This is a genomic window from Streptomyces sp. Je 1-79, from assembly GCF_025195125.1.
Lineage (GTDB): Bacteria > Actinomycetota > Actinomycetes > Streptomycetales > Streptomycetaceae > Streptomyces.
Genome location: NZ_JAMGSL010000004.1, coordinates 456,210 through 511,598, shown reverse-complemented (window position 1 = coordinate 511,598; position 55,389 = coordinate 456,210). Strand labels below are relative to the sequence as shown.

Here is a 55,389-nt window from a genome sequence, read left to right as displayed (position 1 = left end):
GGGCGCTGGACAACGAGCGTCCGGCGCACACCCGGGTCGTTCCCTCGTTCTTCATCGACACCGTGCCGGTCACCAACGGTTCCTACATGGCGTTCATCGCGGACGGCGGCTACACGGACGAGCGCTGGTGGCAGGAGGAGGGCTGGGAGCAGATCCGCAGGCACGAGATCGCCGCACCGCTGTTCTGGCGGCGGGACGGCGGGCAGTGGCTGCGCCGCCGGTTCGGGGTGACGGAGCCGGTGCCGGCGGACGAGCCGGTGGTGCACGTCAGCTGGTACGAGGCGGACGCGTACGCCCGCTGGGCCGGGCGCAGGCTGCCCACGGAGGCCGAGTGGGAGAAGGCGGCCCGGCACGACCCGTCGACGGGGCGCTCGCGCCGGTACCCCTGGGGCGATGCCGACCCGGGGCCCGAGCACGCCAATCTCGCGCAGCGCCATCTGCGGCCCGCACCGGCCGGCAGCTATCCCGAGGGCGCCTCGCCCCTCGGGGTACGGCAGTTGATCGGTGACGTGTGGGAGTGGACGTCGAGCGACTTCCTGCCGTATCCGGGGTTCACGGCCTTCCCGTACAAGGAGTACTCGGAGGTGTTCTTCGGTCCCGGGCACAAGGTGCTGCGCGGTGGGTCGTTCGCCGTGGACCCGGTGGCCTGCCGGGGCACGTTCCGGAACTGGGACCTGCCGGTGCGCCGCCAGATCTTCTCCGGTTTCCGGACCGCACGGGACGCGGAGCTCTCCTGATGTGCCGCCATCTCGCCTTCCTCGGTGAGCCGGTGGCGCTGGGCGAGCTGCTGCTGCGGCCGCCGTTCTCGCTGGAGCGGCAGGCGTGGCAGCCGCGGATGCAGAGCAGCGGACTGGTGAACGCGGACGGCTTCGGGGTCGGCTGGTACGCCGACGGCGACACGGTGCCGGCCCGCTACCGACGGGCCGCACCCCTCTGGGGGGACCTCTCCTTCGCCGATCTCGCGCGGGTCGTGCGCACGAGGGCGCTGCTCGGCGCGGTCCGGGGCGCGACCCGGCCGGGCGCGGAGGGGGAGGCCGCGGCGGCCCCGTTCGCGGCCGGGCCGTGGCTGTTCAGCCACAACGGGGCGGTCATGGGCTGGCCCGACTCGCTGACCGGGCCGGCCGCGACGCTGTCGGCCGCGGAGCTGCTCGCCCTGGAGGCCCGCACGGACTCGGCGCTGGTGTGGGGCCTGGTGCTGCACCGGCTGCGGGCGGGTGACGCGCCGGGGCAGGCGCTCACCGACACCGTACGGGAGGTCGCGCAGGCCGACCCGGAGTCCCGGCTCAATCTGCTGCTCACCGACGGGTCGGAGATCACCGCCACGGCCTGGGGGAACTCGCTGTGGTACCTCCGGCGGCCCGACCGCGTGGTCGTGGCCTCCGAACCGTACGACGACGACCCGCACTGGCACGAGGTGCCGGACCGCACCCTGCTGACCGCCACCCGTACCGACGTCACTGTCACCTCGCTCAAGGAGCCGTCCTCGTGAGCCCGTTCCAGCTGACCCGCACCCTTCCCGAGGACGCCACGGAGGCCGATCTGCGCGCCGACGTGCTCCACGGTCTGACCCACATGCCGAAGGAGCTGCCGCCGAAGTGGTTCTACGACGCTCGCGGCAGTGAACTGTTCGAGGAGATCACCCGGCTCCCCGAGTACTACCCGACCCGTGCCGAGCGGGAGATCCTGATCGACCGGGCCCATGAGATCGCGGCGGCGACGGGGGCTCGGACCCTGGTCGAGCTGGGTTCGGGGTCCTCGGAGAAGACCCGTTTCCTGATCGACGCGCTCCTGCCCGAGCTGGACAGCTACGTGCCGGTGGACGTGAGCGAGTCGGCGCTGAAGGGGGCTGCGGAGGCGCTGCTCGCGGAGCGCCCCGGGCTCCACATCCACGCCCTGGTGGCGGACTTCACCCGGGGGCTGGCCCTGCCCGGGACTCCGGGGCCGCGTCTGGTGGCGTTCCTCGGGGGGACGATCGGCAATCTGCTGCCCGCCGAGCGCACGGTGTTCCTGCGCTCGGTGCGGGCGATGCTGGCGCCGGGTGACGCTCTGCTGCTGGGGACGGACCTGGTGAAGGACGAGGCGACGCTGGTCGCCGCGTACGACGACGCGGCCGGGGTGACGGCGGAGTTCAACAAGAACGTGCTCGCCGTGATCGCCCGTGAGCTGGACGCGGACGTACGTCCGGACGACTTCGCCCACGTGGCGCGCTGGGACCCGGACCGGGAGTGGATCGAGATGCGGCTGCGGGCGCGGCACGCGCTCACGGTGAAGATTCCGGAGCTGGATCTGGTGGTGCCGTTCGAGGAGGGCGAGGAGATCCGGACGGAGGTGTCGGCCAAGTTCCGTCAGGCGGGTGTGCGCGCGGAGCTGGCGGAGGCGGGGCTCGGGCTGACCCGCTGGTGGACGGACAAGGAGGGGCGGTTCGCACTGTCGCTGGCGACGGCTCTCTGAGCCGCCCGGGCGAGCGAACGCCGGTCCGGATACTGGATGCTGGATATCGGATCCAGTATCCGGATCTCGGCGGTGAGCCGACGGGCGGTCACCACCCGCCAGAGTGAGGCGGCCAGTGGATCGTCTCCCACGAAGGCGGCGGGGCCGGTCGGCCGGTAGTCGAGGCGTACCGGCTGGACCGGCGCGCGGGCGTCGAGGGCGGCCTGGAAGGCGGCGTGGCGGAAGGCGCCCCCGCCCCGGCCGCACCAGGTCGACCCCTCCGGGAAGACGACGACCCGGCCGCCGCCCGCCATGGCCCCGGCCATCGCGCGGACGGCGCCGGGCAGGGCCCGCAGCCGGTCGCGGTCGATGAAGAGGGTGCCGCCGCGCGCCGCGAGCGGGCCGAGCACCGGCCAGCCCCGGACCTCCCGCTTGGCGAGCATGCGTCCGGGCAGGACGGCGGCGACGAGGGGGATGTCCAGCCAGGAGATGTGGTTGGCGACGACGAGCAGCGGCCCGTTCCCGGGGACGGGGGCCCCGGTGACCTTCGTCCGGACGCCGAAGGCCAGCAGGACCAGCCGGCACCACCGGCGGACGAGCGCCCGACGGCCGGCGGGCGGCAGCGGCGCCGTGAGGGGGGCGAGCAGGACCCCGGCGAGGACGGCCGCGATGCCCGCGGTCAGCCGGGCGGCGGCGAGGAGGGGCCCGGCCGCCGGGCCGGTCTGCCGGGCGCAGGCGTCGGGCGCGCACGGGGATGTCGGCAGCCAGGGCGAGACGGGGCCGGCGGTGGTCACTGGGCCGGGGCGAGGGAGAGGAAGTGGCGCAGGTAGCGGGGGTTGGTGTTGCGCAGCGACAGCAGGACGTACAGGTCGGCGACGCCGAAGTCCACGTCGTGCGCGGGAGCGCCGCAGACCCAGGCGCCGAGCCGCAGGTAGCCGCGGAGCAGCGGCGGGAGTTCGACGCGGCCCTGGGGGCGGGTGACGCCCTCGGGGGTCCAGAGCTTGTGCGGGGTGACCCAGTACTCCTCGGGGGCGAGGTGCTTGGCCTTGACGGTGTCCCAGGTGGCGGCGGCGAGCGTGCCCCCGTCGGACAGCGGTATCGAGCAGCACCCGGCGAGCCAGTTGTGGCCGGTCCTGGTCATGTAGCGGGCGAGCCCGGCCCAGATGAGGGCGATGACGGCGCCGTTGCGGTGGGCGGGGTGGACGCAGGAGCGCCCCACCTCGACGAGGTCGTCGCGGACGGGGCCGAGGCGGCCGAGGTCGAACTCGCTCTCGGAGTAGAGGCGTCCGGCGATCCGTGCGCGCTCGGGCGGCAACAGGCGGTAGGTGCCGACGACGTCGCCGGTGGCCTCCTCGCGTACCAGCAGGTGGTCGCAGTACGCGTCGAAGGCGTCGGTGTCGAGGCCGGGCTCGGGGCCGTCGAGGTGGGCTCCCATCTCACCGGCGAAGACCTGGTGGCGCAGCCGCTGCGCGGCGCGGACGTCGTCCTGGTCACGGGCGAGACAGACGATGTAGCGGGGCTGCTCCTCGGTCGCCCGGTCGGCGGCGAGGGGCTGCGGCTGTGCCGGGACGCCGGCGAAAGGGGCGGTCGTGACGGTCAGACCGGCGGGGACCGGGACAGCGGGTGCGACAGCGGCTGCGGGTGACGGTGCGGGCATGTCGGGCTCCTCCGGCGTACGGAAGGGGGACGGTGAGGGCCGGACCGGGTGAGCGGTGGTCCGGCTCCTTACTTCTTCCGTGGCCGACTGGATTCGACATGACCGTTCGGGGGATCGCGAGTGTGGAGGTGCTGAATGCTGGTCTGCGGATCCCGCGTCGCCCGGTTGTCCGTTGCGGGACCCGGCCTACTCGCCGAGGGCCGCGGTGATCTGCTCCGATGCGGACCGGGCGGCCTTCTTCGCGTTCTCGCCCTGCAGGACGGCCGTCATGTAGGGCTTGATGGGGTTGGCCGCCTCGACGTCGGCCCACTGCGGGGAGTTCGGCGTGGCCTTGCCGCGCGCGGCGCCGACGGCCATGACGGCGGTGGCCTCCTGGCCCTGGACGACGGACGCGAGGGTGGTCTTGTTGGGGACGTAGTTCATCGCGCGGGCCAGTTCCGTCTGCCACTTCTCGCCGGCCAGTGCCTTGACGACGTCAATGGCGGCGTTCCTATGAGGCGCGTTCTCGGGGACGATCAGGTCGGAGCCGCCGGTGAAGACCGCACACGGCTGCCCGGCCTTCTTGCCGGGTATGGGGAAGAAGCCGAGCTTGTCCTTGAGCCCGGCGTTGGCCTTGGTGATGGCGGCGACGGCGCTGGGGGTGGCGATGATCTGGGCGACGTCGCCCTCGGCGAAGACCTCGGCCTGGGGCGGTGTCTGTTCGTCCGCGTCCTTGGGTCCTGAGCCGAGGGACTGGAGCTCCTTGTAGAACTCCATGCCGCGCAGTGCGGCGGGGCTGTCCAGGGCGCCGATCCAGTCGCCGCCCTTGTCGTCGGCGAGCTCGCCGCCCTCGTCCCAGATGAATCCGGCGAGGGTGTACCAGTCCTGTCCGGCGAGGTAGATGCCCTGGGAGCCGTTGCTGTTGAGCTTCTCGGTGTCCTCGAGCCACTGGGCCCGGGTGGTGGGAGGCTTGCTGAGTCCGGCCTGTTCGAAGAGGTCCTTGTGGTAGATCACGACACGGTTGGCCGCGTACCAGGGGATGCCGTACTGGGCGCCGCTGATGCGTCCGGGCTCGGCGAGGCCGGGCAGCCAGTCCTCGCTGCCGAGGTCGCGGATGGACTCCAGGGTGAGGTCGTAGAGCTTGTCGGTGTCCGCGTACTGGGCGACCTGGGTGTTTCCCACCTCGATGACGTCGGGGCCGCCCTCTCCCCGGATCGCCTCGGTGACCTTCTTGCCGATGCCCGTCCACTCCTGGAAGGTGAACTTCAGCTCGACGTCCTCGTGCTCGTTCTCGTACTCGGTGGTGAAGCGGTCGAGGAAGTCCTCGCTGACGCTGTCGCGCATCAGCCAGACGTTGACCGTGCGGGTGGTGTCGGCGTCGCCGGGAAGGATCCCGCAGCCCGCGAGGGCCAGGGCCGTCGCGGCCGCCAGGGGACAGGCCAGATGTCGGTTCTTCACGTAGGTCACCTTCTGCGTTCCATGAATGGAGTGCGGCATGGGGAGCTGACCCGTCGTGGGGGGACCGAACAGTGTTCGTGCGGGTGCGTGGCCTGGATTCTGGTCTGGACCAACGAAGTGGTCAAGCCCGGGACGAACCGGTTCCGGGCAGGCGCGCGGCACGCGCCTGCCCGTTACCCCAGGTAATCCACGGGCGCCCGTGTTACGGGACGGCCGGTACGGAGTCCTCGAAGGCGGTACCCGCCGTGCGGTAGGCCGCGACCTTGGCGGCCACCTGCGCCGGGGTCAGGACCTGGTCCTTCACATGCAGGACGTAGTCGACCTTCTGGTCGTAGGACCGCGCCGTGGTCGAGGTCTGGCCCGCGAGGTCGATGAGCCACTGGTTGAAGTTGATGGACATCGGGCGTTCGGGCAGATAGCGGGCGTCGTGGCGGCCGAACTCCTGGCCGTCGACGTAGTACACGATCGTGTTGTCGTCGATGGTCAGGACGAGGTCGTGCCAGCCGGCGTAGCTCGCCCGCACCTCGGAGTGCTGGTTGACGGCCTCCCAGGGGTCGGGCCGGTAGGTCTCCCACGAGGTGGTGTAGAGGATGTTGGCGGGCTCGCCCCATCCGCCGTTGGGCAGGTACTCGAAGTCGTACTCGGCGTAGTCGTCCGCCATCGGCGCCTTGAGGTCGTTGATGGTGAAGAAGGTCTGCACGAGGCGGTCGCCGTCCGGACCGGAGAGCGGCGCGTCGGAGAAGCGGACGCGGGCGGCGTACGTGCCGTTCCTGAACTTCGTGGACCGGGTGAGGATCTCGGTCTGCCGGGTCGACTCGGCGGTGCCGGCGGTCGAGGTCCGCAGGTTCATGACCGAGTTGGTGCCCTCCTTGGCGAAGGTCACGTTCTCGGGCGCCCAGGTGGCGCCGGGCACGCCCGGTCCGCCGGAGTTGGACCGCACGCTCCAGCCGTGGGCGGAGATCGCGGGGTCGGTGTGACCGGTGTAGTCGAAGTCGTCGAAGAGGGCGGCCCCGCCGGTGGGCGGCGGCGTGGTGGGGTCGGTCGGGGTCGGGGTGGGTTCGTTGCCCGCGGGCGCCGTGCCCCAGACCGGGACACCGCCGACGGTGGCGGTGACCTTGCTCCAGTTCGCGTACGTGGTCTGCGCCGGCCCGAAGGAGTAGTCGTCGTTCTGGTTCAGCGGCTGCCAGTTGGAGCGGTGGAAGCGCAGCTGCATGTCGCCCGTGTCGGCGCCGGGGGCGAGACTGCCCGCGCCCGCGGTGAAGCCGACCTCCAGATAGCGGTCGGCGGTGGCGGTGGGGTGGGCGAGGGTGCCGAAGGTGCCGGTGAGGTTCGCGCAGCCCTTCACCGCCCAGGAGCAGGCGTAGGTGTACGAGGCTCCCGCGTCGGCCTTGAAGTAGTACCGCACCTTCACCTGGCTCAACGGCACGCTCGCCGAACCGGAGTTGACGACCTTGAACCAGGGCTCGACCTGGTCGCTCCCGGTGGCGCTCTGCCGGTACTGGACGGTCACGGTCTCGCCGGCCGCGGCCGCCGGAAGGGCGGTCAGGGCGGTGGCCCCGAGGCCGGTCACGGCGGCGACGGCGAGCGCCGCGCGCCATCGCGGACTCGTGGTGCTCTTCGGTTCACTCATCGGGATTCCTCTCCTGGGGTGGGGACGGGGGTGGGGAAAGACGGCGCGGCACCCCGAGGGCGTCGAGCCGGGTCCTGTGGTGGCGCAGCCGGCCGAGGAAGCCGGGCCAGTCGCCGCGTCCGGACCAGGCGACCTCCGCCAGGGCGCAGAGCCGGGGGAAGGTCAGGTACTCGGCGTGCGCGGCGGTGGGCACGTACTCGGTCCACAACTGGGCCTGGGCTCCGAGCACCCGGTCCGTCTCCTCGGCGGTCCAGCCGGCGGGGGCCGGGTCGGTGCCGTGGACGGCCCGCAGGTCGACGACGGCGCCGGGCTGACCGGGCGGCTCGTCGGAGCGCGCCGACTGCGGGTAGTCGAGGTAGGTGCTGCGGTGCGGCGCCATGACGACGCGGTGGCCGCGGCGGGCCGCGGTCCGGCCGTGGGCGGTGTCGCGCCAGGGCATGACGGTGAAGTACGGGGGGAGGTCGGCACCGGTCTCGGTCCAGCCGAGCGGACGGCGGCCGGCGGCGACGAGGTGGCTGCCGATCCGTTCCATGAACCAGCCGTGCAGGGCGTCGGGTCCGTCGAGCCCCTCGTCGGCGATCCGTCGGCGTGCCGTCGGGGAGGCGTGCCACTCGGTGGTGGGGCACTCCTCCCCTCCGACGTGGACGTACGGGGAGGGGAAGACGTCCATCACCTCGTCGAGGACGTCACGGCAGAAGTCGAGGGCCTCGTCGTGGACGCCGAGGACGGTGTCGCACACGCCCCACCGGTCCCAGACGTCGAGCGTGCGGTCCGGCCGGTTGCCGAGCCGGGGGTAGGCGGCTAGGGCGGCCCGGACATGGCCCGGCATCTCGATCTCGGGGACGACGGTGACGCCCCGCTCGGCCGCGTGGGCGACCAGGCCCGTGAGTTCGGCGCGGGTGTAGGCGCCACCGTGGGGCAGGCCTCCGACCTCGGTGAGCCGGGGGTGCGTCGCGACGGGCATGCGCCAGCCCTGGTCGTCGGTGAGGTGGAGGTGGAGGACGTTCAGTTTGTGCAGGGCGAGGAGGTCGACGTACCGGTGGAGGAAGGAGACGGGGCGGAAGTGGCGGGCGACGTCGAGCATCGCTCCGCGCCAGGGGAACCGGGGCGTGTCGGTGATCTGCAAACAGGGGACGGACCAGGCGACGCCGGGCGCCGGTTCGTCGAGCAGGGCCTGAACGGGGAGGAGTTGACGGAGCGTCTGGACACCGGCGAGCAGGCCCCGCGGCCGGGCGGCGCGCATCAGCACGCCCTCGGCGCCGACGGTCAGGCCGTACCCGTCGTCGCCGAGCCCGGTGAGGGCCGGGTCGAGGGCGAGGACGACGGTGCCGTCGGGACGCTCGGGGAGGGGCAGTCCGGTGGCCGGCGCGAGGAGGGTGCGCAGCAGCCGGGCCGCGCCTTCGGCTCCGGGTGCGGCCTTGAGGGCGGTCGTGGCGTCGAAGGTGAACCTGCCGGGCAGGGTGGTCGCCTGCGCGGGCCGGGGGACGAGAGGGAGCGGGGGCGGGGGCATGGTGGCGCGCTATCCCTTCACGGCTCCGCCGGTCATCCCGGCGGCGACCCGGCCCTGCAGGACCAGGAAGAGGATGAGGACGGGCAGGGCGAAGAGGGTGGAGGCGGCCATGGTGGCGCCCCAGTCGGTCCCGAAGACGTTGGAGAAGGAGGAGAGCCAGACGGGCAGGGTCCGGTCGTCCTGGTTCTTGATGATGAGCATGTTGGCGAAGGCGAACTCGTTCCAGGCGGTGATGAATCCGAAGAGCGAGGTGGCCATCAGGCCGGGGGCGAGCAGCGGCAGGGTCACCCGGCGGAACGCCTCGGCACGGGTGCAGCCGTCGACCTGGGCGGCCTCTTCGAGTTCGGCGGGGACGGCGGCGAGGAAGGAGCGCAGGGTCACGATGGTGAAGGGCAGGGTGACCATGAAGTAGATCAGGGTCAGGGTGCCCAGCCGGTCGAGCAGGTCGGCGTCCCGGGCGATGACGTACATGGGGATCAACAGCGCTTCCCAGGGCGCGACTTGGGCGATGAAGACCATCAGGACGAACCCGCGCCGGCCACGCCAGCGCATTCGGGCGACGGCGAAGGCGGCGCCGAGCGCCACGACGAGGGCGAGCAGGACGCAACCGGCGGTGACGAGCAGGCTGTTGCGCCAGAAGAGCCAGAAGCCGTCCGCCTCGACGGCGTGCGCGAAGTGGTCCAGGGTGAGGGAGGCCGGCAGGAAGACGGGGGTCTCGGCCTGGATGTCGGAGGTGCGCTTGAAGGCGGTGAGGACCATCCAGTACACGGGGAAGACGGCGAGGACGAAGACGATCGACGCGGCCGTGTTCAGGGGGATGCGGCGCAGGGCGCGGGGTGTCACCGGTCGGCCTCCTGCCGGAAGAGCTGACGGAAGTAGGCGATGAGCACGGCGACGAGGAGGAGCACGGTCAGCGTCGAGACGGCCGAGCCGAGGTCGTAGCGGTGCAGGGACTGGGCCACCCGGTAGGCGTAGACGGGCAGCGTGGTGGTCGCGTCTCCGGGGCCGCCGCGGGTGACGGCCCAGATCTGGGCGAAGCAGCGGAAGACCCAGATCACTTCGAGACAGAGGACGAGGCCGAAGATCGGCCGGAGCAGCGGCAGGGTGACCGAGCGGAAGATCCGCCAGGCCCCCGCGCCGTCCAGCCGGGCCGACTCGTACAGCTCCTCGGGCACGGTCATCAGGGCGGCGTGCAGGGTGATGGCGGCGAACGGGACCGACTGCCACACCACGAGCAGGACGAGGACGGTGAAGGCGGCGGTGCCGTCGGCGAGCCAGGAGTAACCCTCGTACGAGGTGAAGCCGAGCCGTACAAGCACCCAGTTGACGACGCCGAGACGGGAGGCGAAGAGCCACTGGAAGACGGTGGTGGTGGCGATGACCGGGCTGGCCCAGGCCAGGACCAGCCCGCTCGTCACCAGGATCCGCATCCGTCGGCTCAGCCGCCGCAGCATCAGCGCGACCAGGGTGCCGATCACCATGATCAGGACGACATTGATCAGGGTCCACCAGAAGGTGCGCCGGACGACCTCCCAGAACTCGGGGTCCGCCAGGACGGTCCGGTAGTTGCGGAGTCCCACGAACGCGGCGTCGCCCCGGATGAGTTCGCCCATGCCGTAGTGCTGGAGGGAGATCACCAGGTTGCGGACGAGGGGGTAGCCGAGGAGCAGGGCGCCGCCGAGGACGGTCGGCGCGACGAGGAGGTAGGGCCAGAGGGCGGCCCGGCGCCGTCCGCTCACGAGCCGAGGGTCTTGGTGATGCTCTCCGACGCGTCCTTGGCCGCCCGCGCCGGGTCGGTGCCGGTGAGCACGGCGGTCATGTACTGCTTGATCGGGTTGGTGGCCTCGACGGCGGCCCACTGGGGGGAGTTGGGCGTCGCGCGGCCCTGCGCCGCGCCGGCGGCCATGGCGGCGGTTCCCTCGTCGTCCTGGATGACCCGGGCGAGCGAGGTGCGGTTGGGGACGTAGCTCATCGTCCTGGCCATCTCCGTCTGCCACTTCTCGCCGGCGAGCGCCTTGACGACCTCGTAGGCGGCGTCGGGGTGGGCGGAGGCCTCGGGGACGATGAGGTCCGAGCCGCCGGTGAAGACGGCGCCGGGCTTGTCGGCCGTTCTGCCGGGGATCGGGAAGAAGCCGAGCTTGCCCTTGAGGGCGGGGTTGGCCTCCTCGACGATCTTCGCGCCGCCCGGTACGGCGATGATCTGGGCGACGTCGCCCTTGGCGAAGACGTCGGCCTGCGGGGGCTTGGCCTCGTCGGAGTCCTTGGGTCCCTTGCCGAGGGCCTGGAGCCGCTGGTAGAAGTCCATGCCCGCGAGCGCCTGCGGGGTGTCGAGCACGCCCTTCCACTCCTTTCCGTCCCGTACGGCGAGGTCGCCGCCGTCCTCCCAGACGAAGCCGGAGAGGACGTACCAGTTCTGTCCGGGGAGGTAGATGCCCTGTGTCGGGCCCTTGTCGAGCCTGGCGGTGACGGCGAGCCACTCGTCGCGGGTCCTGGGCGGGGCGGTGACGCCGGCCTGGGCGAAGAGGTCCTTGTGGTAGATGACGACACGGTTGGCCGCGTACCAGGGGATGCCGTACTGCTTGCCGTCGACCTTCCCGGGCTCGGCGAGGCCGGGCAGCCAGTCGGCGCCGTTCAGTTCGGTGACCTTCTCACTGAGGTCGCGCACTCCGCCGCTCGCCGCGTACTGGGCGACCTGGGTGTTGCCGACCTCGATGACGTCGGGGGCGTCCTTGCTGGCCAGGGCGGCGGTCACCTTCTCGCCGATGCCGTCCCACTCCTGGATCTGGATGTCGAGGGTGGTGCCCTGGTGCGTCGCCTCGAAGTCGGTGCGGAAGCGGGTGAGGAAGTCGTCGGTGACGCTGTCCTTCATGATCCACACGGTGACCTTGCCGGTTCCGCCGGCCTTCGGGTCGTCCGTCGAACCGCAGGCGGTGGCAGAGAGGGCGAGGGTCGCCGCGAGGGCGACGGGTGCTGCGAGGGATCTGGTCTTCACGGGCACCTCGGAGAAGGAGAATTGACCAATTGGTCAAGTGGTCAGCTGCGTGACCAGAAGGTGGCATGGACCAATGTGGCCGTCAACCCCTTGAAAAATATGCGTTGTTCACCGAACGCCGGACCAGGAATCCTGGCTAGGATGGGCCTTACCAGTTGACCAGTTGACCAGTCAGACAGACGCACGGACCGGCAGTCAGGGAGTCAGGGAGAGCGCATGAAGGACAGCCCCACGGGCGGGGTGCTGAAACGGGAGCGGGTACGGGAGCACCTGCTGAGCCTGATCGAGGCGGGCGCTCCCGGTGAGCCGATCCCCTCCGAACGCACCCTGTGCGCCACCCTCGGCGTCTCGCGCCCCACCCTGCGCGCCGCGGTCGACGAACTCGTCGCGACGGGCGCCCTGGTGCGGGAGCACGGGCGCGGCATGTTCGTCGCCCCGGCCAAGATCACCCAGCAACTCACCCCGAACGACACGGCGTTCACGGTCCCCCGGGCGGCGGGCAGCTGGTCGAGCACGGTGCTGGAGTCAGCCAGGACGCGGGCCGGGGCACGGATCGGCCGCAAGCTCCGGGTCTCCCCGGCCGCCGAACTGCTCTACATCGCCCGGCTCCGCCTGGTCGACGGCTCCCCCATGGCCATCGAGCACCTCCACATCCCGGCGGACCTGGTCCCCGCCGCGCTCACCGCCGAGGAGCTGGAGGCCGGCGATCTCTACGACCATCTGCGCGAGCACCACCGGATCCATGTCCGGGAGGCGACACAGTCCATCGAACCCACCGTCGTCAGCGAGGCCGAGGCGAGACTCCTCGACGTCCCCGTCCTCTCCCCCGCGCTGCTGATCGAGCGCCTCACCCTCGACACCGCCGCGCGGCCCGTCGAGTACGTCCACTCGGTGTACCGCGGCGACCGCTACCGGATCGTCTCCCGGCTGGACTTCACCCGCGACGGTGTCGTGACCTCCTCGACGGAAGGGGATGCATACTGACCGCCGGAACCACGGCGGGGAGGGCACGCGATGGAACTCAAGCGGGAGCGGGTACGGGAGCATCTGCTGGCCGTGATCGACGGCCGCCGTCCGGGTGACGCCATCCCCTCCGAACGCACCCTGTGCGCCACCCTCGGCGTCTCGCGCCCCACCCTGCGGGCGGCCGTCGACGAGCTGGTGGCCACCGGCGCCCTCGTACGGGAGCACGGGCGCGGTATGTTCGTCGCCCCGGCCAAGATCACCCAGGAGCTGGTGGCCGAGGACCACGCGGCGGGCGCGCCCCGCAGCCGGGGCCACTGGACGAGCACGGTGCTCGAACTCCGTACCGTACGGGCGGGCGCGCGGATCGGCCGGAAGCTGACGGTCTCCCCCGCGGCAGAGCTGGTCTACGTGGCGCGGCTGCGGCAGGTCGACGGGGCTCCCATCGCGCTGGAGCATCTGCACGTCCCGGCCGAGCTGGTGCCCGGTCTGACCGCGGCCGACATGGAGCGGGGCTTCTACGCGCACCTGCGGGAGAAGTGCGGCATCCGCACCGCGCGCGCGGTCCAGTCGATCGAGCCGACGGTGCTGAGCGAGGAGGAGGCCGCGCTCCTCGACGTCCCCGTCCTCTCCCCCGCGCTGCTCTTCGACCGGATCACCTCGGACACGGGCGGACGTCCGGTGGAGTACGTCCGCTCGCTCTACCGGGGCGACCGGTACCGGATCGTCTCCCGCCTCGCCCTCACCGACGGCGCGCCCGACCACCCGGAGCCCGACGTGTCGCGGACCGGGGCGTGGTGGGGCACCGTGGAGTGACCCCCATCGAGAGGAGTTCGGCCCCCATGTCGAACCACACCTATCGCGTCACCGAGATCGTCGGCACCTCCCCGGAGGGGATCGACCAGGCCATCAAGAACGGCATCGAGCGGGCCGGGCAGAACCTCCGGGGCCTGGACTGGTTCGAGGTGACGCAGGTCCGCGGCCACATCGTCGACGGGGCGATCGGGCACTACCAGGTCGGTCTCAAGGTCGGCTTCCGGCTGGAAGAGGGGGCCTGACGGTGCCCTCCGCCCAGGGCGCGGGTCGGCTCAGGTCCGGCCCTCCTTCTCCTGGGCGTCCTTGAGCGCCTCCGAGGCGGCCGCCCAGCGGGCCCGTACGACCGTGAAACCGGCCTTCTCGGCGGCGTCGCAGACCAGCTCGTCGTCGTCGACGAGCATCCGGATCTCACGGTCGCGACCGAGCCGGCGCAGGATCTCCAGCTTGGTCACGCGCGCGGGCCGGAAGTCCCGGTCGCGCCGCATGTGGACGGTGCCCGCCGGCAGCTCCTGCGCGGCGAGCCAGTCGACGGTGTCCCGGCGGCAGCGCTCGGGGCGCCCGGTGAGATAGACGACCTCGCACTCCTCGGCGGCCTCACGGCAGAGGGCGACGCCCTCCGCGAGCGGCGGATCGTGGGGGGCCGCGGCGAAGAACGCCTTCCAGTCGCGCGGACTGCGCTCCAGGAAGCGCTGCCGGTGCGCGGTGCCGGCGAGGGTGTTGTCGAGGTCGAAGACGGCGAGGGGCCTGCTGGTACGCGTCACACGGACAGCGTAGGCAGTACGGAGCCGGACGCGAACGCCCCCCTCCGGGAATCCCCCGCGCCCGGGGGCGTTGAACCCTGCGTGACCTCTTCACTCGGCGGTATCCGTTTCTCCGTCCTCGACCGCTCCCGGACCAGGGAGGGCGAGGACGGTTCCGCGGCCCTGCGCGCGACCGTGGACCTGGCGCGGGAGGTGGAGGCGCTCGGCTACCACCGGTTCTGGGTCTCGGAGCACCACAGCGTGCCGGGCGTCGCCGGTTCGGCGCCGACCGTGCTCGCGGCCGCCGTGGCCGCCGCGACGTCCACCGTCCGCGTCGGCACCGGCGGGGTGATGCTCCCCAACCACCAGCCGATGGTCGTCGCCGAGCAGTTCGGCGTCCTGGAGTCGCTGTTCCCCGGCCGGATCGACATGGGTCTCGGCCGTTCGGTCGGCTTCACCGACGGGATCCGTCGTGCGCTCGGCCGGGACAAGGAGGACGCCGACCGGTTCGGGGAGCAGCTGGACGAGCTGCTGGGCTGGTTCGCCGGCACGCAGACCGCCCACCCGCAGGTGCACGCCCGCCCGGCCGAGGGGCTTCGGGTCCCGCCGTACGTCCTCGCGACCGGTGAAGGGGCGTCGGTCGCCGCCGCCGCCGGGCTGCCGCTCGTGATCGGCGATCTGCGCGGCCGGGAGCGGATGCTGAGCGCCGTCGACGCCTACCGGTCGGCCTTCCGCCCCTCGCTCTGGTCCGAGGAGCCGTACGTCGTGGTCGCGGGCACGGTCGCGGTCGCCGCGACCGAGGAGAAGGCGCGCGGGCTGCTGGTCCCGGAGGCGTGGTCGCTCGCCTACTCCCGCACCCGGGGCGTCTTCCCGCCGCTCATGCCCGTGGACGGGATCGAGCGGCAGACCATGACCGACAAGCAGCGCGGCTTCTTCGAGGCGGGGCTGAAAGGACATGTGTACGGCACGGAGGAGCAGGTCGAAGACGCGCTGGAGCGGGTGGTGAAGGAGAGCGGGGCCCAGGAGGTACTGGTGACGACCAGTACGCACGACCGGGCGGCGCTGCTCGACTCGTACCGCCGACTGGCTCGCGTCGCGGGCCTGACCAGCGAGAACGCCTAGAATCGGGGGATGCCCGACACTCCCCCCGACGGCCACGACCCGTACGTCCGCGTCCGTGGCGCCCGCGAGCACAATCTCGCCGGCGTCGACGTGGACGTTCCGCGCGACGCGATCGCCGTCTTCACCGGGGTGTCCGGCTCCGGCAAGTCCTCGCTCGCCTTCGGGACGATCTACGCGGAGGCCCAGCGCCGCTACTTCGAGTCGGTCGCGCCGTACGCCCGGCGGCTGATCCACCAGGTGGGTGCGCCGAAGGTCGGCGAGATCACCGGGCTGCCACCCGCCGTCTCCCTCGAGCAGCGCCGCTCCTCGCCGAACGCCCGCTCGTCGGTCGGTACGGTCACGACGCTGTCCAACTCGCTGCGCATGCTGTTCTCCCGCGCCGGCACGTATCCGGCGGGGGCCGCGCGTCTGGACTCCGACGCGTTCTCGCCGAACACCGCCGCCGGAGCGTGCCCCGCGTGCCACGGTCTGGGTCTGGTCCACGAGACCACTGAGGAACTGCTCGTACCGGACCCGGAGTTGTCGATCCGGGACGGGGCGATCGCCGCCTGGCCCGGCGCCTGGCAGGGCAAGAACCTCCGCGACGTGCTGGACGCGCTCGGCTACGACGTCGACCGTCCGTGGCGGGAGCTCGACGCGAAGGACCGGGAGTGGATCCTCTTCACGGACGAACAGCCGGTCGTCACGGTCCATCCGGTACGGGACGCGGACCGCATCCAACGCCCCTACCAGGGCACGTACATGAGCGCCCGGCGCTATGTGATGCACACCTTCGCCGACTCGAAGAGCGCCACCCTGCGGGCGAAGGCGGAGCGCTTCCTGACCAGCGCGCCGTGCCCGGCGTGCGGGGGCAGCCGGCTGCGTCCGGAGGCGCTCGCGGTGACGTTCGCGGGCCGGACGATCGCCGAGCTGGCCGCCCTGCCCCTGACGGTCCTCGCGGGGATCCTGGCGGAGCAGGACGGCTCGGAGACCGCCCGGGTCCTCACCGAGGACCTCGTCGCACGGATCTCCACGGTGACCGAACTGGGCCTCGGCTACCTGGGCCTGGACCGCAGCACACCGTCGCTCTCCAACGGCGAGCTCCAACGGCTTCGGCTGGCGACCCAGTTGCGCTCCGGACTCTTCGGTGTCGTGTACGTCCTCGACGAACCGTCGGCGGGTCTGCACCCGGCCGACACCGAGGCGCTCCTCGTGGTCCTGGACCGGCTCAAGGCGGCCGGCAACTCGGTGTTCGTGGTCGAGCACCATCTCGACGTCATCCGGCACGCCGACTGGATCGTGGACGTCGGCCCCCGGGCCGGGGTGCACGGCGGCCGGGTGCTGTTCAGCGGCCCGCCGCGCGGACTGGCGGCGGTGGAGGAGTCGGCGACCCGCCGGTTCCTCTTCGACCGCGTGCCGGCCCCCGAGCGTACGGTGCGCCGGCCCACGGGCTGGCTGCGCACCGGCCCGGTCACCCGGCACAACCTCGACGGCGTCGAGGCGTCCTTCCCGGTCGGCGTCCTCACCGCGGTGACCGGGGTCTCGGGGTCGGGCAAGTCGACGCTGGTCGGCGAGTTGCGCGAGGAACTGGACGGTGTGGAGCGGCTGGTGACCGTTAATCAGAAGCCGATCGGACGGACACCCCGGTCCAACCTCGCGACGTACACGGGTCTCTTCGACGTGGTGCGCAAGCTGTTCACGGGCACCGAGGAGGCCAGGGCGCGCGGGTACAAGGCGGGGCGGTTCTCGTTCAACGTGCCCGGCGGACGGTGCGAGACGTGCCAGGGCGAGGGGTTCGTCTCGGTCGAGCTGCTGTTCCTGCCGAGCACGTACGCGCCCTGCCCCGACTGCCGGGGCGCCCGCTACAACCCGGAGACGCTTCAGGTGCGGCTGCGGGGGCTCACGATCGCCGAGGTCCTGGATCTGACGGTCGAGTCGGCGGCCGAGTTCTTCGCCGACACCCCGGCCGCGGCGCGGAGTCTGCGCACGCTGCTCGATGTCGGCCTCGGCTACCTGCGGCTCGGTCAGCCCGCGACGGAGCTCTCCGGCGGCGAGGCGCAGCGCATCAAGCTCGCCGCCGAGCTCCAACGGCTGCGCCGCGGACACACCCTCTACGTCCTGGACGAGCCGACGACCGGCCTCCACCCGGCCGACGTGGAGGTCCTGATGCGCCAGCTCCACGGGCTGGTCGACGCCGGGCACTCGGTGGTCGTCGTCGAGCACGACATGGACGTGGTCGCGACCGCGGACTGGGTCGTGGACCTCGGTCCCGGCGGCGGCGACGAGGGCGGCCGAATCGTGGCGGAGGGGCCGCCGCGGGCGGTGGCCGCCGCGCCGGAGAGCCGGACCGCGCCCTATCTCGCGGCCCGGCTCGACGGCTGAGAGACGCGCCGGACGCAGGCGCCCTCCTTGAGCCCCCGGCCCCCGGCCCGGAGCGCCGAGACCCCCCTCGACCGCCGCTACCTGGGCTCGACGAACTGGACCTCCAGGCTGACCTTGATCACGTCACCGAGGAAGCCGGGCGCGAAGTCCAGGCCGAAGTCGCTGCGACGGAACTCGCCGGTGGCGTCGAAGCCCGCATGGCGGCTGCCGTCCACCGGCACGTCCACGACCCCGCCGAACTCGACGTCGAAGGAGATGGGGCGGGTCACGCCCCCGATGGTGAGGTCGCCCTCCAGGACCCACTCCTCGCCCGCGCCGCCGATCCGGGTCGAGCGGAACGTCATCGTCGGGCGCTTCTCCACGTCGAGCAGGTCCGCGGCCCGGACGTGCGCGTCGCGGTCGGCGTTCCCGGTGTCGATCGAGGCGAGCGCCACGGTCGCGGTGACCGAGGAGTCCGCCAGGCTCTCGCCGACGACGAGCTCGGCGTCCAGGTCGTTGAAGCGGCCGCGCACCTTGGAGATGCCGAGGTGGCGGATGGTGAAGCCGACGGCGGAGTGCAGCGGGTCGAAGGCCCAGCGGCCGGCGGTGAGCGGAAGAGCGGTCGTACCGGTCTGCGGTTCAGTGGTCATGGCTCCACGCTGCGGCCTCGCCGTCGCCCGAGGAAGGCCGCGCCGAGACGGGTAGGAGCGGAGCCTGGTAGTGACGGAGCCTGGTAGTGACAGGGCCACCCTCGCGCCGCCCCGCGCTCGTACGATCGTGGAGTGAGCGACAACGAACTGGGGGCCTTCCTGCGCGCCCGACGCGAGGCCCTGACCCCCGCCGAGGCCGGGCTGCCGGCCGGGGCACGCCGGCGGACCCCGGGGCTGCGGCGCTCGGAGCTGGCCATGCTCGCCGGGATCAGCGTCGAGTACCTGGCCCGCCTCGAACAGGGCCGGGACCGCAACCCCTCGGCCCAGGTGCTCGGCGCCCTGAGCGACGCGCTGCGGCTGCCGCTGGACGCCCGGGTCCACATGCGGCGGCTGCTGAAGACGCAGGAGCACAAGCATCTGTGCGCGGTGGCGCCGGCGCCCGCCCGCGAGGTGCGCTCCACGGTGCGCGCCCTGCTCGACCGGCTCGGCGAGACCCCGGCCGCGGTGACGAACATGCTGGGCGAGATCGTCGCGTACAGCGACGGCTTCGCGCGGCTCGCGGGGCCGCTGGGGCTGCTCGACGGCGACCCGCCGAGCATGCCGCGGTACGTCCTCACCGATCCCCGGGCGCGGGAGGTCTACCCGGACTGGGACCGGGTCGCCGACCAGCAGGTGGCGGGTCTCTACTTCGGCATCACCGGCTCCGATCCCGCGATGGCGGAGCTGGCCAGGGAGCTGACGATCACCGCCGGTGCGGCGTTCTCGGACCGGCTCGCCGCCGCCGGCGTCCTGCCGGACCGCTCCGGGGTGGAGCGCCTGGTGCACCCCGAGGCCGGCGAGCTGCGGCTCGCGTACGAGGTGCTGGAACTTCCGGAGACGGACGGGCAGCAGCTGGTGGTACGCCTGCCCGCCGACGAGGCGTCCTCCGCCGCCCTGGACCGGCTCGTCGGCCGCCGGCCGGGCACCTTGCGCGCGGTCGGCGGCTGAGCGCCACCACCTGGGACCTTTCGTGTGTCCCTCCGGCGCCGGGAGGTCCCGTACGTCGCTCCGGCGTGCGGACCTGGGCCCCTCTGCCGGCGGTCGGGCCTCTCGCGGCTCTAGCGTCGGCCGGACTTGCGCGTCGCGCGCAGCCACTCCTTGTTCATCGCCGCGATCGACGGCAGCGGGATCCCCTTCGGGCAGGCCGTCGCGCACTCCCCGGTGAGGGTGCAGCCGCCGAAGCCCTCCGCGTCCATCTGCCCGACCATGTCGAGGACGCGGCTCTCGCGCTCGGGCGAGCCCTGGGGCAGGACGTTCAGGTGGTTGACCTTCGCCGAGGTGAAGAGCATCGCCGAACCGTTCGGGCAGGCCGCCACGCAGGCGCCGCAGCCGATGCACTCGGCGTGCTCGAAGGCGAAGTCGGCGTCGGCCTTCGGCACCGGCGTCGCGTGGGCCTCGGGGGCCGCGCCGGTGGGTGCGCTGATGTAGCCGCCGGCCTGGATGATGCGGTCGAAGGCGGAGCGGTCGACCACCAGGTCCTTGACGACCGGGAAGGCGGAGGCCCGCCAGGGTTCGATGTCGATGGTGTCGCCGTCGCGGAAGGATCGCATGTGGAGCTGGCAGGTGGTGGTCCGCTCGGGTCCGTGCGCGTCGCCGTTGATGACCAGGCTGCACGCTCCGCAGATGCCCTCGCGGCAGTCGTGGTCGAAGGCGACGGGGTCCTCGCCGCGCAGGATGAGTTCCTCGTTGAGCGTGTCGAGCATCTCCAGGAACGACATGTCGGAGGAGATGCCGTCCACGTCGTAGGTCGACATGGCGCCGGGGGCGTCGGCGTTCTTCTGGCGCCAGACGCGCAGGGTGAGCTTCATGCGTAGCTCCGCTGGGTGGGGTGGACGTACTCGAAGACCAGGTCTTCCTTGTGCAGGACGGGGGCGGCGCCCTCGTTGAACTCCCAGGCCGCCGCGTACGAGAACTCCTCGTCGCGGCGCGCGGCCTCGCCTTCCGGGGTCTGGGACTCCTCACGGAAGTGGCCGCCGCAGGACTCGGCCCGGTTCAGCGCGTCGAGGCACATCAGTTCGGCGAGTTCCAGGTAGTCGACGATCCGGTTGGCCTTCTCCAGCGACTGGTTGAACTCCTCCCCGCTTCCGGGGACCTTGATCCGGCGCCAGAACTCCTCGCGGATCCGGGGGATGCGGTCGAGCGCCTTGCGCAGGCCCTCGTCCGTGCGGGCCATTCCGCAGAACTCCCACATCAGTTCGCCGAGTTCGCGGTGGAAGGAGTCGGGTGTCCGGTCGCCGTCCACGGCGAGCAGAAGGCGCAGCCGGTCCTCGGTCTCGGCGAGCACCTCGCGGACCACCGGATGCGTGTCGTCGAGCGGCTGGCTGGACGGGTGGCGGGCGAGGTAGTCGTTGATGGTGGACGGCAGGACGAAGTAGCCGTCGGCGAGGCCCTGCATCAGGGCGGAGGCGCCGAGCCGGTTGGCGCCGTGGTCGGAGAAGTTGGCCTCGCCGATGGCGAAGAGGCCCGGGACGGTGGTCTGGAGGTCGTAGTCGACCCAGAGTCCGCCCATCGTGTAGTGCACGGCCGGGTAGATCCGCATCGGAACCTCGTACGGGTTCTCGGCGGTGATCCGCTCGTACATGTCGAAGAGGTTGCCGTACTTCTCCTCGACCTTGGCGCGGCCCATCCGGGCGATGGCGTCGGCGAAGTCGAGGTACACGCCCTGGCCGCCGGGGCCGACACCGCGGCCCTCGTCGCAGACGTTCTTGGCGGCGCGGGAGGCGATGTCGCGCGGGACGAGGTTGCCGAACGAGGGGTAGATGCGCTCCAGGTAGTAGTCGCGCTCGTCCTCGGGGATCTCCCCCGCGGGGCGGGTGTCGCCCTTCGCCCGGGGAACCCAGATGCGGCCGTCGTTGCGCAGCGACTCGCTCATCAGCGTCAGCTTTGACTGGTGGTCGCCGGTGCGCGGGATGCAGGTGGGGTGGATCTGGGTGAAGCAGGGGTTGGCGAAGTACGCCCCGCGCCGGTGGGCCCGCCAGACGGCGGTGGCGTTGGAGTTCATGGCGTTCGTCGACAGGTAGAAGACGTTGCCGTAGCCGCCGCTGGCGAGGACCACCGCGTCCGCGTAGTGGGTCGAGATCGCTCCGGTGACCAGGTCGCGGGCGACGATGCCGCGGGCCCGGCCGTCGACGACGATCAGGTCGAGCATCTCGGTGCGGGCGTGCATCTCGACGTTGCCCGCGGCGATCTGCCGCGAGAGCGCCTGGTACGCGCCGAGGAGCAGCTGCTGGCCCGTCTGGCCGCGGGCGTAGAAGGTGCGGGAGACCTGGACGCCGCCGAAGGAGCGGGTGTCGAGCAGTCCGCCGTACTCGCGGGCGAAGGGGACGCCCTGGGCCACGCACTGGTCGATGATCTCGACCGATATCTGGGCGAGGCGGTGGACGTTGGACTCGCGGGCGCGGAAGTCGCCTCCCTTGACGGTGTCGTAGAAGAGGCGGTGGATGGAGTCGCCGTCGTTGCGGTAGTTCTTGGCGGCGTTGATACCGCCCTGCGCGGCGATGGAGTGGGCGCGGCGCGGGGAGTCCTGGTAGCAGAACTGGACGACGTGGTAGCCCTGTTCGGCGAGGGTCGCGCCGGCGGAGCCGCCGGCGAGGCCGGTGCCGACGACGATGACGGTGTGCTTGCGGCGGTTGGCGGGGTTGACCAGCTTGGCCTGGAAGCGGCGGGTGTCCCAGCGTTCCGCGATGGGGCCCGCGGGCGCCTTGTGGTCGACGACCGGCTCACCGGTCTCGAAGTCGAGGAAGCTCATGTCAGCTCACCACTCCGGTCATGACGGCTACGGGTACGGAGATGAAGCCCACGGTCAGGACGAGCGCGAGGCCGTTCGCGAGGCCCTTGAGGAGCCGCTCGCGGCGGGCGCTGCCGACGCCGAGGGTCTGGGCGGCGCTCCAGAAACCGTGGCGGACGTGCAGGCCGACGGCGAGCATGGCGACGGTGTAGATGACGTTGCCGTACCAGGTGGAGAAGGTGTCCACGACGTTCTGGTACGGGTGGCCCTCCTGGAAGCCGCCGGTGTGGACGGTGCCGGTGGTCAGGTCCAGGACGTGCCAGACGATGAAGAGGGCGACGATGATCCCGCCCCAGCGCATGGTGCGCGTGGCGTACGAGGACCGCTTGCGGCGGTGGACGTAGGCGGTGGGCCGGGCCCTGATGTCCCGCCTGCTGAGCTGGTACGCGGAGACGGCGTGGGCGACGACGGCCGCCAGCAGCACGATCCGGACGAGCCAGAGGGCCCAGGAGTAGTGCAGGAGGGGGTCGCCCATGGTGCGCAGCCAGTGACCGTAGTCGTTGAACTCCTCGGGGCCGAAGAAGACCTTGAGGTTGCCGGCGACGTGGGCCACGAGGTAGCCGAGCATGATCAGACCGCTGACGGCCATGACGGTCTTCTTGCCGATGGTCGAGGACCAGAAGCCGCGGGTGCCGGTGGGCGGCGGGGGTGCCGCCTTCGTTGCCAGAGCCATGCGATCGACGGTAGGGCCGAAGGCCCCGAGAGGTCCAAGACATGGTCCGGCTCATCTCGATAGGCTGAGCCTATGCAGTTCCAGCAACTTCAGTACTTCGTGGCGGTGGCCGAGACCCGGCACTTCACGCGCGCCGCCGAGCGGGTGCACGTGTCCCAGCCCTCGCTCTCGCAGCAGATCCGGGCCCTGGAGCAGGAGCTGGGGGCGGAGCTGTTCAGCCGGGCGCGGGGGAACATCGCGCTGACCGACGCGGGCGAGGCGCTGCTGCCGCTGGCGCGCCGGATCCTCGCCGACACGGACACGGCGCGCCACGAGGTGCAGGAACTGGTGCAGCTGAGGCGCGGGCGGGTGCGGCTCGGCGCGACCCCGAGCCTGTGCACGGGTCTGCTGCCGGACGTGCTGCGCGCCTTCCACGATCTGCACCCGGGGATCCGGCTGCTCATCGAGGAGGGCGGCTCGCACGATCTCGTACGGGAGCTGGCGCGCGGCGCACTCGATCTGGCGCTCGTGGTGCTGCCGCTGCCGACGCCGTCCCCGGCGCTGACGACGGTGGAGCTGCTGCGTGAGGACCTGGTGGTGGTGTCGAGCGCGGCGGCGCCGGCGCCGGAACGGCCCGTGCGGATCGCCGATCTGCGCGACCGGCCCATGGTGATGTTCCGGCACGGCTACGACCTGCGGGAGCTGACCGTGGCCGCCTGCCGGGCGGAGGGCTTCGAGCCGACGTTCACGGTGGAGGGCGGCGAGATGGACGCGGTCCTCGGCTTCGTCCGGGCGGGTCTCGGCGTGGCCGTGGTGCCGGCCATGGTCGCGGCCCGCGCGGGCCGCGACGTGCGGGTGACGGCGCTGGCCCGGCCGGGCCTGCGCCGCACGATCGCCCTGGCCCACCGCAGCGACGTGGCCCCGCCACGGGCGGCGCGGGAGCTGCAGCGGGTCCTGCTGTCGTCCCGCGTCCCGCCGCCGCCCACGCCGTGAAGGCCCGGTGAACGCCCGGGCTACACCGCGTCCGCCAGGACCAGGGAGTGGATCCGGTCCGGGGCGCCGGGGCGGGCGTAGTACCAGCCCTGGGCCGTGTCGCAGCCGAGCTCCCGGAGCTGCTGCGCCTGCGCCCGGGTCTCGACACCCTCGACGGTCACGGCCAGTTCCAGGCTGTGGGCCAGAGAGACGATGCCCTCCACGATCTTGAGGTCGACCGGGTCCGCCGGGTGCCGCTGCATGCCCTGGGTGAAGGACCGGTCCAGCTTGAGGACGCTCACCGGCAGCCGGCGCAGGTTGGCCAGGTTCGAGTAGCCGGTGCCGAAGTCGTCCAGCGCGATGTCCACGCCCATCTCGGCGAGCTGCCGCAGCGGCTTCAGCAGGTCGTCGTCCGCGCCTATCAGCGCCGACTCGGTGACCTCCAGGCACAGCGCGCCCGGTTCGAGCCCCGAGCGCTCCAGCACGTCGACGGTGTCGGCGACCAGCCGCGGATGGTGCAGCTGGGTCGGCGAGAGGTTGACGTTGATGCGCAGCGGGCCGCCGTCGGCGTGCCGGGCCTGCCAGAAACGGGCCTGGCGGACGGCCTCCTGGAGGACCCAGCGGCCGAGCGGCACGATCAGTCCGGTGTTCTCGGCGAGCGGGATGAACCGGTCGGGGCCGAGGACGCCGTGCTGCGGGTGGCACCACCGTACGAGCGCCTCGGCACCGTGCACGCTGCCGTCGCCGAGGTGGACCAGTGGCTGGTACTCGATGAAGAACTCGCCGCGCTCCAGGGCCGCCGGGAGCGCGGTGGTCAGCCCGTGGCGGGTGATCGCGCGGGCGTCGGCCTCGGCGTCGGCGAACTCGAACCGGTTGCCGCCTGCCGACTTGGCGCGGTACATGGTGATGTCGGCGCTGCGCAGCACCTCGGCCGGGGTCCGCTCCCCCGCCGGGCCCTCGACGACGCCGATGCTGCCCCGGACCGTGAGTTCACGGCCGTCGATCCGGACCGGGGTGGCGAGCGTGGCGAGGATACGGTTCGCCAGCTCGACGACCTCCCGCTCGGTGTTCGGCCCGGTGGTCAGGGCGACGAACTCGTCGCCGCCGAGCCTGGCGACCATCTCGCCCGGGGCCGTGGCGCAGCTCTGCAGCCGGTCGGCGACCTCGACGAGCAGCCGGTCACCGGTCGAGTGGCCGAGACTGTCGTTGATGGCCTTGAAGCCGTCCAGGTCGAGGTAGCACAGGCCGAAGCGGCCTCCGTCGGCCGAGGAGAGCGCCTTGTCCAGGCGCTCGAAGAAGAGGGTCCGGTTGGGCAGTCCGGTGAGCGCGTCGTGGGTCGCCTCGTACCGCAGCCGCAGGTTGAGCAGGCGGCGTTCGGTGGTGTCCTCCAGGAGCGCGAGCTGGTACTGCGGGAAGCCCTCGGCGTCGCGCAGCAGCGAGACGGTGAGGTTGGTCCACAGGACGGTGCCGTCGCCGCGGTAGTACGGCTTCTCCACGCGGTAGTGCTCGCGCTCGCCGCGCACCAGCTCGTCGTAGAGCTTCCAGACGTGCGGGCCGTCCTCGGGATGGGCCCACTCGTTGACCTTGCGGGACCGGATCTGCTGGTCCAGGCCGCCGAACATCCGGGTGAGGGTCTCGTTGACCTCCAGGACGTTCCCTTCGAGGTCGGCGATGCCTATCCCGACCGCCGCTCCGTCGAAGACCGCCCGGAAGCGGCTCTCGGTGGTGTGCAGGGCGACCTCGGCGGCGCTGCGGGCGTTGAGCGCGGAGCGCGCGATGGCCTCCTGCTCCAGGCGGGTCCGTTCGCGCAGGGCCTGGGCGAAGCCGGCCGCCATGGCGTGCTGGAGCCGTGAGCAGCGGGCGCGCAGCTCCTCCGTGGAGGTGCGCTCCTCGTCGCCGCAGTAGAGCACCAGGTACGCGTCGACGACGCCGAGGGTGCGGCTGAGCGCGTCGGGATCCGTGCAGTGGATGCCGACGAGCGCGGAGCCCGCGCGGTGCGCGGCGGCCGTGTCGAAGGACCGATCGTGCAGCGCGGCACACAGCTCGCGGGCGACCGGCAGGAGGTGCTGCTCGAACTCGACGCGGGTCATGGAGGTGGCCGTGACCGGGAAGATGGCCCGGCTCCAGATGGTCACGAACCGCCGGAGTCTGTCCTCCAGGCCGTCGGGTTCCGCACCGGAGCCGGACGGCTGCGACGGCACGTTCACGCCTTGCGCCCCACACCTGCGAAGCCCGAGAAGGCGTAGGGATCCTCCTCCTCGACCGGGCTCTCGGGCCGCCATTCGGGCATGGCCACGAGCCCGGGCTCGACCAGTTCGCAGCCGTCGAAGAAGCGGCTGATCTCGCTGTGCGAGCGCATGACGAGGGGGTTGCGGATGGTGCGGTAGACCCCGACGGTGCCCTCGGCCTGATCCTGCGTCAGCGGGATGCGCTCGTAGGAGGCGTGGGTGAGCACGAGCAGGCTGCCGGGGGCCAGGGCGTCCAGGAGCTCGGTGACCGCCGCGCGCGGGTCGTCCTCGTCCTCCAGGAAGTGCAGGACGGCCACGAGCAGCAGCGCCACGGGCTGCTCCAGGTCGAGGAGTTGGCGGACCTCGGCGCTGTTGAGGATCTCCCGCGGCTTGCGCAGGTCGGCCGCGACGACGGCGGCGTGGTCCTCGCCCTCCAGCACCGCGCGGCTGTGCGCGACGGCGACCGGGTCGTGGTCGACGTACACCACCCTCGCGTCCGGCGACGCGGCCCGTGCGACCTCGTGGACGTTGCCGAACGTCGGTATGCCGGAGCCGATGTCGAGGAACTGGGTGACGCCGCTCGCGACGGCGTATCGCACGGCCCGGCGCATGAAGGCACGGTTCGCCTGCATGACCTTGGGGAGCCCCGGCATGAACTCCATGGCCTTGCGGGCCGCTTCCCGGTCCACCTCGAAATTGTGCGAGCCGCCCAGATAGAAGTCGTACATTCGGGACACGCTCGGCACCGAAATATCGATACCCGGCGGGGCCCAGGCGGGACGCTCCATCAATGTCTCCAACAAGTCGCCACGGGGGATACGGCCATGTGTTCGCGGCCGGTGTTCGAGCCGAGGCTACTGATCGCCCGCCGGGAGAGCGAGTGGAAACGGAAATTCGCGGTCCGTTCTTGGTCACACGCCAATGGCACGTGCGAGAGGAACGCAGATTTCACGCCTTCGGCTCGTGCATTTTCACGTGCATGCGGACGTGCGCCAACCCGCCGTCACCCGAGGGGTGACGGCGGGCCGGCAAGGCCGGAAGCGCTGCGCGGGGGACCTACTTGGGCGCTCCGACCAGCTTTCCCTCGGGAGAGACGGCGTACCAGGTACCGCCCACACCCTGGCCGTTGGTGTCTCCGGGCGCCTCGTCGCCGGCGAAGGTGTAGAGCGGCCAGCAGTCGATCGTCTGCTGCTTGATGCCGTCGGGCCGGGAGAAGGTGACGAAGCCCTTCTTCGTGATGCCCTCGATGTCGTTCTTGTCGACAGGGGCGACAACCGGCCACTTCTCCAGGCAGGCGCCGGTGCAGGCCGTCTTCATGGGCCAGGCGGAATCCTTCTTGAACCGGTAGACCGTCATTCCTCGCGAATCGACCACGATCTCACCGAGCTTGGGGTCCTCGCGCACCGAGAGCCCGGCCGCGTCGGCCGCCGGCTCCTCCTTGGCGCCCTCCTCCTCGGCGCCCTCCTCCGCGGCACCGCCGTCGGCCTCCGCCGAGGCCTTCTTGCCGTCGGGGGCGGAGGCGAACCAGGTGCCGCCGACACCCTGGCCGTTGAGGTCGCCGGGCTTGGTGTCCTTGGCGTACCGATACATCGGCCAGCCGCCGAGCGTCAGTTGCTTGCTCCCGTCGGCGCGGGTGACCTCGCCGAGCAGCGAAGCGTCCACGCCCGCCGGGGCCTTGGCGTCCTCGGGGCTCACCACGGGCCACGCCTTGGCGCAGTCGCCCTCGCAGGTGGCCTTGGGCGGGGAGGAGGAGTCCTTGTCGAAGCGGTAGAGGGTGTAGCCCTCGCTGTCGGTCACCACCTTGCCGAGCTGCTTGGTGGACGCCACCGCCATCTGCCCGGCGGGCTCGGCCTCGCCGCTTCCCGCGTCGCCGTAGCCCCCTGAGGCGTAACCGCCGGAGCTGTAACCGTTGTCGGCGGGGGCGCCGGCGGGGTTCGCGGCTCCCGCCGGCTGGCCGCCCAGCGTCTGGTCGCCCTTCTCCTGACCGCACGCCGTCGTCAGTGCGAGCACGGCCGCCGCCGTCAGCGCGAGTGCCGCGTTCCCCCAGGTCTTCATGTCAACTCCCATTGCTTCATTGCTTGTCGGCGCAGCCTCTGCGGCCGCTTCCCGGCATTGGATACGGGGCCCGTGCGCGCCGTGCTCAATGGGCGCGGGAAATCTTTCGGAGATCGTCAAACGCGTGGGCGCCGAGATCCCCACCATCCGGGGAATCCGGGCCGATTCCCGGCGTGGTGGGCCAGGACTGTGATCATGCTCTTCGGCGTGCCTCTGCCTCTGTACGGAACTCTCCTCGCGCGGCCACTGGCGGCCGCGGCGCTGCTGTGGCTGTTCGCCGCGCCTGCGCCGCCCGCGGCCGCCGATGCCTGCGCCTACGCCACGACGGGGCCGGGCGGCTCGAACACCTCGGTCGCGGTCAGCGGGCCGGGCGCCTGCTCGCCCACACCGACTCCTCCCCCGCCGCCGTGTCCGACGCCCACACCGGAACCGACGCCGGATCCCACGCCGGAACCCACACCCGAGCCGACGCCGGAGCCGACGACGCCGAGACCCACGCCGCCGCCCCCTCCCGTACACGCGGATCCACCGCCCCCACCGCCCCGGCCGCGGCCCGCCCCGCCGACCCGGGCACCGGCCCCGCCGCCCCCGCCACCCGCACCGGCACCCGAGGCACCCCCTCCCCCGCCGTCCCCGACGCCTTCACTGCGTCCGCGGCCGGCGGCCACCACCCCCGTCGCCCTGCCCGCCTACCGCCGCGCCGCACGGCCCCAACCCGACGGCGGCCCCTCGCTCGTCTCCCTGATGCTGCTGGTCACCGCCCCCGCGGTGCTCGCGACAGCGATCCTGCGTCCCCGCTCCCGCTGAGCCCGCGGAAGGAAACCCCATGTCCGAATGGCTTGTCCTGACCATCGCGATGGCCGCCGCCTGCGCGGTCGTCCTCACCATCGTCGTCATCAACAACCGCCGGGTCCCCGACGACGACGACCCCAGCGAGACGCCCGACGTCATGGAGTACATGACGATGATGATCGGCGTGATCTACGCGATCGTGCTCGGCCTCGCGATCGCGGGCGTCTGGGAGGCGCGCGGCGCGGCCCAGGAGACCGTGCGCCAGGAGGCCCAGGCGCTGCACGAGATCTCGGCCAGGGCCGAGGTCTACCCGGCCGACGTCCGGAACCGGATCCGCTCCGACGTCGACGCGTACGCCTCGTACGTGGTCGACGAGGAGTGGACGTACATGTCCGAGCACGGCGAGCTCAGCGAGGAGGGCACCCGGCTCCTGGAGCAGGTGCGCCGGTCCGTGACCGACTACCGGCCGGCCGACGACCACGAGGGACAGGCGTACCAGCCCCTCGTGGACCAGGTGGCCGTGGTGGACGACGCCCGGGGCGCCCGGGGGCAGAACGCGGGGGCGACGATGCCCGGGGTGGTGTGGTTCGGCCTGATCATCGGGGCGCTGGTGACGGTCGGGCTCATCTTCACCCTGCAGATCCGGCGCACCGGCCGGGAACTGCTCCTCGCGGGTCTCTTCAGCGCGCTCATCGCCTTCCTGCTCTTCCTGATCTGGGACTTCGACGCGCCGTTCGGACGCGGCATCTCGGCGACGGCCACACCCTTCATCGACCTGTTCCCCCACCTCACGAACTAGCGGCGGCGCGACACGCCGGGTAGGCCGGTCGGGTGACATCGGTGCCCCATTCGCCTGTCTGGGATCGCGGCTGTGATAGTGCGCTCCTAGCGTTTCGGGTATCGAGGGGCATGCCCTGTCCTTTGCGCGGAAACCCCTTCCGCGGCTGCTCCTCGGGGACCCGGAGGATTCCATGCGCGCGATACGTGCCGTGTCCACTGCCCTGCTGGGAGCGGCCACTCTCGCCCTGGCCGCTCCCGTCGCCGCCGCGGCGGACGGCGCACCCGCACCGAACCCCAACGCCGCCGGAGCGAGGGCTCCGGGCGACTTCGTCGTGTCGCCCTCGCTGGTGTCGCCGGGCGGGCGGGTGACGCTCACCGCTCCCGGCTGCCGTAGTACGGCGATGGCGTCGGCGGGCATCTTCGACACGGTGACCATCGCCCCCGGATCCTCGGCCACCGCCACGGTGGACGCGGACGCCAGGCGCGGTGCCGTCTACACGGTGGCGTTCAACTGCACCGGCGGCATCACGGACACCGTCAATCTGACCATCAGCGGCACCACCGCGACCCCGACCACCAGCTCGACCATCCTCACCACCCCCCGGGGTGTCCAGGGCGGTCTCGGCGGTTCGGTCCGAGGGGTCGACACGGTGGCCCTGGCGGCCGGTGCGGGGCTCGTCCTCGCCGCGGCCACGGGAACCGTCTACGTCGTGCGGCGCCGGGCGCTCGCCGACCGCGGCCGGCGTCACTGACCGCGGAGCGGGCCACCGCCCCTCACACGCCCGTCGCCCCCGAATCCTGGGTTCAGGATTCGGGGGCGACGGGCGTATACGGCCGACCGGGAGGTTCGGCGGTCAGGCCCTTCCGCCGTTCATACGGCGGCGGGCGATGAACAGACCGCCGCCGAGCGCGGCCGCGGCGACGAGCGAACCGCCGACCGCCATCTCCGTGGAGCTCGGCGCGAGCGAGCCGCCGATGCCGCCCTGCGCGCCCTGACCGGACAGGACGCGGAAGGACTGCGTGAGCGTCCGGCCGTTGCACTGGACGGCCAGGTTGTACTGGCCGGGCGTGGCGTTGTTGTGGATGCGGGCGGTGGCGGTGGCGACGTTGTTGTTGCCGGACAGGGTGACCGTCGGGAAGGCGTTGGACGTGACCGTGCCTCCGGCGCAGCCCCTGGCGGTGATCGTGAGGATGCCTCCCTGGTGGACGGCGGAGGGCGAGACGGTGACGTTGTTGGAACCGTCACCGCCCCGGTCGACCTGGAAGGCGCTGACGGTCAGAGCGCTGGGCCCGTGGGTGGCGGCGGCGAGAGGGGCGGCGAGCCCGACCGCCGCGATCGCGGTGGCGGTCACCGCCAGAGTGCGTGCAGCACGCATGGTTGAACCTCCAGTGGAAGACGCCCCAAAGCGGTGCTCCGGGAGATTCGACGAGTACGCCTTCCATGACGAACCATCACAAGCAGTGGCGACCTGCGCATTTCGGCACTGGGCCACCCCGGTGAGGCGACACGCCGGGGAAACAGCCCTGGATCTGGCGGAGCCGCAGGTCACAGAGCACCAGGAGGCTTATCGGACGATTACTCGGATGGGTCATCGTCCCCGTCACCCGGCCTGCCCTCAGGTACGAAGGGCCCCGGGCCCGCACTCGGCTCCACCGCGTCCGGCCGGAAATCCGGCCACCACCCGTTCGCCCCGCTCTGATCGCCGGTCCGGCCCGCCGCCCTTACCGTTCTGACGACGCCACGAAGGGAGAACCATGCGCCCCAAGGACTTCCGCGTCTTTGAGCCGAGACGAAGACGCCAACCGTGGGGCGTCCTGGCTCTCGTCATGCTGTCCGGTCTGGCGATGATGCGCAACGGAGTCGACGTGGAGGTCGGCCCGCCGCAGCCCGCGGCGGCCGAGGCGCCCGGGGTCCGGCTCACCGGACCCCCGCCCCCGGCGTCCAGTGGTGTCGAGCCCCTGCCCGCCGCCCCGGCGTCACGCATCAGGATCCCGTCGATCAGGGTCAACGCCCCGATCATGGACGTGGGTCTGGACGCGGCCGGCTGGATCGAGGCCCCGCCCCCGCAGGACCCCAACCTCGCCGGCTGGTACCAGAACGGCATCGCGCCCGGGCAGCGCGGCACGTCCGTCGTCGTCGGCCATGTCGACAACGAGGCGGGCCCGGCGGTCTTCTACGGCCTCGGCTCGCTGGAGAAGGGCCAGCACGTCGAGGTGGAGCGGTACGACGGCCGGGTCGCGGTCTTCGAGATCTACGGCATCGAGGTGTACGCCAAGAACAACTTCCCCGGCGTCCAGGTCTACGCCGACACCGGGGAGCCCGAGCTCCGGGTCATCACGTGCGGCGGCGGCTACTCCCGGGTGCACGGCTACGAGGGCAACGTGGTGGTCTACGCCCGCATGATCGGCTCCAACTGAGCGGTCGGCACGCCCGCACGAAGGCCCCCGGCGCGACGGTGCGCCGGGGGCCTTCGCCGTACGGACTCAGCTTCGGGGCACCGTGATGCGGTAGCCGGCGTCGATGAGTTCGGGCAGGTACCGCCTGAGCGCGGCCACGCTCTGCGAGCGGTTGCCGCCCGCGTCGTGCGAGAGGACGACGACTCCGGGCGCCGCCCCGTCCAGGACCCGGCGCACGATGCTGTCGGTGCCCGGCTCCTTCCAGTCGAGGGTGTCGACGGTCCAGGCGAGCGGCTCCATGCCGAGCTCGGCGCCGATCTCGAAGGAGAGCCGGTTCCACGCCCCGAACGGGGCGCGGTACCAGCGCGGGGCGGAGCCGAGGACCTTCTCGACGAGATCACTGGTGGAGCCCAGCTCGTCCCGGATGCGGGAGGGCCGCAGCTTGGGGATCAGCGGATGGGACCAGGAGTGGTTGCCGACCACGTGCCCGTCCGCGGCCATCTCCCGTACCAGGTCCTGGTTCTCGACCGCCATCTCGCCGCAGACGAAGAACATGGCCCGGCAGCCGTGACGGCGCAGGATGGCGAGGATCTCGGGGGTGTAGCGGGGGTCGGGACCGTCGTCGAAGGTGAGCACCATCGAACGGCCGACGCCGGACATCTGGAGGAACGGCCGCTGGCGGACCGGCGGCAGCGCACGGCGGAAGGCCGGGGGCGCGTACGCCGTCATCGGCTGGAGCCGGTACGCGGACGGCCGCAGCCGCGTCCTCGCCTGCGGCCCCGCCGCCGGGCCGCTGCCGGGGGCGGGCCCTCCGGCGGCTCCGGCGCCCTCCGGCGCGGCGCCCGGGGGCAACGCCAGGCGGTCTGCCGAGAGGGCTCCGAACGTGGCTGTGGCTCCGAGGGCGGCGGCGATCCGCAGAACCGTCCGACGCCCCGTAGGCATCTCATCCTTTTTCATGACTAATAGCTCGCACGGCCGAAGCCCGGCACCCTCCATCCACACCGGCCGCCCGCCGGAAAGCACCCGATGGGCGGATGGCCTACTCCCCCATGGCCAGACCGTCCTTCGCCGCGCCCCGGCCGAGGACGACGTCCCGGATGGTGTCGCGTACGGCGGTGAGGGGTTCGCCCTTCCTGATGGCGGCGTTGAGGTCGACCACCCGGCCGCGCCCCGTGTCGAACCACTGCGGGAGGAACTCGGCCTTGGCGACGTCCCAGCGCGCGCCGGCGGCGGCGGGCGGGGTGAACGTGAAGCGGGCGAGGGTCCCCTGGTTGCCGCGCGGGTCGAAGGCGCCCTCGTGATTGACCATGTCGCCGGCGATCTGGTCGCCCAGCCCATAGACGATCCAGGTGCCGTTGACCTTCTCGTACGCCTGCGGGACATGGGCGTGAGTGCCGAGGATCAGGTCGATGTCGGGCCTGCCGGCGGTCTTCGAGGCCGTGAGGGACCGGCCCAGCGTGAGCTGCCGCTCGTCGGGGGCGGCCTGCCACTCCGTGCCCCAGTGGATGCTGACCACGACGACGTCGGCGCCTGCCTCGCGGGCGGCCCGGGCGTCGGCGACGATCTTCCGCTCGTCGATCAGGTTGACCGACCACGGCTTGCCGGCGGGCAGCGGACGGCCGTTGGTGTCGTAGGTGTACGCCAGTTGGGCGACGGTGGCGTCGCCCGCCCTGAGCAGCGTGGGGCGGGCCGCCTCCTCGGCGGTACGGGCCGAACCGGCGTGCCGGACACCCGCCCTGTCGAGGGCGTCGAGGGTGCGGGCGAGGCCGGCGGCGCCGTCGTCGAGGGTGTGGTTGGAGGCCGTGGAGCAGGAGTCGTAGCCGGTCTCCTTGAGCGCGGGGGCGATCTCGGGCGGGGACTTGAAGGCCGGGTAGCCGGTGTAGGGCCCGCCCTCCGGTCCGTACACGGTCTCCATGTGGCAGATCGCCAGGTCGGCCCCCGAGACGACCCCCTTGACGCCGGAGAACATCGGCCGGAAGTCGTATCCCCTGCCCTTCGCGTCGGCGGCGGCCCGGGCGATGATCGAGTCGTGCGGCAGGACGTCGCCGGAGGCGACGAGGGTGAAGCCGGTCCGGGCGGAGGCGGCCCCGCCGACACCCGAGGGGCCGGTGCTCGCCGGGTCGGGCCGCGCGGGTGGGCCGGCGGGGGTGCCGGCGCAACCGGTCGCCGCTGTGAGCAGGACCGCCGCGAAGGCCACCGCCCCCTGTCTCGTACGCTGGGTCATCTACCGACTCCGCCCGATTCATCGGATAAACAGCTTTCCTGATGAATTGACAGGGGATGATTGCCCTAGTCAAGGGCCAAAGCCCCATTCGCCCCAAACCCCGCTTGAACGGATGAAGCGACTCCGCCTGACCGCTCATCGCACCATTCGCCGCTCGGTGCGACCGCTCGTCGCAGACAGTTGTCCGTTCCCTGTCCCTCGTCGCCCGCATGCGTTCGTATACGCCCCGGGACGACGAGCCGGCAGGAGAGGTGTGGAGCATGACGACGGCGACCGTGACGACGGAGACGGCGACGACGGACGAGCGGGCGCTCGCGGAGCTGCAGCGCGACCACGGCCAGGCCCTCCTCGGCTTTCTGCTCGGGCTGACCTATGGCGACCAGCAGCGCGCGGAGGACCTGGTCCAGGAGACGCTGGTCCGTGCCTGGCTCCACCCGGAGGCCTTCGCCGGCCCCTACGACTCGATGCGCCCCTGGCTCTTCACCGTGGCCCGGCGCCTCGCCATCGACGCCCGGCGCTCCCGGCTCGCCCGGCCCGCCGAGATCGGCGACGGGATGCTCGCCGCCACCCCCGACCCGGCGGACGCCACGGAGTCCGCGGTCGCCGCGCTCGACGTCCGCGAGGCCGTCAGGGGCCTCAGCCCGGAGCACCGCGCGGTCCTGGTCCGGCTCTACTTCCGCGGTCTGACCGTCAACGAGGCCGCGGCCGACCTCGGCATCCCCGCCGGGACGGTCAAGTCCCGCTCGCACTACGCGCTGCGGCAGCTCGGCCACCGGCTGCCCGACTACCGGCCGCCGCACCGCGCCGTTGCCCGGCCCCGTACCGCGGCCGCACAATGACCCTGTGACGCCGACGCTGACTCCCGCCGCCGCGGAAAAGGTACTCGCCGACAACTTCGCGCCCTGGGTGCTCGACCTGGGACTCTCGGTGGTCTCGGTCGACGACCGGGAGGCGGTGCTGCGCCTCCCCTGGTCCGACCGGCTCGCCCGGGAGGGCGGGGGCCTGTCCGGTCAGGCGCTGATGGCCGCCGCCGACACGGCGACGGTGATCGCGGTCGCGGCGGCCCGCGGCGGCTTCGTGCCGATGACGACGGTGCAGCAGTCCATCAGCTTCCAGCGGGCCGTGCTCGGTACGGACGTGCTGGTGCGGGCACGGCTCACCAAGGCGGGCCGGACGATGGCGTTCGCCGACATCACGATGACGGCCGAGGGCACGGAGGAGACGGCCGCGCACGCGACGGCGGTGTACGCGCTCCTCGGCTGAGGCGCCGCCGTTCCGCCGCACCTTCCGCCTCGGGAGTCCCCCTCCGCCTCCCTGGTGCACACGGGCACCGATCCGGCGGAGAAACGTATCCGAAACCACACCGGCGAGTTGAGTAAAGAGCGACCCGCGCGCGTCTTCCACGGTGGAGGCTCGTGGTCGGGATCGCCGACCGACACTGTCCGGGAGAAGGTGGGAGCGTTGCTGCCCGAGAGTACGAACGGCACCAGCGGAGGCGGGCTTGCCGTCCCGATGGCGTGGCTGTGTGCCGAGTTCATAGCCGACGACCTGCTGCGCGCGGGCTGCCTGGTCGCGCCCGGCACCCTGGAGTACCGGGCCGGGCGGCAGACGCTCGCGCTCACCATCCACCTCTGCGAGGGGGCGCCGGCCTACGGCGGGGCCCGGGCGGCGGGCCGGCTCGACGAGTGGCTGTCCAGGACCGCGTACGAGCACCCCTGGCCGGAGTGGGTCCGCGCGCGGCTCGCCGAGCGGGACCGTGCGGGTGACATGGGCCCCGACCTCGCCATGGCCCGCGAGACCTGGCGCCTTCTGGAGGCGACGACGGTGCGCGCGGCCGACCTGGGCGGACTGCCGCCGGCCGGGTTCGGCTGTCTGCCCGTGGACGAGTCCTCTCATGTGTGGATGCCCGCCTGGAAGTTGGGACTTCCGCTCGGTCATCTGGCACTGCATCTCTACTGATCGGCGGCACCGCCGGGACGCACGGTCGGTCGGGGCACCGCCCGGGCGCACGGTCGGGGGCCCGCCCCGAGGCATCGTCGGGGACGTCTCGCCCGGAGGCTAGGAGGCCGTCGGGTGAACTCCGGGGCGGTACTTGGGAATCCGTACCGTCACCTTCATCCCCGCGCCGAGCCCGGTCTCGATGACGAGTCCGTGCTCCGCCCCGTACACCTGGCGCAGCCGCTCGTCGACGTTGGACAGTCCGATCCCCGAGCCCGTGGGACGCTCCCCCAGCAGGACCGCGCGCAGCACGTCCGGGTCCATGCCCACGCCGTCGTCCTCGATCACGACGACCGCCTCCGCCCCCGCGTCGCGGGCCGCGATCGTGACCCGGCAGGCGTTCACACTGTCCTCCAGGCCGTGCTTCACGGCGTTCTCCACCAGCGGCTGGAGACAGAGGAACGGCAGGGTCACCGGCAGCACTTCGGGCGCGATCTGCAGCGTGACCTTGAGCCGGTCGCCGAACCGGGCACCGGCGAGCGCCAGGTACTGCTCGATGGCGCGCAGTTCGTCGGCGAGATGGGCGAACTCGCCGTGCCTGCGGAAGGAGTAGCGGGTGAAGTCGGCGAACTCCAGGAGCAGCTCCCGCGCCCGTTCGGGGTCGGTGCGGACGAACGAGGCGATGGCGGCGAGGGAGTTGAAGATGAAGTGCGGGGAGATCTGGGCGCGCAGGGCGCGGATCTCGGCCTCAACGATCCGGGTCCGTGAGCGGTCGAGTTCGGCGAGTTCGAGCTGGACGGAGACCCAGCGGGCGACTTCCGTGGCGGCCCGTACGAGCACGGCCGACTCCCGTGATCCATAGGCCACGAGCGCCCCGAGCACCCCGTCCTCGCCGGTGAGCGGGGCGATGACCGCCCAGCGCAGCGGACAGTCGACCTCGTCGCAGCCGGTGTGCGCGGAGAGGCTGCGCCCGGAGTCGAGGATGCCGGCGACCTGCTCCATCACGTGTTCGCGGTGGTGGCTCTCGCCCGGACCGTCCCAGGCGAGGACGGCGGACCGGTCGGTGAGGCAGAGCGTCTCCGTCCCGAGGAGCGAGCGCAGCCGCCGGACGGCCTTGCGCGCGGTGTCCTCGGTGAGTCCCGCGCGCAGCGGCGGGGCGGCGAGCGAGGCGGTGTGCAGGGTGTGGAAGGTGGCCCGTTCGACGGGGGTGCCGAGGTCGAGGTCGGCCCGGTCCCCGCGGCGGGCGGCGAGCCGTCCGAGGACGAAGCCGACGGCGAGGAGCACGGCCCCGACGGCGGCCGAGGCCGCGAGCGCGATCCCGCTCACCGCTCGGCCCCCCGCGTCTCGCCCGGTCCGCCGGGCCCCGCTCCATGGCGCACCGGTTCGGGCCGGGAGGCCAGTTCCTCCGGCAGGTGCAGCCGGGCCAGGAGCGCCGGTGTGCCGGCCGGGATGTGGCGGGGGGTGGCGAGCGACACCAGGATCATCGTGAGGAAGCCCAGCGGCACCGACCAGACCGCGGGCCAGGCCATGAGGGTGTGCGGCCAGCCCGCGTCCGGCAGGCCGGCGCGGGTCGCCATCACCGCCGTGAGGGCGGAGCCGCCGCCGAGGACCAGCCCGGCCATGGCGCCCGGCGGGGTGAGTCCGCGCCACCAGATGCCGAGGACGAGCAGCGGGCAGAAGGAGGAGGCGGAGACCGCGAACGCCAGGCCGACGGCGTCCGCGACCGGGACCTTCGAGGCGAAGATCCCGGCGGTCAGCGGTACGGCCATGGCGAGCAGGGTCGCCAGCCGGAAGTGCCGTACACCGCGGGAGGGCAGCACGTCCTGGGTGAGGACCCCGGCGACGGCCATCGTCAGTCCGGAGGCGGTGGAGAGGAAGGCGGCGAAGGCCCCGCCCGCCAGGAGCGCGCCCAGCAGGTCGCCGAGGACTCCGCCGAGCATCCGCTCGGGCAGGACGAGCACGGCGGCGTCGGCTGCTCCGGTGAGCGCCAGTTCGGGGGCGTAGATCCGCCCGAGCGCCCCGTACACCGGCGGCAGGAGATAGAACGCGCCGACGAGGCCGAGGACGACCAGGGTGGTCCGGCGCGCCGCCCGGCCGTGGGGGCTGGTGTAGAAGCGGACCGCGACATGGGGCAGTCCCATGGTGCCCAGGAAGGTGGCGAGGATCAGCCCGTACGTGGCGTAGAGCTGGTGGCCGTCGCGGCCGCCGGCCAGGGGCTGGGACCAGCCGAGGGGATCGGCTCCGGTGGAGGCCCGGGCGGGGACCGGCGCGCCTTCGGGGAAGGCGAGTTCGGTGCCGCCCTCGACGCGGTGGGCGCCCTCGTCGAGGGTGACGGCCCGCCCCTCGTACGGGAGGGCGTCGACGCGGCCGGTGACGGTGAGCGTGAGCGGGGCGTCGAGCTCGATCCGTACGGTGTCGGCGACCTTCACGGTGGTGTGCTCGCGGAAGACGGCAGGCGCGTCGAAGCGGACGCGGGGCGCGTCGTCGCCGAACCAGGCGGCGGTCAGGAAGAGCGCGGGCACGAGCAGGGCGGTGAGCTTCAGCCAGTACTGGAAGGCCTGGACGAAGGTGATGCTGCGCATGCCGCCCGCGGCGACGATGCCGGTGACGACGACGGCGACGAGGAGTCCGCCGACCCAGTCGGGCGCGCCGGTGAGGATCTCCAGGGTGAGTCCCGCGCCCTGGAGCTGCGGGAGCAGATAGAGCCAGCCTATGCCGACGACGAGGAGGCTGGCGAGCCGCCGGGCGGGCGGGGACTCGAGCCGGGCCTCGGCGAAGTCGGAGAGGGTGTACGCCCCCGAGCGGCGGAGCGGGGCGGCGACGAGGACGAGGAGGACCAGATAGCCGGCGGTGTAGCCGACCGGGTACCAGAGCATGTCCGGGCCCTGGACGAGGACGAGGCCGGCGATGCCGAGGAAGGAGGCGGCGGAGAGGTACTCGCCGCTGATCGCGGCGGCGTTGAGGCCGGGCCGTACGGTGCGGGAGGCCACGTAGAAGTCGGAGGTCGTACGGGATATCCGCAGGCCGAGGGCGCCGATGAGCACGGTCGCCAGGACGACGGCGGTGACGGCGGCCACCGCGTAGGTGTGGTTCATCTCGTCGTGCCCCCGCGGTCAGCGGCCCTCGACGAGGACGGTGAAGTCGTGTTCGTTGCGTTCGGCCCGGCGGACGTACCAGTGGGCGACGGCCCAGATGACCGGGTAGACGCCGATGCCGAGCGCGATCCAGACGACGGCCTCGGGGGCGGGGAGCGCGAGCAGCAGGGGCAGGGGGCCGACGCACAGGGCGAGCGCGCCGAGCGCGGTGAGGGCGGCCCGCAGCTGGCTCCGCATCAGGGAGCGGACGTAGGTGTGGCCGAGGGTGGTCTGCTCGCTGATCTCCGAGCGAGCGGTGCGAGGTGGGGGTCCCCCCGGCCGGCGGCCGGGAGAGGGCGGGTGGCCGGGGAAGCGCTGCCGGGGCAGACCGCTGTGACGGAGCGCGGAGGCGCGCGTGACCGTCTCGCGCCGGGGCCGGCGCGGCGGTGGTTCCTCGGACGTCGGTGTCCGCTCCGGCATCTGTCGACCTCGCAGGGGCTGTGGAGTCCACGGAGTCTACGCAGCGGTGTTCACGCACGGTAGAGGCGGCGGGGATCACGCACGGTGGAGGCGGCGGGGTCCACGCACGGTGGAGGCGGCGGGCCGGCTTCCGGGGGTCGCCTCCGCGCGGCTCGGCCGGTCAGCCGCCCGCGCGGCGCATGAGGAGGTCCCTCAGCTGGCGGGCATGGCGACGGCTGACGGCGAGCTCGGTGCTGCCGACGCGGACGGAGGTGGCCCCGCCGTCGAGCCGGAGTTCGTCGATGCGGGCGAGTGCGACGAGGTGGCTGCGGTGGATCCGGACGAAGCCCCGGGCGGCCCAGCGCTCCTCCAGGGTGGAGAGCGGGATACGGACCAGGTGACTGCCCTCGTCCGTGTGCAGACGCGCGTAGTCGCCCTGGGCCTCGACGTAGGCGATGTCGTCGACGGCGACGAAGCGGGTGACCCCGCCGAGTTCGACCGGGATCTGCTCGGGCGCCGCGACGGCGGCGGGCGCGGCCGCCGTCGCGGGGACCGCCGGCGTGGCGGGGGCCGCGGGGGCGTGCACCAGCTCGCGGACGCGGCGGACCGCCTCGGCGAGCCGCTCGCGGCGCACCGGCTTGAGGACGTAGTCCACGGCCTTGAGGTCGAAGGCCTGTACCGCGAACCCCTCGTGCGCCGTGACGAAGACGATCAGCGGCGGCCGGGCGAAACCGGCGAGCAGCCGGGCGAGGTCGAGGCCGGTGAGACCGGCCATGTGGATGTCGAGGAAGACGACGTCGACGGCCTCGTCGCTGTCGGGACCGGCCTCCAGGGCCCGGCCGATCCTGCGCAGCGCCCCGGTGGCGTCGGTGGCGCCCTCGGCGCTGCGGATCCGCGGATCGGCACGGAGGAGGTAGAGCAGTTCCCCGAGGGCCGGCTCTTCGTCGTCGACGGCCAGTACGCGCAGCATGCGGCGGAGTCTAAGGGAGGGCGCTATTTCAGGAACTTGGACGTCCGGCGGTCGGCGAGGGGCGTGCCGCCGGTCTGGCAGGTGGGGCAGTACTGGAGCGACGAGTCGCTGAAGGAGACCTCGCGGATGGTGTCTCCGCAGACGGGGCAGGGTTCGCCGGTCCGTCCGTGGACCCGCAGTCCGCTCTTCTTCTCGGCCTTGAGCCGGCCGGCGGCGAGGCCGTGGGAGCGTTCGACGGCCTCGCGCAGCGTGGTGCGCATCGCCTCGTAGAGGACGGCGGTCTCGGCCTCGGTCAGATTCTGGGTCGGCTTGAAGGGCGACATCCTCGCCGCGTGCAGGATCTCGTCGCTGTACGCGTTGCCGATGCCGGCGATCAGGCTCTGATCGCGCAGGGCGCCCTTCAGCTGCCGCCGCTCGCCGGTCAGCAGGGCGGTGAAGGCGGCGAGGTCGAACTCCCGGGCGAGCGGGTCCGGGCCGAGGCGGGCGACGCCGGGGACGTCCTGCGGGTCACGGACCAGGTGGACGGCGAGGCGTTTGGTGGTCCCCGCCTCGGTGAGGTCGAAGCCGTCGCCGCCGGTGAGCGCGGTCCGCAGGGCGAGGGGGCCCTTGCCGGGGCGGGGCACACCGGACGGCAGGGGGTCCTTCCACTGGAGCCAGCCCGCGCGCGCCAGGTGGACCAGGAGGTGGAGCCGCCCCTCAGCGCCGTCGGTGGCGATGTCCAGGAACTTGCCGTGCCGGGCGACCCCGGTGACGGCGGCGCCCTCGACGGCGCTCAGGGGCGGGTCGTACGTCTTGAGCACACTGATCGCGACGGGCAGGGCACGGGCGATCTCCTTGCCCACCAGATGCTCGGCGAGGAACTCTCGCAGCGCTTCCACCTCGGGCAGTTCGGGCATGGCTCCACCCTGCCGCAGCCGTCGTCGGGACGCGCGTTCAGTGGGCCTTCTCGAGGAGTTCGAGTTCGTCGGAGAGGGCGGCGGCCAGCGCGTCGAGGTCGGGGACGGCCTTGCCGTCGGCGACCAGACCGACATGGACCCGGCCGCCGTACGGGGACATGGCGACGGCGAGCGCCTGGCCCCGGGCGAGCGGGGCCATCGGGAAGAGGGTGCGCAGCGGGGCACCGCCGAGGGACAGGGCCGAGCGGGGCAGGGGCACGTTGGTGACCAGGACGTCGAAGAGGAGCCGCGCGGCCCCGGAGGCCAGCGGGGCGCCGAAACGGTGCGCGAGCGGGGGCAGTTGGTCGGCGAGGACGGCCAGGGCCCCGGCGCCGCGCATCGGCCCGTCGGCCTTGTTGCGGTCCATGTCCCGGCGTACGGCGGCCAGCCGGGCGGCGGGGTCGGGCTCGGTGACCGGCAGGGCGAGCAGGTAGGCGGAGAGGCTGTTGCCCGAGCCCGCCGGGGAGCCGGGCCGCCTGCGGGAGACGGGGACGAGCGCGCGGGGGTCGGCGCCGGGCAGCGGTGCGCCGCGCTCGTCGAGCCAGCGGCGCAGGGCTCCGGCGACCACGGCAAGCAGAACGTCGTTGGCGGTACCGCCGGAGGTCCGGCGGACCTGGTGGACGCGTTCCAGGTCGAGGACCGCGGTGGCGACGCGGCGGGTGCCGCTGGAGTCGGCGGCCAGGGCGGTCGCGGCGGGTTCGTCGAGCCGGCCGGCCCGCGCGACGGAGGCGCCGACCACGGAGGCGCCGACCTCGACGGCCCGGCCGAGGTCGCCGATGCGTTCGCGGGCGGCGCCGACGAGCCGGCCAGGTCCGGGGAGCCAGGAGCGCGGGGGTACGGCGCGGGGCCGGCGGCCGCCCGCCCTGCGGGCGACGGCGGCGATCTCGTCGAAGATGCCGGCGCCGATGGCGACGGCCCGCATGCCGTCGGCGAGGGCGTGGTGGAGCTTGACGAGGACGGCGAACGAGCCGTCGGGCGCGCCGGTGAGCAGGTACATCTCCCAGGGCGGCAGTCCGCGTTCGACCGGCCGTTCCATCAGCTCGCCTGCCAGGCGGGCGCTCTCGGCGTCGAAGTCGGCGCCGGGCAGCGCGATCTCGCGCACATGGCGGCCTACGTCGAACTGCGGGTCGTTGCTCCATGCGGCGCCGCCGACGGGCAGCAGGACGTCGCGGACCCGCATCCGCAGGCGCGGGATGGCGGCGGCGCGGCTGCCGAGCAGGTCCAGTACGGCGGACGGACGGCCACCGCCGGGGAGGGGGCCGAAGTGGGCGAGGGCGCCCAGGTGCATGGGGTGTTCGGTGGACTCGAGGTGCCAGAAAGCAAGATCGAGAGGTGCCAGAAGCTCACTGGTCAAGGGATCCCCATGTCCTAGAAGGTGGCGCGAAACCGGGGTGGCGGAAACTCGCAGTCAACCGTGCGCACACATTACGGTCAAGTACGATCGATGTACGCAGAGTTAACAATGAATTCGCACCAGACGCACTTGCCGCTGCCGCGCGACTCGACGCCCCAGACGTCCGAGATCCGGTCCACCAGCATCAGACCCCGGCCCGAGACACCCGCCTCGCCCGCCTCCCGACGCCGCGGCAGGGCGCTGGAACGGTCCTCCACCTCCACCCGGAGCCGCCGTTCGGGACCTGCCAGCATCCGCAGGGTCACGATGGCCCCGCCGTCGGTGTGCATCAGCGCGTTGGTGATCAGTTCGTCGGCGGCCAGCTCGATCTCGTCCGAGCGGTCCCCCGCGCCCCAGGCCCGTACCGCGGCACGGATCATGTGCCGGGCCGACCTCAGCGCCTCCGGGTCGCTCTGCGCCACGTGCTGCTGGAGCCGGCCGCCCGACTGCGGGAAGTACGCCCCCTGCCGCCGCAGCAGCAGGAGCGCGACGTCGTCCTCGCCTCCCCGGTCGTCGACGACCTCGCAGAGCTGGTCGGCGAGCTGCTGGAGGTCGCGCGGCCCGTGCCGTACCAGCGAGGAGAGCCAGCGCAGCCCCTCGTCGAGGTCCGCGCCCGGCTTCTCGACCATCCCGTCGGTGTACAGCAGCAGGGTCTGCCCGGGGGACAGCCCCAGCGTCGTCGCCGGGTAGTCGAGACGGTCGAACTCGGCCGAGAGACCCAGCGGAAGCCCGCCTTCCACCGGAAGCCGGCGGCAGCTTCCGTCGGTGTCCTGGAGCATCGGGTCGACGTGCCCGGCGCGGACCACCTGCATGGCGCCGGTCGTGAGGTCCGCCTCGACATAGGTGCAGGTGGCGAAGCGGTCGGTGTCCAGTTCGTGGAGGAAGACGGAGGCGCGCGCCATCACCGTCGCCGGGCTGTGCCCTTCGGCGGCGTAGGCGCGCAGCACGATCCGCAGCTGGCCCATCACGGCCGCGGCGTGGGTGTCGTGCCCCTGGACGTCCCCGATGACCGCGCCGACCCGCCCGCCGGGGAGCGGGATGACGTCGTACCAGTCGCCGCCGACGTCCCGGCCGAGGCGGGCCGAGCGGTAGCGGACGGCTATCTGCGCGCCGGGCACGTCGGGGATGCGGCGGGGCAGCATCGCCTGCTGGAGCCCCTCCGCCAGGTCGTGTTCCTGCTCGTAGAGCATGGCGCGCTGGAGGCTCTGCGCGATGCTGCTGCCGAGGGCGACCAGCAGATTGCGCTCGTCGGCGCTGAAGCCGGTCCGGTCGCTGTAGAGCAACCCGAGCGCGCCGATCGGCCGGGCCTGGGCGATCAGCGGGAGGTAGGCGGCCGAGGTGATGCCGAGCCCGCTGATGTGCGGCCACAGGACCGGGTACGACTCGGCGAAGTCCTTCGGCGACTCGATGAACCGGGGTCTGAGGGTCCGGATCACCTCACCCATCGGGTACGGCTCGTCCACCCGGGTGAATCGCGTGCCGGGCACGAAGGCGCCGTCGGGCCCTTCGGCGACGAGGTGGATCCGGCCGGCCTCCATGAGCCCCATGACCAGGCTGGTGGCACCGAAGGACTCCAGGCCGTGCGAGTCGTTGAGGAGGTCGATGACGTCCTGGACGGTCCGGGCGTGGGCGAGGGCGGCCGTGGTGGACTCCACGACGCTGGTCCGTTTGCGCCGGCCCTCGTCCAGACCGAGCCGGGCGGCCTGCTCGGTGACCTCCTCCGACGCGTCCCGGACGATGCCGACGATGCGCAGGGGACGGCCTGTCGCGTCGCGCTGGATCAGCCCCTCGGTGTGGGTCCAGCGGGGGGTGCCGTTCCGTGTACGGACGCGGAAGTAGGCCCCGTAGTGGTCGCTGCCGTCCTTCAGCGCGTGGGTGACGAGCGTGTCGAGCTGCCTGCCCTCGTCGGGCCCCACGCGGGAGGAGAGGGTGGCGGGGTTGTCGTCGTACTCCTCGGGGCGGATGTCGAAGACCCGCAGGGCTCCCTCGTCCATGGTCATCAGGCCGGTGACCAGGTTCCAGTCGAAGCTGCCCATCCGGAACGCCCAGCCGTAGTCACGGAGGAAGCAGCACGTCACACCGCCCGTGCCCGATTCGCAGCGGCAGGGCTCCACCGGCTCTTCACCCCCGCTACCCGCGCTCATGGGGCCACGCTAGGCGCAGCCCCGGCGGTGCGCACGGTGGAGATCACGGTGGAGATCACGCCTCACCCCTCGAAGGTCTCCGGCTGCTGGGGCGCTGTGTCGCTCGGGAAGAGGTCCTCGAAGGACGGCTGGTCGGACTCGGCGTCCGGCTCGGGCTCCTGCTCCGGCTCGGCCGGGGGCTCCGACCAGGTCGGGGTCGGGCAGCCGGGCGGGACCGACGGGGTCGGCGGGGTGGCGTCCGGGGAAGCCGGGTCAGGCGTCCGGGTCGGCGAGGACGGCGCCGACGGGGAGGGCGGGACCGCCGGGGGGCAGTCGGTGGTCGGGGGGCGCGGGGAGGCGCTCTCGGGCGAGGTGGAGCCGTCGGGGCGCCCGGACTCGTCGCGGTCGGGGTCGGGCGAGCCGTCGGTGACCGAGGGCGACGGCAGCGGGGTCGGCGTGCCGGTGAGCTCGCACGCGGCCGGGTCGCAGGGCGGGACCACGGCCGGGCGGGTGTCCTCCTCGCCGCGAGTCCCCGCCTTCCGCTCGATCCAGGTGCTGTCGACGACGTTCACGATGACCAGGCTGGTGACGACCGTGGCCGTCGGCCTGACGACCACGACGCGGTCGGGGCGGTAGCCGCTCCAGGGCCGGCCCCTGTGGGTGGCGCCCTGGACGGCGACCGGGGAGCGCAGGGGGTTGCCGCAGGCGCAGCGGACGCGCGGCGTGCCGTACTGGTCGACGAGGACCGCCGTACCGGCCTGGAGGACGGCCTGGTAAGGGGTCGCGGCTCCGTCGCGGAGGCCGTGGTTCGTGACCCGGGCGTCGGCGCGCAGGACGACGGGGGTGAGTCCGCGCAGCCAGGAGGCCACCCCGGTCTCGGGGACGCCGGCCGCCTCGGCGAAGGCGCGGGACGTGGCCCGGTCGCGGGTGAGGTGCGTGATCTGCTGTTCGACGTCGCAGCTGGCGACCGAACGGGTGCCGCCGTAGAGGCCGGGGACGGATCCGGCGACCTCGCGGACGGTCTGTGCCGTGCCGGTGGGCGCGGGGGCGCCCGGCGGGGCGGTGGCGGCCGGGGGCGGGGTGCCGGCCTCGGCCGTGGAGTCGGTGAAGGGGTCGGGGCCCTGGGCGGCCACCGGCTGGAGGAAGACCTCCTGGGAGGCGGAGGCGGTCCGGTCCGCGGCGGCGCCACCGTCGCCGGCGCCACCGCCGGACGAGCAGCCCGCGAGGAACAGCGCCGCGGTCAGCGCGCCGACGACGAGGGCGGCGGCCCGGGGCCGCGGTGACCGGCGCATGGGTGAGCTCACGTGGATCTCCCGCCTCTTCCACCCCGAGACATTCCTTCATGTCTGTCGCATCGGGGCGCCACCCGCAAGCCGGGCGAGGCCGATCGGGCGAGGGACTTGAACACGTTCAAGAAAGGCCCTAGTCTCACGTCAAGCAAGTTTGAACACGTTCAACCAGGGGGTGGGCATCGTGTCCGTGCTGGTCGGTCTCATCGTGATGCTGGGCATGTTCGTGGTCGTCCCGGCCGGCCTGGGGCTGATCGACGGCCCCCGCCCCCACGGGCTCCGGCTGCTCCGCCGCGCTTGGCCCCTGCTCGCCCTGCCCGGCGCGGTGGCCCTCTGGCTCCCCCGCTCCCCCACCGCCGCCACGCTCGCCGCCGTCTACGCGCTGGCCACCCTCGCGCTGGCGCTCTGCGCCCCGGCCCGGCTCGTGGCGCACCTCCGCCCGCCTCCGGCCCCGGGCGCCGGCCGGCGCCGCGCGCCCGCCGCGTCGGAGGTCGCCGTGCTCACCGCGCTCGTGACCCCGTCGGTGGCGGGCCTCGCCCTCGTCGCCGAACGCGCGGGCCACGAACTGCTCGGTTTCGACCTCGGCATCCTGGCCCTGACCGTGCCCCACTTCCACTTCGCGGGGTTCGCCGCCGCGCTGGTGGCAGGCCTCGTCTGCCGTACGTCCGGCAGCCCCGCCACCCGCTTCGCCGCGCTCAGCGTCCCGCTCGGCACGCTGCTCGTCCTGATCGGCTACTTCGTCGACGACTGGGCCGAGCTCGCCGGGGCGGTCGTGCTCACCGCCGGGATGTGGGCCGTCGCCCTGCCCACCTGGCGGGACCTGCGGACCGGCGCCCCCGACCGCGTCACCCGCGGCCTGCTCGCCGTCTCGGCCGTCGTCCTGGTGGCGACCATGCTGCTCGCGCTCAGCTGGGCGCTCGGCGAGGCCACCGGACTGCCCCACCCGAACCTGACCTGGATGGCCGCGACCCACGGTCTCGGCAACGCCCTCGGTTTCGCGCTCTGCTCACTGCTCGCCTGGCGCCGCCTGCGGGCGGCCGCTCCCTCGAAGGAGACCGCACCATGGCCCGTCTGATCCGCGACCTCGCCACTCCCGCCGCGCCCCTCAACTACCGCGAGGTCGGCGCCACCGCGCGCGACATCCTCCCCGGCGGCTACCACCACCTCCACCACACGGTCCGCATAGGCCGCGGCCGGGACGCCTTCGAGAGCGCCGGGGCGGCGGTCACCACCTGGCGGATGCACCGCGCCTCCGGCGCCCGGGTCCGCAGCCGGGCCGTACGCGCCGAACCCGGTGCCCTGGTCGAGGTCTCCATCGGCCTCGGCCCCGTCCGCTTCGCCGCACCCTGCGAGGTGATCTGGACGGCGTACGAGCGGGACCGCACCGGCTTCGCCTACGGCACCCGCACCGGGCACCCCGAGCGCGGCGAGGAGTCCTTCCTGGTCGATCTCCACCCCGACGGCTCGGTCTGGTTCACGGTCACCGCGTTCAGCCGGCCCGCCGCCTGGTACACACGCCTCGCGGGGCCCCTCGTGCCCGCGCTCCAGCACGCCTACGCACGCCGCCTCGGCCGCACGCTCCAGCGCGTCGTCGAGGGGTGAATCCCCGACGCACCCAGGGCCACGCCGGGGGTTACGCTCCCTTTGTAGGCATATGTTCCGTAGGGCGTACGTTCCGACCCAGGAGGCGGCCGTGAGCCAGTACGACGAGTACAACTACAGCACTCCCTCGCAGGCCGAGGGTGAGCGGCTCGAAGAGGACATGGACGCGCTCCAGCGGGATCATCGCCACCCCCAGACCGCCCGCACCACACCGTCCCAGGCCGAGGGCCTGCGCTCCACGGACGAGGGGGAGAAGACGCCGCGGGCCTGAGCCGCCGCCCGTGAGCCCCCGGGCCGATACTGGAAGCGATGGAGTGGTTCACCGCACCGGACTACTGGCTGAGCCGGATCCTCTTCCAGCGGGGGCTCGCCGGCCTCTACCTCGTGGCCTTCCTCTCCGCCGCTCTCCAGTTCCGGGCCCTGATCGGCGCGCGCGGCATGCTTCCCGTCCCGGAGCATCTGCGGCGGGTGACGCCGCGCCAGGCCCCCAGCCTGTTCCACTGGCGCTACTCCGACCGGCTGTTCTCCACCGTCGCGTGGAGCGGCGCGGTCCTGGCCCTCGCCCTCGTGGCGGGCGCGGGCGACGCCGTACCGCTCGCCGTCTCGATGGCGTGGTGGGCATTCCTCTGGGCGCTGTACCTCTCGATCGTCAACGTCGGCCAGACCTGGTACGGATTCGGCTGGGAGTCACTGCTCCTGGAGGCCGGCTTCCTCGCTGTCTTCCTCGGCAACGACGACATCGCCCCGCCCCTCCTCGTCCTGTGGCTGCTGCGCTGGCTGCTCTTCCGCGTCGAGTTCGGCGCGGGGCTCATCAAGATCCGCGGCGACCGCTGCTGGCGGAACCTGACCTGCCTCTGCTTCCACCACGAGACCCAGCCGATGCCCGGCCCGCTGAGCTGGTTCTTCCACCGTCTGCCCCGCCCGCTGCACCGGGTCGAGGTGGCGGCCAACCATGTCGTTCAGCTGCTGGTCCCGGTGCTGCTCTTCACCCCGCAGCCGGTGGCGACGGTGGCGGCCGGTCTGATGGTGGCGACCCAGCTGTGGCTGGTGCTCTCGGGGAACTTCGCCTGGCTGAACTGGCTGACGATCGTCCTCGCGCTCTCCGTCGTGGACGCCTCGGCACTGGTGGGTGAGCATCCCCGGCCCGACCCGCCGCTCTGGTACGTGATCGCGGTCGTCGCCGTCACCGGCCTGGTCCTCTTCCGCAGCTACCGGCCGGTCCGCAACCTGCTCTCGCGGCGCCAGGCGATGAACCGCTCGTACGACCCGTTCCACCTGGTCAACACGTACGGAGCCTTCGGCACGGTCGGCCGCGTCCGGGACGAGATCGTCGTCGAGGGCACCGACGAGCCGGTGCCGCACGCGGGCACGGTGTGGAAGGAGTACGGCTTCAGGGGCAAGCCCGGGGATCCGCGCAGGCTGCCGCGCCAGTTCGCCCCGTACCACCTGCGGCTCGACTGGCTGATGTGGTTCGCGGCGCTCTCGCCCGCGTACGCCCGGGACTGGTTCGGGCCGTTCGTGGAGAGGCTGCTCGAAGGGGACCGCGACACCCTGCGGCTGCTGCGGCACAACCCCTTCCCTGACGCGCCGCCGGCCCTCGTCCGGGCCCGGCTCTACCGCTACCGGTTCACCACGTGGCGGGAGCTGCGGGAGACCGGGGCGTGGTGGCACCGCACGCTCGTACGGGAGTACCTGCCGCCGGTCGGGCTGGGAACGGCCCGTGCCCCCGGACGCGGGGGCGGCCGGGGGCACGGGTGAAGCGGTACGACCGTACGGATCAGTCGATACCGGGCAGGATGTGGGGCTCCGCGAGGTCGTCCTCGTAGCCCGCCAGCCGAATGGGAGCCGCGTGGGCCCACACGTCGAGACTTCCCAGCTCACCGGGACGGTGGGGCCGTTCCGGGCGTTCGGACGATCGCTGTTCCTGCTGCGTCAGTTCTGGTGTCACCGCGCACTCCCTTGTGTCGCGTACCTATGAGGACATGGCCGTTCGGTCGCGGTGGCGCCGGCTTTCGGGCGGGACCGCGGCCTTGGTGGCAGGCCAGTCCCCAGGCCGACCGTGAGGGTTTGGTGAAACCCTATGGGTCGACCGTGGGCATCAGACTAACCAAATGAGCGCGCTGGTGCTCTATGGGGTCGAGAAGTGTGACGCAATCGAGTGAATTTCGGACATCCGAGCGGTGGACAGGTGCCCGCCCTACCAGTTGGCGGGGGCGTAGTCCTTGAGGAAGCAGCCGTACAGATCCTCGCCCGCCTCGCCGCGCACGACCGGGTCGTAGACCCGGGCGGCGCCGTCGACCAGGTCGAGCGGGGCGTGGAAGCCCTCCTCGGCCAGGCGCAGCTTGTCGAAGTGGGGACGCTCGTCGGTGATCCAGCCGGTGTCGACCGAGGTCATGAGGATGCCGTCGGTCTGGAACATCTCCTGGGCGCTGGTCCGCGTCACCATGTTCATCGCCGCCTTGGCGGCGTTGGTGTTCGGGTGCCCCGCGCCCTTGTAGCCGCGGCCGAAGACGCCCTCCATCGCCGAGACGTTGACGACGTAGGCGCGACCGCTCTCCGCCTTCTTCGCGGCGTCGGCCATCACCGGGCGCAACATGCTGATCAGGATGAACGGCGCCGTGTAGTTGCACAGCTGGGTCTCCAGCAGCTCGACCGGCGAGATCTGCTCGATGGTCTGCACCCAGGTGTTGGTGTCGACGACGTCCGGAACCAGTCCGCCCGCGTCGATGGCGCTGCCGTCGCGGTGCCGCTCGACGCTCGCGTTGCCCGCGACCAGCGCGAGATCGGCGACCTTCTGCGCGTCCAGGCCGCTGACGCCGACGGGCAGGGCGGTCAGACCGTCCACCGCGCCGGAGTTGAAGGCGCCGATGACGTGGTGCGCGGGGAGTTCACCCGCGGGCAGCGGGGCGCTCTCGCCGTCGACCAGGGCGGCGTAGGCGGAGGGCAGGCGGCGCACGGTCTGCGTCGCGTTGTTGATCAGGATGTCCAGCGGGCCCTGCTCGGTGACCCGCTCGGCCAGGGCGACCGCCTGCGCGGGGTCGCGCAGGTCGATGCCGACGACCTCCAGGCGGTGCATCCACTCCGCCGAGTCCTCCATGGCCTTGAAGCGGCGGATGGCGTCCTTGGGGAAGCGGGTCGTGATCGTGGTGTGGGCACCGTCCCGCAGCAGGCGCAGGGCGATGTACATGCCGATCTTGGCCCGGCCGCCGGTGAGCAGCGCGCGCTTGCCGGTGAGATCGGTGCGGGCCTCGCGGCGCATCCGGTTCTCGGCGGCGCACTTCTGGCAGAGCTGGTGGTAGAAGTAGTCGACCTCGACGTACCGCGTCTTGCAGACGTAGCAGGACCGGGGGCGCTGGAGTATTCCGGCGATCCGGCCGGCCTCGGTGACCGAGGAGGGCAGGAGGCCCTCGGTCTCGTCGTCGATCCGCTGGGCGGAGCCGGTGGCGGTGGACTCGGTGACCGCCTTGTCGTTCGCGGTCTTCGCGGCCCTGCGCTCCTGGCGGCGGCGCTGCTTCACCGTGCGGTAGATGCCGGCGGTGGCGCGCCGGACGGCGATCGCGTCCGGGTGGTCGACGTCCAGCTTGTCGAGCTCGTCGAGCACGCTCAGGCAGACGGCCAGGCGATCGGGGTCGATGCCCGGCCCGTACCCCTGGGTTTCTTCGGTCACCGTCATGGCCTCTGCCGTTCCTCTGTCGCGAGTCGTTGGAGTCGTTGGAGTCGTTCCAAAAGAGGAACTTTACGGAGCGGGAGGCCCTGTCTCCAAACCCGTGGACCCTCCGCGCACGGGAGCGTGGTCGAACACACAGTCGCCGCACAGCCCACCGCTCGGGCAGCGGTAGTAGAGGCAGCAGGAGGTCCGGCGAAGGGCGGGGCCCCGGACGGTGCCGACCAGGTCGGGGTGGGCGAAGAGGCCGGAGACGAGCTCGCCCGCGCGGGCGGCCACCTCGGGGCGGCCCCGGGCGCGGGCCCAGCGGGTGAGCTCGCGCAGCGCTCCGGCGAGGGCCGACCCGGCGTTCCCCCAGAGCAGCCGGGGCGAGATCCGCCCGTCGCGGCGGAAGGCCTCGTGCAGCGGGACGAGGTGGGCGGTCTGGACGGCCTCGCGCAGGTCGTCCACGGTGGCGGGGCGGGTGGCCGTGCCCGCCCACCACAGGTCGTCGGGCGAGGTCAGGGCGCCGTCCCAGGACAGCTCCGCCGGGTCGAGGTCCGGGAAGCGGCCGAACAGGGCGGCCGGGCCGAGCGCGATCGACCAGAGCCGGGCCGCGAGCCCGAGGTGGGCGATGGAGGCGGCGACCCGACGCTCGGGCGCGCCGAGGCGGGCCCCGACCCGGTCGACCCGGGCGGCGAGAGGGCCTGTCTCCCCCGCGTACAGACGAGCGAGCGGTACGTGCGCCGCGCCGCCCGTCTCCGGCGCGGTCGTCCGCAGGGCGAAGAAGCCCCCCACGGAACCGCTCTCGACGAGATCCACCGCCACCGCCTCCTGGCATCGTCGCGCGCCCGGGTATGGGCGACGGAAAGACTCGGGCCGTCCGAGGTCATGATCGGGTCATGACCGGGCCAAGTCGTGGCCGGTGACCCGGGATCACCGTAACGCTCGGGCCCATGACCACTCCCCCTGCCCTCTCGGCCTCTTCAACTCCCGCTCGTCGCACGGTACTTGCCCTCACAGCGGCGGCGGCGCTGACAGCCGGCGCGCCGTCCGCGCGCGCGTCGGCTCCCGTCGGACACGCTCGTACGGCCGACGGTCCTTCGACCGCCGCCCGGGCACTGGCCGAACTCCGCGCGGGCAACGCCCGGTTCGCAGCCCTCCGGCAGACCCACCCGCACGAGGACGCGGCCCGGCGCGCGGCCGTGGCCGTCTCCCAGCATCCGTTCGCGCTGATACTGGGCTGCGTCGACTCGCGGGTGCCGCCGGAGCTCGTCTTCGACCAGGGGCTCGGCGATCTGCTGGCGATACGGTCGGCCGGGCAGGCCCTGGACGAGGCGGTGCTCGGCTCGATCCAGTTCGGGGTCGAGGAGCTGGGCGTACCGCTGGTCGTGGTGCTCGGGCACGAGCGGTGCGGGGCGGCGACGGCCGCCGTGGAGTACGTACGGACCGGGAAACCGGCCGGGGGACACCTCGCCCGGATCGTGGAGGAGCTAGCCCCCGCCGCGCGCGCGGCGCGCGGGCTGCCGGGCGACTGGGTGGAGAACACCGTGCGGGCCAATGTGGCCCGGATCCGGCGCCGACTGGCTCGGGATGAGGCGTTCGACAAGGCGCTGATCATGGGCGCCCGCTTCGACCTGGATACCGGAAACGTCGCTTTCCACCCCTCCTGACCTGCGCGGGTGTACATCCCCCGGCGTACGTCACGGTCCCGTACTCCCACGGCAGTACGTCCGAAGGCGTTCCCAGGTACGACGACGTGAACGCCCGGAAGAGAGACCGTTGTATGTATGAGCCCCCTCGTGCTGTCCGTGCTCCTGTCACTGACCTCGGCAGTCGCCTACGCGGCCGCGGCGATCGTGCAGGAGCGGGTCGCGGCCTCCGCCGCAGGCCTCACGTACGCGCCGCTGCGCAGCCCTGCCTGGTGGGGGTCCGTGCTGCTCAACGGCCTCGGCGCGGTGTTGCACGTGGCCGCGCTCGCCTACGGTCCGCTCAGTCTGGTCCAGCCGCTGGGCGCCCTCACGATCGTCTTCGCGCTGCCCATGGCGGCGCTCTTCGTCGGCCGCCGGGCCGGGCACACCGCCTGGCGGGGCGCGCTCATGGCCACGGTGGGCCTCGCCGGGCTGCTCAGCCTGACCGGCGGCGCCGACACGCAGTCGCTGGGGGACGCGGAGCGCTGGCTGCTCGCCGCCGGGACCTTCGGCGTGGTGGGCGTGCTCTTCACGGCCGCCCACCTGGTGGGCCGCCCGGTGCTGCGCAGCGTCGTCCTGGCGGCGGCCGCGGGCGTGTCCTTCGGGATCGCCTCGGTCTTCACCAAGACCGTGGCGGTGGAGTGGGAGCCGGGGGCGCCCTTCGCCCAGTGGCCGAGCGTGCTGGTCCTCTCGGCCCTCGCCGTGACCGGGCTGCTGCTCTCCCAGGCCTCCTACCGGGGCGCCGGGCTGGCGGCCCCGCTGGCCACGGTCACGGTCGTCAACCCGGTGGTGGCCGCGACGGTCGGTCTCACCCTCTTCGGTGAGAGCTTCCGCTACGGCGCGGCCGGCACCGTCGCCGCGCTGCTCTGCGGCGCCGTGGCGGCCCTCGGCATCGTCCAGCTCACCGTGGACCGGCTGACGGCGAAGTCCGACTCCGTGGCGGTGTCAGATCGAGCGGGCCTGCCGGAGCGCACCGCGGCGGATCGCCAGGGGGCGGACCGGCATGCGTCAGATCGAGACGCCGCGGGCGCGCAGGTAGGCGAGGGGATCGATGTCGGAGCCGTACCCGGGACCCGTCCGCACCTCGAAGTGGAGGTGCGGTCCCGAGCTGTTGCCGGTCGATCCTGAACGGGCGATGCGCTGGCCGCCGCCGACCCGCTGGCCTTCGCGCACGGTGAGCGCGGAGAGGTGGGCGTACTGGCTGTAGCGGCCGTCGTCGTGCCGGATGACGATCTCGTAGCCGTACGCGCCGCCCCACCCGGCGGAGACGACCCGTCCGGAGGCCACGGCCTTCACGGAGGTGCCGGTGGGGACCGGGAAGTCGACGCCCGTGTGATAGCCACTCGACCAGGACGAGCCGGAGACGCGGTAGCGGGTGCCGATGGAGGCGGAGACGGGGGCCGAGAAGCTGTCGCCGGTGGCCGCGGGCCTGGTCGCGGGCTTGCTCGCGGGCTTGCTCGCGGGTTTCGTCCTGGCGTCGGGCTTGCTCGCGGGCTTGCCGGCCGGCTTCGAGACGGGCTTGGTCGTGGACGCGGGCGCCTTGGTGGCCGGGGGCTTGGCGGTGGGCGCCTGGGCGGTCGGGGGCTTGGCGGTGGGCGGCTTGGTGGCCTTGCCCGCCGGAGGCTTCGTCGCCGGCGCGGGCCTGGCGGGGGCGGCGATCCGGAGGGTCAGCTTCTGTCCCGGGTGGATGAGATCGGGGTCGTCGCCGACGACGGTGCGGTTCGCCTCGTACAGCCGCTGCCAGCCGCCCTTCACCCGCTCCTCGCGGGCGATGCGGGAGAGCGAGTCCCCGGGGGTCACCGTGTACATCTCGCGGACGCTCGGCACGGTCGTCGGCGTGGCGGGCACGGACGCGGGCTTCGCCTCGGCGGACCGCTGTCCGGGTACGGAGACGGGTGTCACGCCCGGCTTGTCCAGACCGAGTCCGGCGCGTGTGGAGCAGGTCGGCCAGGCGCCCGGCCCCTGTCCCTTGAGGACCTTCTCCGCGACGGCGATCTGCTGGTCCTTGGAGGCGAGGTCGGCGCGCGGCGCGTAGTGCGTGCCGCCGTACCGCTCCCAG

54 protein-coding genes (2 of these 54 running past the window's edge) are annotated in these 55,389 nt (G+C 72.6%); 22 read left to right on the top strand and 32 right to left on the bottom strand.

The features are described from left to right. The 3 genes in view from egtB to egtD are tightly spaced (each overlapping or abutting the next) and all read left to right on the top strand, a layout consistent with a single transcriptional unit that may run on beyond the window. A protein-coding gene (gene egtB / locus M5362_RS10265) for an ergothioneine biosynthesis protein EgtB (RefSeq protein WP_260227080.1) crosses the window boundary here: on the top strand, positions 1-737 show its 3' portion. The gene continues 580 nt to the left of window position 1, outside the view; only the last 737 of its 1,317 coding nucleotides appear in the window; its start codon lies off the left edge, out of view; it ends in the stop codon at positions 735-737. Continuing rightward, positions 737-1,489 (top strand): ergothioneine biosynthesis protein EgtC, encoded by a 753-nt coding sequence (egtC, locus tag M5362_RS10260; RefSeq protein WP_260227079.1) that lies wholly within the window; start codon positions 737-739, stop codon positions 1,487-1,489. The genes egtB and egtC overlap by 1 nt, the downstream gene beginning before the upstream one ends. Next, the gene (egtD, locus tag M5362_RS10255) at positions 1,486-2,451 is read left to right on the top strand and encodes an L-histidine N(alpha)-methyltransferase (protein WP_260227078.1); all 966 of its coding nucleotides are present in this window, start codon (positions 1,486-1,488) and stop codon (positions 2,449-2,451) included. The genes egtC and egtD overlap by 4 nt, the downstream gene beginning before the upstream one ends. On the opposite strand, the gene M5362_RS10250 is transcribed toward egtD, so the two are convergent. The 8 genes from M5362_RS10250 to M5362_RS10215 form a co-directional block, all read right to left on the bottom strand. Continuing rightward, positions 2,346-3,224, bottom strand: a complete 879-nt coding sequence (locus M5362_RS10250; protein WP_260227077.1) for a 1-acyl-sn-glycerol-3-phosphate acyltransferase — start codon at positions 3,222-3,224, stop codon at positions 2,346-2,348. The two genes, egtD and M5362_RS10250, sit on opposite strands and share 106 nt — an antisense overlap. Continuing rightward, a complete protein-coding gene (locus M5362_RS10245) occupies positions 3,221-4,087 on the bottom strand; it encodes a GNAT family N-acetyltransferase (protein ID WP_260227076.1) in 867 nt (288 codons plus the stop codon). The genes M5362_RS10250 and M5362_RS10245 overlap by 4 nt, the downstream gene beginning before the upstream one ends. 186 nt (positions 4,088-4,273) lie before the next feature. Further along, entirely contained in the window at positions 4,274-5,524 is a 1,251-nt protein-coding gene (locus M5362_RS10240) for an extracellular solute-binding protein (RefSeq protein WP_260227075.1), read from the bottom strand. Positions 5,525-5,726: 202 nt separating this feature from the next. Further along, complete coding sequence (locus tag M5362_RS10235; protein WP_260227074.1) at positions 5,727-7,154, bottom strand: cellulose binding domain-containing protein; 1,428 nt, start codon at positions 7,152-7,154, stop codon at positions 5,727-5,729. Continuing rightward, entirely contained in the window at positions 7,147-8,664 is a 1,518-nt protein-coding gene (locus M5362_RS10230) for a beta-N-acetylhexosaminidase (protein ID WP_260227073.1), read from the bottom strand. Before M5362_RS10230 ends, M5362_RS10235 begins: the two co-directional genes overlap by 8 nt. 9 nt (positions 8,665-8,673) lie before the next feature. Beyond that, complete coding sequence (locus M5362_RS10225; protein ID WP_260227072.1) at positions 8,674-9,507, bottom strand: carbohydrate ABC transporter permease; 834 nt, start codon at positions 9,505-9,507, stop codon at positions 8,674-8,676. Continuing rightward, positions 9,504-10,403, bottom strand: a complete 900-nt coding sequence (locus tag M5362_RS10220; RefSeq protein WP_260227071.1) for a carbohydrate ABC transporter permease — start codon at positions 10,401-10,403, stop codon at positions 9,504-9,506. Before M5362_RS10220 ends, M5362_RS10225 begins: the two co-directional genes overlap by 4 nt. After that, positions 10,400-11,656, bottom strand: coding sequence for an extracellular solute-binding protein (locus M5362_RS10215; protein ID WP_260227070.1), 1,257 nt, complete (start codon positions 11,654-11,656; stop codon positions 10,400-10,402). Before M5362_RS10215 ends, M5362_RS10220 begins: the two co-directional genes overlap by 4 nt. 216 nt (positions 11,657-11,872) lie before the next feature. Between M5362_RS10215 and M5362_RS10210 the strand changes: the two genes are divergently transcribed. Genes M5362_RS10210 through M5362_RS10200 form a run of 3 tightly spaced genes read left to right on the top strand, consistent with a single transcriptional unit; the run spans position 11,873 to position 13,677 of the window. Next, entirely contained in the window at positions 11,873-12,640 is a 768-nt protein-coding gene (locus M5362_RS10210; protein ID WP_260227069.1) for a GntR family transcriptional regulator, read from the top strand. A 30-nt stretch (positions 12,641-12,670) separates the two neighbouring features. After that, positions 12,671-13,435: a GntR family transcriptional regulator gene (locus M5362_RS10205; RefSeq protein ID WP_260227068.1), complete on the top strand. Its 765-nt coding sequence runs from the start codon at positions 12,671-12,673 to the stop codon at positions 13,433-13,435. A 26-nt stretch (positions 13,436-13,461) separates the two neighbouring features. After that, positions 13,462-13,677, top strand: a complete 216-nt coding sequence (locus M5362_RS10200; RefSeq protein WP_260227067.1) for a dodecin — start codon at positions 13,462-13,464, stop codon at positions 13,675-13,677. 30 nt (positions 13,678-13,707) lie between these two features. Here M5362_RS10200 and M5362_RS10195 read toward each other — a convergent pair whose 3' ends face one another. Next, entirely contained in the window at positions 13,708-14,196 is a 489-nt protein-coding gene (locus M5362_RS10195) for a hypothetical protein (RefSeq protein ID WP_260227066.1), read from the bottom strand. Positions 14,197-14,277: 81 nt separating this feature from the next. Here M5362_RS10195 and M5362_RS10190 point away from each other — a divergent pair, with 81 nt between their 5' ends. Both M5362_RS10190 and M5362_RS10185 read left to right on the top strand, forming a co-directional pair. Further along, positions 14,278-15,297 carry an MsnO8 family LLM class oxidoreductase gene (locus M5362_RS10190; RefSeq protein WP_260227065.1) on the top strand — a complete coding sequence of 340 codons (1,020 nt, stop codon included), beginning with the start codon at positions 14,278-14,280 and terminating at the stop codon, positions 15,295-15,297. Positions 15,298-15,306: 9 nt separating this feature from the next. Continuing rightward, complete coding sequence (locus M5362_RS10185) at positions 15,307-17,658, top strand: excinuclease ABC subunit UvrA (RefSeq protein WP_260227064.1); 2,352 nt, start codon at positions 15,307-15,309, stop codon at positions 17,656-17,658. A 77-nt stretch (positions 17,659-17,735) separates the two neighbouring features. Here the strand turns inward: M5362_RS10185 and M5362_RS10180 are convergent, their stop codons facing one another. Beyond that, positions 17,736-18,287 (bottom strand): YceI family protein, encoded by a 552-nt coding sequence (locus M5362_RS10180; RefSeq protein ID WP_260227063.1) that lies wholly within the window; start codon positions 18,285-18,287, stop codon positions 17,736-17,738. A gap of 132 nt (positions 18,288-18,419) precedes the next feature. On the opposite strand from M5362_RS10180, the gene M5362_RS10175 reads away from it, so the two are divergent. Next, a complete protein-coding gene (locus M5362_RS10175; RefSeq protein WP_260227062.1) occupies positions 18,420-19,274 on the top strand; it encodes a helix-turn-helix domain-containing protein in 855 nt (284 codons plus the stop codon). A gap of 110 nt (positions 19,275-19,384) precedes the next feature. Here M5362_RS10175 and M5362_RS10170 read toward each other — a convergent pair whose 3' ends face one another. From M5362_RS10170 to M5362_RS10160, 3 genes are read right to left on the bottom strand one after another with little or no spacing between them, the layout of a single operon-like run. Further along, positions 19,385-20,134 carry a succinate dehydrogenase/fumarate reductase iron-sulfur subunit gene (locus M5362_RS10170; protein ID WP_260227061.1) on the bottom strand — a complete coding sequence of 250 codons (750 nt, stop codon included), beginning with the start codon at positions 20,132-20,134 and terminating at the stop codon, positions 19,385-19,387. Next, the gene (locus M5362_RS10165) at positions 20,131-22,074 is read right to left on the bottom strand and encodes a fumarate reductase/succinate dehydrogenase flavoprotein subunit (protein WP_260227060.1); all 1,944 of its coding nucleotides are present in this window, start codon (positions 22,072-22,074) and stop codon (positions 20,131-20,133) included. Before M5362_RS10165 ends, M5362_RS10170 begins: the two co-directional genes overlap by 4 nt. A 1-nt stretch (position 22,075) precedes the next feature. Next, on the bottom strand, positions 22,076-22,786 hold the full coding sequence (locus tag M5362_RS10160; RefSeq protein WP_260227059.1) for a succinate dehydrogenase: 711 nt from the start codon (positions 22,784-22,786) through the stop codon (positions 22,076-22,078). Positions 22,787-22,858: 72 nt separating this feature from the next. Between M5362_RS10160 and M5362_RS10155 the strand changes: the two genes are divergently transcribed. Next, the gene (locus tag M5362_RS10155) at positions 22,859-23,758 is read left to right on the top strand and encodes a LysR family transcriptional regulator (RefSeq protein ID WP_260227058.1); all 900 of its coding nucleotides are present in this window, start codon (positions 22,859-22,861) and stop codon (positions 23,756-23,758) included. 20 nt (positions 23,759-23,778) lie between these two features. Here the strand turns inward: M5362_RS10155 and M5362_RS10150 are convergent, their stop codons facing one another. The 4 genes from M5362_RS10150 to M5362_RS10135 form a co-directional block, all read right to left on the bottom strand. Beyond that, positions 23,779-25,944: an EAL domain-containing protein gene (locus tag M5362_RS10150; RefSeq protein WP_260227057.1), complete on the bottom strand. Its 2,166-nt coding sequence runs from the start codon at positions 25,942-25,944 to the stop codon at positions 23,779-23,781. Beyond that, complete coding sequence (locus M5362_RS10145) at positions 25,941-26,753, bottom strand: SAM-dependent methyltransferase (RefSeq protein ID WP_260227055.1); 813 nt, start codon at positions 26,751-26,753, stop codon at positions 25,941-25,943. The genes M5362_RS10150 and M5362_RS10145 overlap by 4 nt, the downstream gene beginning before the upstream one ends. A 268-nt stretch (positions 26,754-27,021) precedes the next feature. Next, positions 27,022-28,020 (bottom strand): SCO0930 family lipoprotein, encoded by a 999-nt coding sequence (locus M5362_RS10140; RefSeq protein ID WP_260227054.1) that lies wholly within the window; start codon positions 28,018-28,020, stop codon positions 27,022-27,024. 314 nt (positions 28,021-28,334) lie between these two features. Beyond that, positions 28,335-28,517, bottom strand: coding sequence for a hypothetical protein (locus tag M5362_RS10135; protein WP_260227053.1), 183 nt, complete (start codon positions 28,515-28,517; stop codon positions 28,335-28,337). Between the two features lie 329 nt (positions 28,518-28,846). Here M5362_RS10135 and M5362_RS10130 point away from each other — a divergent pair, with 329 nt between their 5' ends. Next, a complete protein-coding gene (locus tag M5362_RS10130) occupies positions 28,847-29,611 on the top strand; it encodes a DUF4239 domain-containing protein (RefSeq protein ID WP_260227052.1) in 765 nt (254 codons plus the stop codon). A 172-nt stretch (positions 29,612-29,783) separates the two neighbouring features. Further along, positions 29,784-30,344 carry a hypothetical protein gene (locus M5362_RS10125; protein WP_260227051.1) on the top strand — a complete coding sequence of 187 codons (561 nt, stop codon included), beginning with the start codon at positions 29,784-29,786 and terminating at the stop codon, positions 30,342-30,344. A gap of 102 nt (positions 30,345-30,446) precedes the next feature. On the opposite strand, the gene M5362_RS10120 is transcribed toward M5362_RS10125, so the two are convergent. Then, the gene (locus M5362_RS10120) at positions 30,447-30,968 is read right to left on the bottom strand and encodes a hypothetical protein (protein ID WP_260227050.1); all 522 of its coding nucleotides are present in this window, start codon (positions 30,966-30,968) and stop codon (positions 30,447-30,449) included. 379 nt (positions 30,969-31,347) lie between these two features. On the opposite strand from M5362_RS10120, the gene M5362_RS10115 reads away from it, so the two are divergent. Next, the gene (locus M5362_RS10115; RefSeq protein WP_260227049.1) at positions 31,348-32,010 is read left to right on the top strand and encodes a class F sortase; all 663 of its coding nucleotides are present in this window, start codon (positions 31,348-31,350) and stop codon (positions 32,008-32,010) included. Between the two features lie 66 nt (positions 32,011-32,076). Here M5362_RS10115 and M5362_RS10110 read toward each other — a convergent pair whose 3' ends face one another. Together M5362_RS10110 and M5362_RS10105 are read right to left on the bottom strand one after the other, a co-directional pair. After that, positions 32,077-32,931: a polysaccharide deacetylase family protein gene (locus M5362_RS10110; RefSeq protein ID WP_260227048.1), complete on the bottom strand. Its 855-nt coding sequence runs from the start codon at positions 32,929-32,931 to the stop codon at positions 32,077-32,079. 97 nt (positions 32,932-33,028) lie between these two features. Next, entirely contained in the window at positions 33,029-34,213 is a 1,185-nt protein-coding gene (locus M5362_RS10105; protein ID WP_260227047.1) for a CapA family protein, read from the bottom strand. Between the two features lie 260 nt (positions 34,214-34,473). Here M5362_RS10105 and M5362_RS10100 point away from each other — a divergent pair, with 260 nt between their 5' ends. The 3 genes from M5362_RS10100 to M5362_RS10090 all read left to right on the top strand — a co-directional run bounded on the left by M5362_RS10100 (position 34,474) and on the right by M5362_RS10090 (position 36,172). Then, complete coding sequence (locus M5362_RS10100; protein ID WP_260227046.1) at positions 34,474-35,052, top strand: sigma-70 family RNA polymerase sigma factor; 579 nt, start codon at positions 34,474-34,476, stop codon at positions 35,050-35,052. Positions 35,053-35,056: 4 nt separating this feature from the next. Next, positions 35,057-35,476 (top strand): PaaI family thioesterase, encoded by a 420-nt coding sequence (locus M5362_RS10095; RefSeq protein WP_260227045.1) that lies wholly within the window; start codon positions 35,057-35,059, stop codon positions 35,474-35,476. 198 nt (positions 35,477-35,674) lie between these two features. Further along, positions 35,675-36,172, top strand: a complete 498-nt coding sequence (locus M5362_RS10090; RefSeq protein WP_260227044.1) for a hypothetical protein — start codon at positions 35,675-35,677, stop codon at positions 36,170-36,172. Between the two features lie 99 nt (positions 36,173-36,271). On the opposite strand, the gene M5362_RS10085 is transcribed toward M5362_RS10090, so the two are convergent. The 8 genes from M5362_RS10085 to M5362_RS10050 all read right to left on the bottom strand — a co-directional run bounded on the left by M5362_RS10085 (position 36,272) and on the right by M5362_RS10050 (position 46,409). After that, positions 36,272-37,477, bottom strand: coding sequence for a sensor histidine kinase (locus M5362_RS10085; RefSeq protein ID WP_260227043.1), 1,206 nt, complete (start codon positions 37,475-37,477; stop codon positions 36,272-36,274). Further along, a complete protein-coding gene (locus tag M5362_RS10080) occupies positions 37,474-39,246 on the bottom strand; it encodes a cation acetate symporter (RefSeq protein WP_260227042.1) in 1,773 nt (590 codons plus the stop codon). The genes M5362_RS10085 and M5362_RS10080 overlap by 4 nt, the downstream gene beginning before the upstream one ends. Before the next feature lie 18 nt (positions 39,247-39,264). Beyond that, entirely contained in the window at positions 39,265-39,705 is a 441-nt protein-coding gene (locus M5362_RS10075) for a hypothetical protein (RefSeq protein WP_260227041.1), read from the bottom strand. Positions 39,706-39,865: 160 nt separating this feature from the next. Beyond that, positions 39,866-40,654 carry a LytTR family DNA-binding domain-containing protein gene (locus tag M5362_RS10070; RefSeq protein ID WP_260227040.1) on the bottom strand — a complete coding sequence of 263 codons (789 nt, stop codon included), beginning with the start codon at positions 40,652-40,654 and terminating at the stop codon, positions 39,866-39,868. 23 nt (positions 40,655-40,677) lie between these two features. Continuing rightward, on the bottom strand, positions 40,678-41,550 hold the full coding sequence (locus tag M5362_RS10065) for an Fpg/Nei family DNA glycosylase (RefSeq protein WP_260227039.1): 873 nt from the start codon (positions 41,548-41,550) through the stop codon (positions 40,678-40,680). A 37-nt stretch (positions 41,551-41,587) separates the two neighbouring features. Then, positions 41,588-42,943, bottom strand: a complete 1,356-nt coding sequence (locus M5362_RS10060; protein ID WP_260227038.1) for a wax ester/triacylglycerol synthase family O-acyltransferase — start codon at positions 42,941-42,943, stop codon at positions 41,588-41,590. A gap of 77 nt (positions 42,944-43,020) precedes the next feature. Further along, positions 43,021-45,126 carry a SpoIIE family protein phosphatase gene (locus M5362_RS10055; protein ID WP_260227037.1) on the bottom strand — a complete coding sequence of 702 codons (2,106 nt, stop codon included), beginning with the start codon at positions 45,124-45,126 and terminating at the stop codon, positions 43,021-43,023. 62 nt (positions 45,127-45,188) lie between these two features. Next, positions 45,189-46,409, bottom strand: a complete 1,221-nt coding sequence (locus M5362_RS10050; protein ID WP_260227036.1) for a DUF6777 domain-containing protein — start codon at positions 46,407-46,409, stop codon at positions 45,189-45,191. Positions 46,410-46,578: 169 nt separating this feature from the next. Here M5362_RS10050 and M5362_RS10045 point away from each other — a divergent pair, with 169 nt between their 5' ends. From M5362_RS10045 to M5362_RS10030, 4 genes are all read left to right on the top strand, one after another. Continuing rightward, complete coding sequence (locus M5362_RS10045) at positions 46,579-47,469, top strand: YndJ family protein (protein WP_260227171.1); 891 nt, start codon at positions 46,579-46,581, stop codon at positions 47,467-47,469. Then, positions 47,457-47,996, top strand: a complete 540-nt coding sequence (locus M5362_RS10040) for a DUF1990 family protein (RefSeq protein WP_260227035.1) — start codon at positions 47,457-47,459, stop codon at positions 47,994-47,996. The genes M5362_RS10045 and M5362_RS10040 overlap by 13 nt, the downstream gene beginning before the upstream one ends. 91 nt (positions 47,997-48,087) lie before the next feature. After that, entirely contained in the window at positions 48,088-48,267 is a 180-nt protein-coding gene (locus M5362_RS10035; RefSeq protein ID WP_260227034.1) for a hypothetical protein, read from the top strand. A 38-nt stretch (positions 48,268-48,305) separates the two neighbouring features. Continuing rightward, entirely contained in the window at positions 48,306-49,754 is a 1,449-nt protein-coding gene (locus M5362_RS10030) for a lipase maturation factor family protein (protein WP_260227033.1), read from the top strand. A 19-nt stretch (positions 49,755-49,773) separates the two neighbouring features. Here the strand turns inward: M5362_RS10030 and M5362_RS10025 are convergent, their stop codons facing one another. From M5362_RS10025 to M5362_RS10015, 3 genes are all read right to left on the bottom strand, one after another. Further along, a complete protein-coding gene (locus M5362_RS10025) occupies positions 49,774-49,944 on the bottom strand; it encodes a hypothetical protein (protein ID WP_260227031.1) in 171 nt (56 codons plus the stop codon). A gap of 249 nt (positions 49,945-50,193) precedes the next feature. Then, a complete protein-coding gene (locus M5362_RS10020; RefSeq protein WP_260227030.1) occupies positions 50,194-51,669 on the bottom strand; it encodes an SDR family NAD(P)-dependent oxidoreductase in 1,476 nt (491 codons plus the stop codon). 63 nt (positions 51,670-51,732) lie between these two features. After that, positions 51,733-52,461: a (2Fe-2S)-binding protein gene (locus M5362_RS10015; RefSeq protein WP_260227028.1), complete on the bottom strand. Its 729-nt coding sequence runs from the start codon at positions 52,459-52,461 to the stop codon at positions 51,733-51,735. A gap of 134 nt (positions 52,462-52,595) precedes the next feature. Here M5362_RS10015 and M5362_RS10010 point away from each other — a divergent pair, with 134 nt between their 5' ends. Further along, positions 52,596-53,312: a carbonic anhydrase gene (locus M5362_RS10010; protein ID WP_260227027.1), complete on the top strand. Its 717-nt coding sequence runs from the start codon at positions 52,596-52,598 to the stop codon at positions 53,310-53,312. Positions 53,313-53,429: 117 nt separating this feature from the next. Then, positions 53,430-54,458, top strand: a complete 1,029-nt coding sequence (locus M5362_RS10005; protein WP_260227026.1) for a DMT family transporter — start codon at positions 53,430-53,432, stop codon at positions 54,456-54,458. Here M5362_RS10005 and M5362_RS10000 read toward each other — a convergent pair. Next, positions 54,339-55,389, bottom strand: the 3' portion of a protein-coding gene (locus M5362_RS10000) for a transglycosylase family protein (protein WP_260227025.1). Its footprint extends 230 nt past the window's final position; 1,051 of the gene's 1,281 nt are visible here — the last part of the coding sequence; the start codon falls outside the window, past its right edge — the gene reads right to left on this strand; it ends in the stop codon at positions 54,339-54,341. The genes M5362_RS10005 and M5362_RS10000 overlap by 120 nt on opposite strands.

Bases quoted from the DNA above. Each gene is read 5' to 3' on its own strand.
- M5362_RS10145 (WP_260227055.1), bottom strand. From the start codon at position 26,753: ATGGAGCGTCCCGCCTGGGCCCCGCCGGGTATCGATATTTCGGTGCCG.
- M5362_RS10020 (WP_260227030.1), bottom strand. From the start codon at position 51,669: ATGACGGTGACCGAAGAAACCCAGGGGTACGGGCCGGGCATCGACCCC.
- M5362_RS10170 (WP_260227061.1), bottom strand. From the start codon at position 20,134: ATGAAGCTCACCCTGCGCGTCTGGCGCCAGAAGAACGCCGACGCCCCC.
- M5362_RS10180 (WP_260227063.1), bottom strand. From the start codon at position 18,287: ATGACCACTGAACCGCAGACCGGTACGACCGCTCTTCCGCTCACCGCC.
- M5362_RS10160 (WP_260227059.1), bottom strand. From the start codon at position 22,786: ATGGCTCTGGCAACGAAGGCGGCACCCCCGCCGCCCACCGGCACCCGC.
- M5362_RS10205 (WP_260227068.1), top strand. From the start codon at position 12,671: ATGGAACTCAAGCGGGAGCGGGTACGGGAGCATCTGCTGGCCGTGATC.
- M5362_RS10185 (WP_260227064.1), top strand. From the start codon at position 15,307: ATGCCCGACACTCCCCCCGACGGCCACGACCCGTACGTCCGCGTCCGT.
- M5362_RS10235 (WP_260227074.1), bottom strand. From the start codon at position 7,154: ATGAGTGAACCGAAGAGCACCACGAGTCCGCGATGGCGCGCGGCGCTC.
- M5362_RS10115 (WP_260227049.1), top strand. From the start codon at position 31,348: ATGCGCCCCAAGGACTTCCGCGTCTTTGAGCCGAGACGAAGACGCCAA.
- M5362_RS10125 (WP_260227051.1), top strand. From the start codon at position 29,784: ATGCGCGCGATACGTGCCGTGTCCACTGCCCTGCTGGGAGCGGCCACT.
- M5362_RS10155 (WP_260227058.1), top strand. From the start codon at position 22,859: ATGCAGTTCCAGCAACTTCAGTACTTCGTGGCGGTGGCCGAGACCCGG.
- M5362_RS10010 (WP_260227027.1), top strand. From the start codon at position 52,596: ATGACCACTCCCCCTGCCCTCTCGGCCTCTTCAACTCCCGCTCGTCGC.
- egtC (WP_260227079.1), top strand. From the start codon at position 737: ATGTGCCGCCATCTCGCCTTCCTCGGTGAGCCGGTGGCGCTGGGCGAG.
- M5362_RS10080 (WP_260227042.1), bottom strand. From the start codon at position 39,246: ATGAACCACACCTACGCGGTGGCCGCCGTCACCGCCGTCGTCCTGGCG.
- M5362_RS10200 (WP_260227067.1), top strand. From the start codon at position 13,462: ATGTCGAACCACACCTATCGCGTCACCGAGATCGTCGGCACCTCCCCG.
- M5362_RS10140 (WP_260227054.1), bottom strand. From the start codon at position 28,020: ATGAAGACCTGGGGGAACGCGGCACTCGCGCTGACGGCGGCGGCCGTG.
- M5362_RS10055 (WP_260227037.1), bottom strand. From the start codon at position 45,126: ATGAGCGCGGGTAGCGGGGGTGAAGAGCCGGTGGAGCCCTGCCGCTGC.
- M5362_RS10130 (WP_260227052.1), top strand. From the start codon at position 28,847: ATGTCCGAATGGCTTGTCCTGACCATCGCGATGGCCGCCGCCTGCGCG.
- M5362_RS10005 (WP_260227026.1), top strand. From the start codon at position 53,430: ATGAGCCCCCTCGTGCTGTCCGTGCTCCTGTCACTGACCTCGGCAGTC.
- M5362_RS10070 (WP_260227040.1), bottom strand. From the start codon at position 40,654: ATGCTGCGCGTACTGGCCGTCGACGACGAAGAGCCGGCCCTCGGGGAA.
- M5362_RS10230 (WP_260227073.1), bottom strand. From the start codon at position 8,664: ATGCCCCCGCCCCCGCTCCCTCTCGTCCCCCGGCCCGCGCAGGCGACC.
- M5362_RS10040 (WP_260227035.1), top strand. From the start codon at position 47,457: ATGGCCCGTCTGATCCGCGACCTCGCCACTCCCGCCGCGCCCCTCAAC.
- M5362_RS10105 (WP_260227047.1), bottom strand. From the start codon at position 34,213: ATGACCCAGCGTACGAGACAGGGGGCGGTGGCCTTCGCGGCGGTCCTG.
- M5362_RS10030 (WP_260227033.1), top strand. From the start codon at position 48,306: ATGGAGTGGTTCACCGCACCGGACTACTGGCTGAGCCGGATCCTCTTC.
- M5362_RS10100 (WP_260227046.1), top strand. From the start codon at position 34,474: ATGACGACGGCGACCGTGACGACGGAGACGGCGACGACGGACGAGCGG.
- M5362_RS10120 (WP_260227050.1), bottom strand. From the start codon at position 30,968: ATGCGTGCTGCACGCACTCTGGCGGTGACCGCCACCGCGATCGCGGCG.
- M5362_RS10210 (WP_260227069.1), top strand. From the start codon at position 11,873: ATGAAGGACAGCCCCACGGGCGGGGTGCTGAAACGGGAGCGGGTACGG.
- M5362_RS10110 (WP_260227048.1), bottom strand. From the start codon at position 32,931: ATGCCTACGGGGCGTCGGACGGTTCTGCGGATCGCCGCCGCCCTCGGA.
- M5362_RS10075 (WP_260227041.1), bottom strand. From the start codon at position 39,705: ATGCCGGAGCGGACACCGACGTCCGAGGAACCACCGCCGCGCCGGCCC.
- M5362_RS10245 (WP_260227076.1), bottom strand. From the start codon at position 4,087: ATGCCCGCACCGTCACCCGCAGCCGCTGTCGCACCCGCTGTCCCGGTC.
- M5362_RS10065 (WP_260227039.1), bottom strand. From the start codon at position 41,550: ATGCCCGAACTGCCCGAGGTGGAAGCGCTGCGAGAGTTCCTCGCCGAG.
- M5362_RS10165 (WP_260227060.1), bottom strand. From the start codon at position 22,074: ATGAGCTTCCTCGACTTCGAGACCGGTGAGCCGGTCGTCGACCACAAG.